Consider the following 57,160-nt stretch of genomic DNA (forward strand, 5'->3'; position numbering starts at 1 on the left):
GTACTACCACGCGGTGTCTGCCTGGACGAAGGCACCGCTGCTGACAGGTGTGCCGGCCGCCGCCGCGGAAGCTGGCCCCCTCGCCGCGGCGCGGAGGACGGCGGTACGTCAGTTCGTCGGACGCATGGCCCTGGTGACCACACTGGCGGTGGTGGACACCTGGCGCGCGGAGCTGTCGCGGACGGCGGAGGGACGGTCCTTCCTCGCGGTGCATGACCTGGCGCTGCTCGCACTGGCCGCGCGGGACATTTCCAGGCTCATCGACTCGGGCATATGGCGCGAGCTGGCGTACCGGGGTGGGCTGGTGCTGAGTCCGTCTGGCGCCCGGGCCTCCGCGGGACTGCGCGAGTCCGTGGAGTCCATACAGGCCCTGGCCAGGACGTTGGAGCGGACGCTCGCCGAGGGCAAGGCCGTTGCGACACCGGACGGACTGCGGCTTTCCCTTCCTGGCGGCGCCGAGTCCTTCAAGCAGGCCTTCTTCGCCATGCGGGGGGAAATGGCCGCCGCACGGGCCCTCGGCGGCATTCGCGGCGCGGGGCTTGCTGCCCAGGAGGCCGAGAAGACGCTGGAAGCGTTGAAGCTGCTGGCGGCGGAGAGCCCGGAAATGGCGCTCGCCTACGGTGCGGTGGCGAGGCGTGCGGCGGCGCTGCCGGCCGACAAGGCCCAGGCCTATCTCACCGCCGTGGACAAGCTGCGTGCCTCCACGCGCGGTGCGGTGAAGCCGGCGCTCGCCGAGTTGCTGCGGCACTCAGGAGCACGGAGCCTGAAGGACCCGCTTGCCTTCCTGAAGGAGGCCGAGTGGCTCGTCAGTCATCCGGAACTGGAGGCCGAGGCAGTGGCTACACTCGCGAGGAAGGCCTGCAGGAATAAAGTGGACCTGAGTTGGCTGCGCTCCACATCGCTGACCCTGGAGGATCTCAACGCCATGGGCAGGAACAAGATGACGCCTTGGAAAGACTTCCAGCGGGCGGCGGCGGAACTGGGGAACTTGAAGCTGCAGCGGTCGGTGCGCGAGCAACTCCGAGGCCTCGCGACGGAGATGCTGACAGAGGACAACGCGCGTAAGCTCTTCCCCGGCTTCCAGTTGACTGGGCGGCAGGTGAAAATGGAAGGAGGGCACATCATCGACGACGTGCTGACGGCCATGAGGGGGCCCAAGCTTCAACATGGGGTGGAAGTCAAGGGTTGGAACGAAAACCGGTGGCGCAACGCGCTCGACACCTGGCTGGCCAGACAACGCGGTACCAAGCTCAGCGAGCAGCAGGAGGCGCTAATAAAGCAACTCCAGCGCCTGCTCGATCAACTCGCGGATGCGGCGAAGGCACCTCGAGGAAAACCGTTTCTCGTCAGCACAGACAAGCTGAGTGGGCCGACCAGGGAGAAGCTGCTCAAGTTCCTAGACAGGAACGCACCAGACGTGGTGCTCATACACATGGAGGAGGCGAAGATCTTGGACAAAACGAAACAGTTGCGCGCGGCACTGAATCTACCGGAGAACTTGTCCGGAGGTGCGCCATGAGCCGGCGGCCTCTCTGGGCGGTTCTGGCTCCAGGCGAACCCGCATGGCTGGAGCGCCGCGCCCGGGCCATCGCGATGACGGAAGAGGACGAAGAGGACGGCAAGGAGCAGCCCTTCGAGCTCATCCCGGGCAGTGGCCGTTACCATGCCATCGTAGGGACGGACCCCATCGACATTGGTGCCGAGACGCAAATCGCCGAGGCCCTGTCGCTCGAATGTGATGAGCCCGTGTACTCGATCAATGTTGCCAACGACCCGTGGCTAGTCATGTCGTGGCGAAACGGTGCACTCGATGTTCTGGAGGATGCGGATCCAGACAGCTTGGCGGAGTCTCTCGGATGTCCGCTGCCAGGCAACGAGAGTTCTTCGGACTCGCCCGCGAGGAAGCCGCTGCGGACCGTCGCGTTGATAGAAGGAGTCCGAGCAGAGGAGGCGCACCGCGTGCTGGAGGAAGCTGCTGGCGAGCCACTCGCCTCACGGCACTATCGCTTGGAGGACACGCCACGAGGGCTCCGGATCTCCAGCGGCACAGGCGACATAGGCATCGCTGACATGACTGTGTCAGAACGGTTTCCGCATGTAACTGTGTATGGGGTAACTGCCTCGCCACGCCTTGACAGGTTCTTCGTCACCGTGATGCGAGCCGGAGAGAGCATTGAACGGTTCACGCAACCTCTCCGTCCGGATCCGTGCGTGCCAACTGCTGGCGACATCAAGGGCGAGCGCGCGCCCGAGCGAATTCTGGCGGCGCTGGGCATTCCAGCGGGGTGGTTCCGGAATGAGTGACGGGTGCCGGCGTAGCCAGACCTCTTTCCTTCCACAACGGCGTCGAACCTCGCGCACCATGGCCGGCGCATGGCGGGCGAGTTCTTCCGGATGCTCACCTTCTGAAATCGGCGGCCAGGGTTCACATCCCGCCTCCAGGAACACGCATGACACTGAGTCGATCGCCGGATGCGCCTCCCTTTCTTCTCGGCGCCTACATCGTCGAGGAGCGCGTCCAGGACTGGAGCCAGTTTCCCTTCCATCTGCCGTATGTGAAGGAGCTCGACCTGACGCTCGAAGGACCCGTCACCCTGTTCGTCGGGGAGAACGGCTCCGGCAAGTCCACCCTGCTGAGCGCGCTCGCGGAGCTGGCGGGTCTGCCCGGAGGGGGTGGAAGCAGGAACGAGCTGCCCGATTCCGAGCGCCGTGCGTCGCTGCTCGCCGCCGCCCTTCGCCCCAAGTTCAGGGTCCGGCCCCGGGATGGTTTCTTCTTCCGCGCGGAGAGTCTCCTGGACTTCGCCCGCATCCTGGACAAGCGCAAGGAGGATCCGGACTTCATGGGCGACCCCTATGCGCGGTACGGAGGAAAGTCCCTTCGGGAGCGCTCACATGGCGAGGGCGTCTCCGCCGTGTTCGGCGCGAAGCGGCAGGGCGGGCTCTTCTTCTTCGATGAGCCCGAGTCGGCCCTCTCCCCCATGCGTCAGTTGGAGCTCGTGAAGGCGATCGAGGAGTCCGCTCGGGCCGGCAACTGGCAATTCGTCATCGCTACCCACTCCCCCATCATCATGTCCATTCCCCGAGCGCGCCTGCTCGACTTCGACCGCCCGGGTCTCCCGCCGATCCAGCCACAGGAGACGAAGCACTGGGCCGCCTTCAAGCGCGTCCTCTGCGGGGAGTAAGGAGCCTGGAACATGCGCGCCTACGCCTATCTCGCCATCGCCATCCTGGCCGAGGTCCAAGAGCTCCGCCCACTGAGCGTCACAGGCTCGCCAGCATCGCCACCAACAGCGCCGCGCCCACCAGGCCGATGATCGCCCCGAAGGCCAGCTGGCTCCACTGCTCCCGCTTCAACGCCGTGTCCTCCGGCGAGTCCCGGAAGCCGTGCAGCGCGTTCCAGAGCATGTGCGGCCCCAGCCGCTTGTTCGTGCCATGGCGGTCACGGCGCGCGAGCTCGTCCTCCGGATTCGGCGACCCCTCCAGGTCCGTCCGGCCCTTCAGGCCCGGCACCGGAGGCTGCACCACCCCCTGCGGAGCGGTGTTCGTCTGGAGCGCCAACGGTGCGAGCTGCTCCTTCTGATCGAATCCCGCCTGCTCCTGCTTCGGCTGCTGCACCGGACGCTCGGCCGCGGACTCGAACGCGTGGGCCTTCTGCTCCGGGGTGGCGGGGTGCTCCACCGCCGGATGCTCCAGGGGCGCCGTGTGCTGCTCCACGGGGATGGAGACCTCCGAGGGGAGCGTCTCCGGGCGGGGCTCGATGCGGACGTCGGCGAGCTTCCGCTTCAGCTCCTCCGGGGTCTGGGCCTTCAGCAGCTCGAGGGCCACCTCCACGCCGTCGCGGCCCGTGTTCACGTCGTACAGGCCGGAGAAGCCGTGCTCGGTGAGCACCTCGCGGAAGCGCTCACGCCCCGCCTGACTCTGGCCCGCCGGATCCCTCGCGTTCGCCTCGGCATAGGCGAGGAAGAAGGCCCAGAGGCGCGCGGCCCGCTCGCCGGGCGGCAGCCGCGAGGGCCGCAGCTCCGCGCCCAGGAAGCGCAGCTCCTCGCTGAAATGGTGCGCGAGCGACTCCTGCCCGATGGACTCGGAGAACGCCGGCAGCAGGTCCTCCAGCGGCTTCACGTCCCCGGTGGTCTCCGCACCTTCGGGCGTGGACACGGGCACCGGGATGGCTTCGGCCCCCTGGCGCGGAATCTCGACGGGGCGCCGCTCGGGGAGCCGGGGCCGCTCGCTCGTCCTGCGCGAGGCGGGATTCTCGAAACGGTTCCCGGGTTCGGCCCCCTCCTGGGTCCGCGTGCGCAGCCGGGGCCTCTCTCCAGTACCGAGCTGGGGCCGCTCACCCGTCCCGAGCCGGGGCCGCTCGCCGGTGGAACGGGGACGCTCCTGGCCTTCGGGGCCCTCGAAACGGCCCGCGGACCTGTCGTCGCGAACCCTGTTGGAGCGCGCCTCGCCCCGGTTCTCCAGGCCGTCCTCGGTGAAGTTCCAGATGCCCGTCGGCTTCGGCTCCTTCGCCTCGCTCGGGCGGGGAACCTCCACCTGCGTGGGCGCGCGGCCGATGCGCGTCCGCTCCTCGGGCATGCCACCCGCCCCGGGAGCCCCTGCCTCCGCCGGAAAGCGGCCGATGCGCGTCCGCTCCTCACGAGCCCCCCTGGCACCCGGGCCCCGGTCTCCATGACCCGGAACGCCGCCATCGGCGGAACGGCCCGGCCCTCCGCCCTCGGAGGAACGGCCCGGGGACGGACCGACGAAGGGTCCGGCACCGCCCTTGATGTTTCCGGTGTGGCTCACCCCTGGATTGTCGTCCGGGCAGCGGACAAGTTGCCAGGGGCCTCCCGGACTACTCTGTTTCCCGCTCCACCTTCACCGCGGACGTCATTCCGTTGGCGTCCAGGGTCACGCTGAAGACGGACACCTGGCCGTCCCCATCCAGGTCCCCCCGCGCGTAGCAGGTGACCTCCGCCTCGCCCAGCGGCGTCTCCTGCACCACCACCTGGTACTGGTAGTGAACGCGCTCGCCGGGGCTGAAGCCGATCTTCTTCAGGTTCTCGTCCGGCTCGAAGCGCACGGCCCTCCCGCCTCGCGGCACCTCGCGCGGCACCGGCCCCCCCGTCAGGAAGACGCCGTGCTCGTCCCGGTAGGACTGCACGTCGCCACAGAGGCGCAGCACGTTGACGCGCGCCTCGTTGGCGAGGGACGGCTCCCCCACACCCCCTCCACCGCGAAGGAGGCGGAAGACGAACAAGGCATTGACGAAGCCCGACACGACGGCCAACACCAGCACCACCTTCACCAGCCACCTCCGACGGCCCCGGCGCGGCGCTTCAGGAACGGAGCTCTCCACGATGCACCCTCCTGCCTACCGGGAACCGGCCCAGTCGCGCGGGTTGCGGAGCACCTCCACCAGCCGCGCCTCCTCGGTGCCGGGCGCCGGGTGGTAGTCGTAGCGCCAGCGCACCTGCGGCGGCAGCGACATGAGGATGGACTCGGTGCGCCCCTTCGTCTCCAGGCCGAAGGTCGTGCCCCGGTCCCACACCAGGTTGAACTCCACGTAGCGCCCGCGCCGCACCTCCTGCCAGAAGCGCTGCGCCTCCGTGTACGGCAGGTCCTTGCGCCGCTCGGCGATGGGCAGGTACGCGGGGAGGAAGGCCCGGCCGGCGTCGCGCACCAGCTCGAACTCGCGCTCCAGGTCGCCGCCGAGGTTCTCGAAGAAGATGCCGCCCACGCCGCGCGCCTCCTCGCGGTGGCGCAGGTGGAAGTACTTGTCGCACGTCTCCTTGAAGCGCGGGTAGTACGCCGGATCGTTCCGGTCGCACGCCTCCTTGTGCACCCGGTGGAAGTGCACCGCGTCCTCGTCATAGAGGTAGTACGGCGTCAGGTCCGCCCCGCCTCCAAACCACGCCTTCCCGCCCTGGTGGATGAAGCGGTAGTTGGCGTGCACGGTGGGCACATGCGGGTTGCGCGGGTGGAGCACCAGGGAGATACCCCCGGCCCAGAAGGTGCGGCCCTCGCCCTGCAGCTTCCTGGCGAAGGCCTCCTCCAGCTCGCCGAACACCACCGAGGTGCTCACCCCGCCCTTCTCCAGCACCGCCCCGTCCTCCAGCACGCGGCTGCGCCCACCGCCACCGCCCGGCCGCGTCCACGGGTCCTCCCGGAACCGCGCCTTCCCATCGAGCTGCTCCAGCGCGCCGCAGATGTCGTCCTGCAGCCCGTGGATGAACTCCACCATCCGCTCCTTCAGCTTCTCCACGTCCACCGTCATGGGTTCTCCTGGGTCGCCACCGGCGCCTCGAACTGCAGGTTGGGCACCGCGGGCGCGGTATTACCCGCCGCGTCGAAGACCTCCAACTTCGCGCGATAACTCCTTCCGTCCTCCAGCGCGAAGGCCCCGCTGCACGCCTGGTGCCCCACCAGCGCCACCCCGTCGTGCAGCGAGGTGAAGTAGTGCTGGGGCGCCATGTCCTGGCCCCGGCGCCAGAGCGTCACCACCACATAGGACGGACTGTCCTCGCGCAGGCTCATGCGCAGCTTGACGAAGCGCTCCGTGCCCTGGCGGGTGCGGCGGAAGAGGCCCTCGCTGACGGCGGGGCGCTCGACCCAGCGCGGGCGCGCCACGTCCTGGCCCCGGCCGCTGTGCCACTCGGGCAGCGTCGTCCCCGTCCCGTTGAGCACCTTCGCCCCGGGCAGCACGTCGTCCAGGCGCAGCGTGTAGACGAGGCCCGGCTTGAGCGAGCCCGAGGGCCTCAACACCACGGTGGAGCGCCCGAGGGTGCTCGTCCAACCGCGCTGGACGCGCACCTCCACCTCGTGGCCATGCGCCTGCAGCCGCAGGACACGGCCCGGGAGCTCGGCCACCTTCGCGCTGAAGGTGCCCAGCCCCTCCAGCAGGAAACGGGTGTTGGTGGGAACCACCGCGCCGGGCATGGGGAACACCTGCACGCCATCCGACGGACAGTCGGCATGTGCGGCCGGAGCGGACAGCATCAGGACGAGGAGCAGGACGACGGAGCGCACGAGACCCCCGAGTCTGCGCTGACCCGGCCCCGGAGGCCAGCATCCGGACGCGAACTCCGGGGGGCCCGTCCACCAGGACACCCGGGCCATGACGCGGCCCGCCGTGAGGAGGCCAACGCGGGGGGGCGGAAACGCGTGGCCAACCCAAACGTCACCGAGTCTTCGCTTGGCCGCGGGGTGGGCAGCCAGCCACCCTGCGCACCCCCCATTTCCCTCTACCCGGGAGAACGCCCCATGAATCGTCTGCGCCTGTCCCTGCTGCTCCTGAGCTCGCTCGCCGCCGCGTGCGGTGGCCCCCCCGAGGAGCTCGAGTCCGAGTCCGGGCTCGCCACGCGCGAGGATGCCGTCACCGTCCCCGCCCGGGGCACCGCCACCACGCTCGACTTCGGCAACTGGAACCTCGAGTGGTTCGGCTCCACCTCCAACGGCCCCACCAACGAGTCGCTGCAGCTGTCCAACGCGCGCGACGTCATCACCGGCGCCGACCTGGACATCTGGGGCCTGCAGGAGGTGGTGAGCGCCACCAGCTTCAACAGCCTCGTCTCCCAGCTGCCCGGCTACGCGGGCGTGCTCGCCAACGCCTCCACCGTGACGAGCGGCAGCACCTGGTACAGCTCCAGCGAGCAGAAGGTGGGCATCGTCTACAAGACGAGCGTCGCCTCGGTGGTGAGCGCCCGCATCATCCTCACCTCCAATGACTATGACTTCGCCGGCCGGCCGCCGCTCGAGGTGAAGCTGCGCGTGAGCCTCAACGGCCGCACCGAGGACATCGTCGTCATCGTCCTGCACGCCAAGGCCTTCAACGACTCGACGAGCTGGCAGCGCCGCGCCAACGCCTCGGCGGCCCTCAAGACCTACCTGGACAGCACGTACCCCACCACCAAGGTGATGGTGTTCGGCGACTGGAACGACGACGTGGACACCTCCATCACCTCGGGCAAGGCGTCCCCGTACAAGAACTTCGTGGACGACTCGCTCGACTACACCTTCCCCACCAAGGCGCTCTCGGACGCGCGCATCTCCACCACCGCCAGCTACCCGGACGCCATCGACCACCAGCTCGTCACCAACGAGCTCCAGGCGCTCTACGTCTCGGGCTCGGTGCAGGCCTACCGGGTGGACTCGTACATCTCCAACTACAGCAGCACCACGAGCGACCACTTCCCCGTGCTCTCGCGCTACACGTGGTGAGCGGCCGTTGACGCACCAGGACTCCCACCCGTGTCTCCACGGGTGGGAGCACCCTTCAGTGCCGGCCCTCCTCGGAGAGGACGATGGGGCCGAAGCGCTCCTCGTACCGGGCGACCCCGTCCTGGAGGACGCCCAGCAGCCGCTTGAGGTGCTTGGGGTTGAGGATGACGCGCGAGCGCACCTTGGCGCGCGGCGGGTGGGGCTGGTGGGGCTGGACGTAGATGAAGTCCAGGGTGAACTCCGTCTCCGTGTGATTGACGAGCGCCATGTTCACGTATTGGCCGTTGGCCACATCGTCATCGATTTGGAGCTGCAGGGAGAGATCGGGGGGCTTGGGAGTATCCGACATGGGAGGGGGGCATACCGCCAGAAGCGCACGGTGACTAGACTGAGTCATGGTGCGAGCACAGCGGATGGACCCGGAGAAGACGGCGCCGTTCGAGCTGGGGCGGGGAGAGGACGCCTGCCTCCTGCTGCACGGCTTCACGGGGAGCCCCTGGGACGTGCGCCCGCTGGGCGAGGCGCTGGCGGCACGAGGCCTGTACGTCCGGGCGCCCCTGTTGCCGGGCCATGGCACCACCCCCGAGGCCCTGCTGAGCGTGAGCCATCGCGACTGGGAGGGGGCCGCGGCCCAGGCGCTGCTGTCCCTGCGTGGCTACCGGCGCATCTTCGTCGCGGGTCTGTCCATGGGGGCGCTGCTGTCGCTGCGGCTCGCGGCGGACTACCCGGAGCAGGTGCACGGACTGGCGCTCGTCGCTCCGGCGCTGCGCTTCAAGGGTCCGCACCTGTGGCTGCTCAAGCGGCTGCGGCTCCACGGGCTGCTCGAGCGGGTGAAGCCGTGGGTCTTCAAGACGGGCACGGATGTCTCGGATCCAGAGGTGCTGGCCGAGGCGCCCATCCTCCCCGCGTTCCCCTCGGCGCGGCTGCGGGACCTGTGGGAGTTGCAGGACATCGCGATGAGTGTCCTGCCCCGGGTGCGCTGCCCCACGCTGGTGGCGGTGGCCGAGCAGGACCACGTGGTGGACCCCACGTGCGGCCCGGTGCTGGTGCGCGGCCTCACCGCCTCGCCCCAGGTGCGCTTCATCTCGCTGAGCACGGGTTTCCACATCATGCCCCGGGACAAGGGCGGGCCGCTGCTCGCCTCGGAGGTGGGGAGCTTCTTCGACAGGCTCCGGGAGACTACGCCCGCGCGCCCAGCGGCAGCGACACCGTGAAGGTGGAGCCCTCCGTCCGGCACGCGCTGAAGCGCAGTGCGGCCAACACGGGGGCGGGGAAGCAGGTTCTTCGCTGCTCGGCCATGCTCCGGGTGATACGTCCAGGGAGATGATGGCGGCGCTGGAGGAGTTCGCATGACGACTTCGTCGAAGAAAGGCACGAGCGCGAAGTCCGCGGAACGACCCGGGAAAGGCCCGCCCCTGCCCATTTCTGGCGAGCACTTCAAGCTCGTTCCCCATGGTGCGGCCCTGACCGTCGTCAAGGTCTCGGCCGGGGCGCACGAGGATTCCTCCGGCGATGTTCTCACCCGCTCCCAACTCGAGCAGTGGCTGTGGCACAACTCCATCCCGACTGTGCCGGGCCCGGCCCTCTCGGGCTACCTCTCCAGCCTGCACGCCCTGCCCGCCTTCGAGCGGAATGCTCCGGGCCCCTTCTCCCGGGACCCGGGCACCACCGCGCTCTCCCGGAGCGACTGGCGCGGCAACCTCGGCGAGCTCTCGGCCCGGTATGGGGGAATGCTTCCCCAGCAGGACCTCAATGCCGTGCGCCCCAACCATCCCATCTTCGATCTGCGTGACAGCCGGGGCCGTCTCAATTCGGTGAAGACGAGCGTGCGCGCGGCGGACAGCCGGGGAGACCCGTTCGAGACCTACCTGCGGGGGCTGCGGGATATTGTCGGCCTGCGTCCCAGCACCTGGGAGCGGGCGCGAGCGGCCCTCTATCCCCGGCTGCCGGCGGACGAGGGCCACGCCCTGATGCTGCGCAACGGGTACCTCTCGGTGAACGAGGAGCATGTCGAGCCGTTCCGGGCCGTGTTGCGCGACCCCAACACCTACCGCAAGCAGTCCTACCGGGAGGTGGCGGACAAGCTGTTGGAGGCGGAGCCGGTGCGCATCGGCGGGACGGTGTACCGCGCATACCAGAACCTGGAGAACACCCGCCGGAGCACCGGGACGCCACCCGAGGTGAGCCGACAAGCGGAGGCCGCGCTCGCATCCCTGCGGGAGAGGCTGGCCAGCCGCGTCGTGGGCAACGGCATGACCTCCCCTCATCTCGTCCAACTGGAGCGCTTCCGCCAGCAGGTGGCCACCGCCAATCCCCACATGACGCCCGCCCAGGTCAACCGCTGGGTCTTTCCCGAGCTCCTCCTGGTGGCGCGACATGGGGGTGGGGTGCGTGGAAACACCGTGGCTTCCAGTATCGCGGGGGGGCGCGGCGCGGCAGGGGGGGCGGTGGTATCCCTGATTTGTGAGGGCATCCACCTCCACTATGAGCCACAACCGGACAAGGAGCAGAGGTACAGCAGGGCCGCGGTTGCTGGGGGTACATCAGGTCTGGTGGGGGGAGCGACCCAGAATCTCGTCACGGCCAACGCGGGCAGCGGCTTGTCACGCAATCTGATTGCGCGGGGAGCGAACATCCGAGTGGCGGCGGGAACGGGCCGAGCCATGGGTGGATTCGCGGGAGGCGCTCTGGCCGCCCCGGTCTTCACGATGACCGCGCTCGCGCTCGACGATGAAGAGCACAGCGGTACGGACTACGCCGCGATGGGGACGCGAGCCTTTGTCGCTGGCGGTTTGAGCTCGGCCATCGCGGCGGGGGTTGTTGGCGCCCTCTGGGGCTCGGAGGTTCCCCTGTTGGGAAACGCCGTGGGCTTCATCATCGGCTTTGGCGGGTATTATCTGGTGGATGCGCTGACCGGCGAACAGGTGGAGCAGGGCGTGCGCCGCGGCCTGGACGGCCCAACGCCGAGAGGACGGTGACGTGTGAAAACCACCCGGAAGAACCCCCTCCCGCTGTGGTTGCTGGGTGTGCGCGTATGGGCCGGTGCTTTCCTCGCCCTCTCGGTTCTCGAGTACTACCAGAGCACCCACCAGCAAGGGCATTCAGGAAGAATCGAGTGGCGGGCTGTTGCTCTGCTGGCAGGCGCGGTAGCGGGATTGGTGGTGATGATCGTGGAGCGCATCCGGGCGGAGCCGACGCCCGAGGAGCGGGCGGTGTTCTGGGCCATCTTCCATTCGCCACCGGGAACCATCGGCGCGGTGGTGGTGACGCGCAATGGGAAGCCCGAGGTCATCGCGACCGTGCGCAGCACGGAGGAATACCTGAAGCTGGCGGGCTCGGGCCAACTGCCCCCGGACCATCGCGTCTTCCTGCCCGAGGACATCGTCTGAGGGCCGTGCGCTTCAAGGGTTGTAGAACCGGAGCCACCGTCCTGGCTCCACCCCCGAGGCTTGGCGCCCTCTGGGGCTCGGAGGTTCCCCTGCTGGGCAACGCCGTGGGCTTCATCATCGGCCTTGGCGGGTATTATCTGGTGGACGCGCTGACTGGCGAGCAGGTGGAGCAGGGCGTGCGCCGCGGCCTGGACGGCCCAACGCCGAGAGGACGGTGAGGCGTGAGGAAGATGGCCCACAAAAAACCCACCCCGCTGTGGCTGATTGGGCTGGGGGTATGGGCCATGTTCTTCGTGGCCTTTACGGGCTACTGGGTCTACGAGGGCCACCGCTGAGGGCTTGCCGGGGAAGTAGACTGGGCAGGCTGGGGCTTGATGGCGCTCGGCCCGGCGGGATTGGTGGTGATGCTCGTGCAGCGCGTCCGCGCGGAGCCGACGCCCGAGGAGCGGGCCGCGTTCTGGGCGCTCCTGGCGGCGGAACCGGGAACGATTGGCGCGATCGTGGTGAAGAAGAAGGGGAAACCCGAGGTCATCGCGACCGTGCGCAGCGTGGAGGAGTACTGGATGCTCAATCGAAGAACCTCATCCTGACAGGTCGAGCACCTGGCTTCTTCGACAGGCTCCGGGAGACTACGCCCGCGCCCCCAGCGGCAGCGACACCGTGAAGGTGGAGCCCGCTCCCAGCCGGCTCTCCACGGAGATGTCTCCTCCGTGCGCCTGGACGATCTCCCGCGTGATGTAGAGCCCCAGGCCCAGGCCACTGGCCTCACTGGCGCTGATGGCCCGCTCGAAACGTTCGAAGATGCGCGCGCGGTCCTCGTCGCGCAGCCCGACGCCCTGGTCCTTCACGGACAGGTACACCCGCCCCCCATCCGCCGCCAGGTCGACTCGCACCGGCCTGCCCGCGCCGTACTTGAGCGCATTGGTCAGCAGGTTGATGAGCACCTGCTCCAGCCGGCTCCGGTCCCAATACCCCATCACCCGCGACCCCGGAGCGACGTCGAGCCGCACGCCCATCTGCGTGAACTCTCCCGAGACGCGGTCCACCACGTCGTCGACGAGCTCGCGCAACTCCATGTGCTCCAGCTCGAGCGTCATCTTGTTCGCGTGGATGCGCGAGACATCGAGCAGATCGGACACCAGGCGTGATAACCGGCGCAGTTGCCGGTCCGTGCGATCGACGATGCTGCTCACCTTCTCGCGCGTGAGGGACGCTCCGTCTCCCCGGGCCAGGGTGCGCGTGAGGGACTGCACCTGGAGCTTGAGCGACGTCAGCGGCGTGTTGAGATCGTGGCTGGCCACCGAGAGGAACTCGTCCCGGGCCTGGACGGCCCGCTCCAGCTTGCGCTCGGCGCTGCGGAAGCGCTGGAGCTGTTGAATCATCCAGTCCACGCGCTGCTCGGTGGAGCCCTGGCCCAGCACCATGGCGGGCGTCTCGTAATAGAGGTTGGGGCACACTTGGTTGCCGAGGATGGCGACGGGATGGGTGCGCAGCACGTCGCGGATGATGTCCGCGGCGAAGCGCTTGCGGTTGTACTGGCAGATGGCCGTGACGCGGCTGCCCGGGAAGAACTCGCTCAGGAGGGACTCGTACTCGATGAGCCGGTCACACCCGCACTCCTGGCCGAGGGCCCACGTCATCTCGGCCGTCACGCGGAAGCCCGTGCGGCCTGCGGCGGCCGCCTCCCGCACGGGCACATCCAGGAAGGCGATCATCGCCTGCGGATTGAAGGCACCGGAGGCCAGATAGGCCTCGCGCTTGGTGGCGAAGACGAACTGGCCCGAGCGCACGTGCGCGTCGATGTCCACTCCGTAGGCGATGAAGGCCTGCCGGACCTCGTCGAGAGCACGGTCGTCGATGACGTACAGGCAGGCCTCATTCCGCGCCAGGCCCTCGGCCATGTACGGAATCACCGCATCCCACTGTTCCTCGGCGTTTTCGTAGACGAGGCACAGGTGGTCACCGTGGCCCATGCGCTGAAGCTCTCGCTGAATCTCCATAGGCTCTGGTGTCCCTTCGATCGCTCTGCTGAATGAGGAGCAGGTGTAAGTGTTTCGGGGACAAAGGAGACAAACCCTGGACGCGAGGCATTCCAGCCGACCGGGGGCAAGGCCGAGGCCTGGAGGGGACGCCTGTCCGCCTTCACACAATGAAGCGCATGCCCGTGTAGCAGGAATAAAGGGTACGCAGAGAACGCCTACCCACTTGGCTAAAGGGCAAGCATCCTACCGCGACGAGGGCACCATTACTGGCAAGCGAGCAAGATGCTCGCCACTCCACGAGAGTTCATCTAGTTGCTCCTGATGACACTCCCCTTTGCATTTCCCCTCAATCTGGCAATCGGCGCAAATACTTCTTCAACACCCACCCCTCTACAATCTTGCTTGTGAGGTAATCGTAGTATTGGACCTTGATCCATTTGCGCTTTCGCTGAATCAATGTGACCGATTGATTCGGATAGATGGCCGTTATTTTTGGAGCTTTGACAGATGGAGAAACCGTCAACGCCGTACTACGTTCGACGATGTAGTACGTAGTCTCATCGGTATCCGCTTCCTTATCGACCTCAGCGCAGCGCTCCAATACTTCACGTACCTTTTGGAGTTCCTCCACTTGCTCCTTACCGGATTTGGAGATCTCCGCGCGCAAAGCCGCCATGTCCTGAGTGCTACCCTCAGCGGCCGACTTTGCGAGCTGCAACGATTCTTCACTTACACGGAGGCTCCGATCACCTACACGAAGGCCCAGCTCGTTGTAGCGGATGCCCCATAGCGTCAGCACAAGGGCGATGAGCGTCAGTATTCTATCCAGGGACCATCTTGCCTGAGGCGATTGCGCAGCCAGCCAACGCTCGCCGTACTTTGAAAACAATCCCTCAAGCAGCGTCTCCGTCAACTGCTTCACTTCATCCTGCGTGGCAGTCGGTAACTTCCGCGTAAACGCTTCGACATCTGCCACTGAATCGATCAACGCAGACTGAGCGCGTGCGTCATCAAGCACCGCTGGCTCATCCGCTACGGATTCGATCAGGCTAGTTGCTGCCACTGCAGCACGCGTCAATCCCTGGTCGAAATTACCTATCAGACCCGCAGCCGCAACTGTCGCTCCGAATTGACTCAAGCCAGAAACAGCACTTACTTCCGCCAAGCTCTTGCGCAGCGCGTCCATGGGCCGAGCGATGTCGGCAGTAACACGGGCAGTTCCTATCCCCCCTAGCCCTTTGTAAAATGCGCTCAATGCCTTGGTATTTTCGGAGAGCACGTTCGCAAAGCTGCCCATCCCTCCTAGGCTCTTATTGATCGACCGAGCGGTGTCGGCGGTGACATGAGTAGCGCCTATTCCACCGAGTCGCTTGTGCAGCGCGTCCATGGACCGGGTGATGTCACGGGTCACACTGACAGCGCCCATTCCCCCGAGTCGCTTGTGCAGCACATCCATGGACCGGGTGCTCTCAGAGAGCACTCTCGCAGCGCTCATCCCTCCCAGTCCCTTGTACAGCGCGTCCATGGACCGGGTGATGTCACGGGTCACACTGACAGCGCCCATTCCCCCCAGTCCCTTGTACAGCGCATCCATGGACCGGGTGCTCTCAGAGAGCACTCTCGCAGCGCTACTCATCCCTCCCAGTCCCTTGTACAGCGCGTCCATGGACCGGGTGATGTCACGGGTCACACTGGCAGCGCCCATTCCCCCCAGTCCCTTGTGCAGCGCGTCCATGGACCGGGTGATGTCACGGGTCACACTGGCAGCGCCTATTCCCCCCAGTCCCTTGTGCAGCGCGTCCATGGACCGGGTGCTCTCTGAGAGCACGCTCACAGCGCTGCTCATCCCCAAGTTTTTGGTAATGAATTGGGTTCGCTCCAGTACATCAAGGAGCCCGAAAATACCGTATGGATCACGCCGTCGCGTCACTCCCGCCTCCTTACATGAACTGAACGAACGTGCCCAAAAACTCCGCCGTCCTACTTCTCCCGGGCGAGCCGCCGCCGAGCGCGCGCGAACACTTCCGACTGAGGTGTCGTGCGTCCCGCCTGCACATCCGCCTCCCCCTGGGAGGTGAGCTGGAGGAGCAGCGAGGCATCGCGGAGGGCCTCGTAGGTGGCCACGTCGAGGACGACCGCCTGGGCCTCCCCGTTCCGCGTGATGACGACGGGCCTGCGCGAGCGCTTCACCTCCCGCGGCAGCTCCGCGGCACGGGTCTTCATGCAGGTCACCGGCTTGATGTCCTCGGTCAGCTTCATGCGCCCGCCTCCAGTTGCGGGAACAGTACCAACTCCCGCCTCGAACCGCACGGCATCCCCCAGGACGAGCGGGCTGACGAGGAAGCGTTTTCACACGGAACGTGCGTGGGCCTCGCGCATCCGTTAGGGGACCTTTCCCGCATGCCCCCCGCCCAGCCCGTTGTCGAGCTCCACGACGTCTCCAAGTCCTACGCCGAGGGCGATGCCGTCCGCGAGGTGCTCTCCCATGTGCGCCTCACCCTGCACGCGGGCGAGTTCATCGTGCTGCTCGGACGCAGTGGCTCGGGAAAATCCACGCTTCTCAATCTCATCAGCGGCATCGATCTCCCCTCGCGGGGCACGGTGCGCGTCGATGGCCGCGAGCTCGTCACCCTGAGCGAGCACGAGCGCACCCTGCTGCGCCGCGAGCGCATCGGCTTCATCTTCCAGGCCTTCAACCTGCTGCCCACCCTCACCGTGGAGGAGAACATCCTCCTGCCCCTGGAGCTCACCGGCCGCGACGGCCCCGCCTCGCGCAACCGCGTGCGCGAGCTGCTCGACACCGTGGGCCTCGGCAACCGGGCCGCGAGCTTCCCCGACCGGCTCTCCGGCGGTGAGCAGCAGCGGGTGGCCGTGGCCCGCGCGCTCGCCCATACCCCTCCCCTGCTCCTGGCCGACGAGCCCACCGGCAACCTCGACGAGCAGACGGGACGCAAGGTGTTGGACCTGCTCGAGGGCCTCACCCGCCGCGAGAACGCGTGCGCCCTCATCGTCACCCACGACCCGGGCCTCGTCGCGCGCGCGGACCGGGTGCTGTCGTTGGAGACGGGCCGACTCGTCGAGCGGGAGGCTCGCGCGTGAAACAGCGCCTCCTGGTCCGCGCCAGCCTGCGCCACCTGGGCAGCCACCCGTGGCTCACCGCCCTGTCCCTGCTGGGCATCGCACTGGGCGTGGCGGTGGTGGTGTCCATCGACCTCGCCAACGCGAGCGCCATGCGCGCCTTCGAGCGCTCCACGGACACCGTGGCGGGCCGCGCCACCCACCAGCTCGTCGGGGGGCCCTCGGGACTGCCCGAGTCCGTGTACCGCGCCCTGCGCCTCCAGCCCGGCGCCCCCGTGTCCGCCCCCGTGGTGGAGGGCTACGTGCGCGCGCGGAGCGGAGATCAGCGCACCCTCACCGTCCTCGGCATCGATCCCTTCGCCGAGGCGCCCTTCCGCTCCTTCGTCCCCCGAGGTGGAGGCCAGGTGGACCTGGGCGCCTTCCTCACCGAGCCCGGTGCCGCCCTCATGACCGAGCGCACGGCCCAGGCGCTGAACGTGAAGGCTGGAGACGCGCTCCTCGTGGCCGTGGAGGGCGTGGTGAAGCCGCTGCGTGTGGTGGCGCTGCTCCAGCCCGGAGACGAGAACCGTGCCCAGGCGATGGAGAGCCTCGTCCTCACCGACGTCTCCACCGCACAGGAGGTGCTCGGCCAGGTGGGGCGCCTCTCGCATATCGACCTGAAGCTGCCGGACGGCGAGGCCGGTGAGACCCACCTGGCGAGCCTGCGCCCCCTGCTGCCCGAGGGCGCCGAGGTGCTACGCCCCCGCGCCCGGGGCAACGCGGTGGAACAGATGACGCGGGCGTTCCGCACCAACCTCACCGCGCTGTCTCTGCTGGCGCTCGTGGTGGGCACGTTCCTCATCTACAACACGATGACCTTCTCGGTGGTGCAGCGGCGCGAGCAGCTCGGACGGTTGCGCGCGGTGGGCATTACCCGGCGCGAGCTCTTCGCCCTGGTGCTCGGCGAGGCGGCGGCGCTGGGCGCGGTGGGCACGGTGGCGGGGCTGCTGCTGGGAGTGGTGCTCGGGCGCGGGTTGATGGAGCTCGTCACCCGGACGCTCAATGACCTGTACCTCGTGGTGAGCGTGCGCAGCCTTTCTCTGGAGTCCTTCACGTTGGCGAAGGGCGTGGTGCTGGGCCTGGGCGCGACGCTGGCCGCCGCGATGCTGCCCGCGTGGGAGGCCGCGCGCTCGGCGCCCGCGGTGACGCTGCGCCGCTCCACCCTCGAGGACGTGTCGCGCCACCGGGCTCCCCGGCTCGCGCTGCTGGGACTCGTCATCCTCGTGCTGGGCGTGGGGCTGCTGTCCCTGCCCACGCCCGAGCTGCTGCCGGCCTACGCGGGCCTCTTCTCGCTGCTGCTCGGCGCGTCGCTGCTGGTGCCCTGGCTGACGGCGAAGCTGGCGGGACTGGCGGCGGGTCCGCTGGGACGCCCCTTCGGGCTGCTCGGGCGCATGGCGGCGCGCGGCGTGACATCGAACCTCAGCCGCACCGCCGTGGCGCTGGCGGCGCTGATGGTGGCGGTGGCCACCACGGTGGGCGTGGGCCTCATGGTGACGAGCTTCCGCGGCACGGTGGCGGACTGGCTGGAGTCCTCGCTGGAGGCGGACGTCTACGTGTCCCCGCCCGCGCTCGTCACCCGGCGGGGCGGCGCCACCTTCGCGCCGGGGCTCGCCGAGCAGGTGCGCGCCCTCCCCGGAGTGGCCAGCAGCAGCACCATCCGCACGGTGCAGGTGCGCGTGGACGGCGTGCCCACGGACGTGCGCGCGGTGGACTTCGGCACCACGCCGGTGCGGCCCTACCGCTTCAAGGAGGGAGACGCGGCGCGCGTGTGGAAGGAGCTGGAGGCACCGGACGCCGTCATCGTCTCCGAGCCCTTCGCCTTCCACCGCCGGCTGGGCGTGGGCGGCACGGTGGAGCTGGCCACGGACCAGGGCCCGCGCCGCTTCCGCGTGGTGGGCGTGTACTTCGACTACGGCTCGGACACGGGCACGTTGCTGATGCTGCGCGGCACGTACCTGCGCCACTTCGAGGACGCGCGCGTGAGTGGCGTGGCCCTCTACGCCGAGCCCGGTCAGGACGTGGACGCGCTCGTGGCCCGGGTGCGCGAGCGCTCCAGGGACGTGCAGGCGCTCGGCATCCAGTCCAACCGCGCGCTGCGCCAGATGTCCCTCGAGGTGTTCGACCGCACCTTCACCATCACCCACGTGCTGCGGCTGCTCGCGGTGGGTGTGGCCTTCATCGGCGTGTTGAGCGCGCTCATGGCGCTTCAGCTGGAGCGGGCGCGCGAGCTGGCGGTGCTGCGAGCCACCGGCCTCACCCCGCGCCAGCTCTGGGGCCTCGTGTCCCTCCAGACGGGGCTGCTGGGCCTGCTCGCGGGGCTCTTCTCGCTGCCGCTCGGCGTGGCGCTCGCGTACGTGCTCGTCCACGTCATCAACCAGCGCTCCTTCGGGTGGACGCTGCAACTGCTCGTCTCCGGCGACGTGCTCACCCAGGCGATGGTGCTGGCCCTCGCGGCGGCGGCGCTCGCGGGCCTGTACCCGTCCTGGAAGATGTCGCGCGCCAACCCCGCCCTGGCGCTGAGGGAGGAGTGAGGCCATGCGCGGACGCGGACTGCTCATCGGCGTGACGGGGGTGCTCGTGGGGCTCGCGGCCGGCGCGGCCTATGTCACGCGCGACACGTCGCCTCCCTTGGTGAATGCCCCGGCGATGAAGGTGTCGGAAGCGCTCGGCGGCGGGGCCAGCGCCGCGGAGGGCTACACGCGGGCGCTCGAGCCCCGGGAGTTCCACTTCCCCGAGGACCACGGCCCCCACCCCGGCTTCCACACCGAGTGGTGGTACTGGACGGGCAACCTCTCCACGGCGGACGGGCACGAGTTCGGCTACCAGTTCACCCTCTTCCGCAGCGCGCTGGCCCCCGGGGAGACGGAGCGCGCGTCCGCGTGGGGCACCCGGCGCATCTACATGGGGCACCTGGCGCTCTCGGACATCAGGGGTGGGCGCTTCCACGCCACCGAGCGTTTCAGCCGCGAGGCGATGGAGCTGGCGGGCGCGCGAACCGCACCCTTCCGCGTCTGGCTGGAGGACTGGAGCGCGGAGGCCCTCGGCGACGGCGCCCTGCCCCTGCGGCTCACCGCCCGGAGCGGGAACGTGTCGCTGTCACTGGAGCTGGAGGCCGGCAAGCCCCCGGTGCTCCAGGGCGACCGGGGCCTCAGCCAGAAGGGGCCTCAAAAGGGCAACGCCTCCTATTACTACTCGCTCACCCGCATGCCCACGCGCGGGCAGGTGACGGTGGACGGCCGCGCCCACGAGGTGACGGGCCAGAGCTGGATGGACCGCGAGTGGAGCACCAGCGCGCTCAGCGAGGGCCAGGTGGGCTGGGACTGGTTCGCGCTCCAGCTCTCGGACGGCGGCGAGCTCATGTACTACCAGCTGCGCCGCCACGACGGCACGGCGGACACGTACAGCGCGGGCACGCTCGTCCCCGCCCAGGGGGAGCCGGTGCACCTGTCGCGCGAGGACCTGCGGCTGGAGGTGGCGGAGACCTGGACGAGCCCCCACAGCGGCGTGGTGTACCCGGCCCGCTGGAAGCTCGCGGTGCCCTCGAGAGGTCTGACACTGGACATCACGCCCGCGCTCGCGGACCAGGAATTGCCGGTGAGTGTGCGCTACTGGGAAGGCGCGGTGCGCATGTCGGGCTCGCACGCGGGACAGCCGGTCCAGGGCCGTGGTTACGTCGAGCTGACGGGCTACGGCGACACGCCTCCACCAGGGCGCTGAAGAAGGGCCGGCGGCGTAGCCTCGCGTCCGACGGGGGTCGCACCATGCAGCAGCCGCGCGAGTGGAGCTTCGGGACACACCGGGCCTGGTTCGAGCCGCCCGACGTGCTGTGGATGAAGATTCGCGGAGACACCTCGCTCCAGGACGCCATCTCCATCCTCGAGCTCTACCGCGAGGTGGGCAGCCAGCAGCGCTTCTTCCTGGTGACGGACCTCTCGGAGGCCACCTCCGTGGCGCTCGAGGCGAGGGACCACGTCTCCTGGAACTTCCGCGCGGACTGGTTCCACGCCGCCATCTACGTCGGCGCGGGACTGATGCAGCGGGCGGTGGCCACCAGCATGAGCTTCTTCCATTCCCTGACAGGCCATCAGACGCGGCCGCAGCACTTCGTTCCGACAGAGAACGATGCACGCGCGCTCATCGCCGAGGAACGCTCCCTGATGGACAGAAGCAACGCTTCCGCGCGTGGCGCCGCTCGTCCTCTCCACCCTGACGGGTAGGATGCCGCGCAACCGCCATTGGGGGAGACATGACCATCCAGCGCGAATGGAAGTTCGGGACGCACACCGCCCATTTCGAGCAGCCGGACATCCTGTGGGTGAAGATTCAGGGAGAGACCACGCTGAAGGATGCCATCGCGTTGTCGGAGCTCTACGGAGAGCTGGGCAACAAGCATCCGTACTTCGTGGTGACGGACCTCACGGAGGCCACCTCCGTCGAGACGGAGGCCCGCGAGCACGTCTCCAAGAGCATCAACCCGGGCTGGTTCCTCGGCTCCGTCTACATCGGCGCGGGCTTCGTGCAGAAGGCGGTGGCCAAGAGCCTGGCCTTCGTGCACGCCATGACGGGCAAGCTCACCTTCGACATGCACTTCGTCGCCACGGAGCCGGAGGCCCGCGAGCTCATCGCCCGCGAGCGCGCCCAGCGCAGCACGCGCGTGGCCTAGAACACCGCCATCTGCCCGGCCGGCTCGTCACGCGCCTCCCGCGGGCGCGTGTTGTAGGCCAGGGCCTCCTCCAGGCGCGCGGGCTTCTCGGCGCGCGGAGACGTCATCAACCGGATGAAGGCCTCGTGGTCCAGCCGCAGGCGCGGGTTGGTGAGGCGCTCGTGGCCGATGGTGCTGAACGTGCGGCCCCCATCGTCGTGCGCGGGGAAGACGAGCGTGTCCCCGGTGAGCACCCGGTCCTCCATCACCAGCACCAGCGCGTCCGCGGTGTGCCCCGGACTGGCCCAGACGGTGAGGTGCACGTCGCCCACCGCCAGCACCTCACCCTCTCGCAACGGCCGCTGCACCGTTGCTCGCCGCGCGCCGCTTCATGGCCCGCCGGCAGCTTCCCGCCTGACGAAGACCCTCACCCTGGCCCTCTCCCGAAGGAAGAGGGCCGGGTGGGACTCAACGCGGCTCCTGTTCTCCCGTGCGAAAAGGTACCGATTGCTTGCCCGCGCCATCGTTTGCTACGACGCAATAGGGTGGGCGGGGGCACCACCGCCAATCCGAGACAAGGGGAGGAAGGCTCGTGGAGCAGATGGGGAAATACCAGCTGATCCGGAAGCTCGCCACCGGGGGGATGGCCGAAGTCTTCCTCGCCAAGGCCGCTGGCCCCATGGGGTTCGAGAAGGTCCTGGTGGTCAAGCGCATCCTCCCGCACCTCGCCGAGGATCCCGACTTCATCGAGATGTTCCTGGCGGAGGCGAAGCTGGCGGCTCAGCTCAACCACGCCAACATCGTGCAGATTTTCGACTTCGGCGAGCAGGACGGCGCGTACTTCCTCGCCATGGAGTATGTGGACGGACCGAACCTGCGGACCCTGGCCCGGCGCGCCTTCCAGGAGGGCTCGTCCATCCCCCATCCACTGAGCGCCCGCCTCGTCGCCCTGGCGTGCGAGGGGCTGGCCTTCGCCCATGAGCTGACGGATGCCCAGACCGGCGAGCCGCTGGGGCTCATCCACCGCGACATCAGCACGGACAACATCCTCGTGTCGCGCACCGGTGGGGTGAAGGTGGTGGACTTCGGCATCGCCAAGGCCGCCAATGCCAGCCCTCACACCCGCACCGGTACCCTCAAGGGCAAGGTGGCCTATATGTCCCCCGAGCACCTGATGGGCAAGCCGCCCCTGGATGCGCGGACCGACATCTACGCGCTCGGGGTGGTGCTCTATGAGCTGATAACGGGCCGCAAGCCCTTCGACGCCCAGAGCGACGTGCAGATGGTGCAGGCCATCATCCATGAGTCCCCCATCGACGTGAGGACGCTGCGCACCGACGTGCCCGCGGAGCTGGTGGCCATCCTCGACAAGGCCCTGGCCAAGGATCGTGAGGCCCGCTATCGCGGCTGCTGGGAGATGCAGGAGGACCTCGAGCGCTTCCTCTTCCGGTGCGGTGAGCCAGTCGGAGCCCCGCAGCTCGCGGAGCTGGTGAGGCAGCTCATCCCCGTGCTCCCGGGCGACGGGATGGAGGTCCCGCGCTCCAACCCCGCCCCCCAGCGCCTGGTCCCAGAGCCGCGCTCCCCGCCGTCGAGGCCACGGATTCCCCTGGCGCCCCCATCCCCCCAGGCGGAGACGGTCGTTGCCTCCCCCGTGGAGCCCGCCCCCGAGCCGTCACGGCGTGGAAGGAGGCTGGCCCCGGCCCTGCTCCTGTTGGCCGCGGGCCTGTTGCTGCTGGTGGGAGGCAGGTACGCGCTGGGGGAGATGAATCGCCCGGCGGAGCCGCCTCCGCCTCCGCCCCGCGCCCCGGTCCTCGCCCCCGTGCCCACCGCCAGGGCACCCGCGCCTCCTCCAGCAGAGCCGCCGGATGCCGGCCCACGGGAGGTCGCCGAGCTCCCGGAGCCGGCGACTCCGGTCACTCCCGATGAGACCGAGCGGGAGGCCGTTCCGGCCGAGGCTTCGGATGGCTCCACGCTCCGGGTACACTCCAACCTTCGCGCCTACGTCCGCATCAACGGCAAACTCGTGGGCAGGACGCCACTCGTCCACACCGTGGCGCCGGGCTGGCTGCGAGTCGAGGTGACCGGCGCCACCAGGGACGGCAGGTTCGACAAGTCGCAGGTCATCGAGCTGAAGACCGGAGAGAGCCGCCAGGTGTCGTTCGCCGTCCAGAAGGTGCAGGTGACGATCCGCGGCCGCCCGGATGACATGAAGGTCATCTCGATGGATGGCAAGAAGCTCGGGGGCAAGACGAGCGTGTCCACCTACGAGGGCAAGCACCGGCTGGAGTTGCTCCACACCCCCACGGGGAAATCCCATACCTCCGAGTGCGAGGTGCGGCCCGGGGACAAGTTGTGCAAGTTCTTCGTGCAGACGCTCCAGTAGGCCCTGGAGCGGGGCTCACCGCAATGGAGTGAGGGGGCTCCAGCCGGCTCCGAGCGAGAACAGGAGGGCATCGGACTGGCGTCCCGCGGTGGCGTTGAGGAAGCGCTCGTAGGCCACATCGGCGAAGAGGCGGAAGGCCCCAGTCTGCAGGCCCACCCCCACGCCGGCCCGGCCTCCCACGGAGCCCTCCGGCACGAGGGCAGTCACCCCGAGCAGGACATGGGGGCGGATCCATCCGAGGCTCGCGCCCTGGATGTCGTACGGGTAGAGGCGTCCCTCGGCGCGCAGCACGGGGGATGATTGGAGCACGACGGTGAGCGCGCCGCCGAAGCCGGAGCCGGCCCCCTCCATCGGGGCCTGGGCCAGCTCCGCCATCAGGGAGGGGACCACGGCGAAGCGTACCACCTCCGCTTCGCCGCGCAGCCCCACCATCAGGCTCCAGGGGCGCGCGGGCGGCTCCTGGGCTGCGGGCTGTGTGGAAGACGGCTCGGACACGGCCTGGGCCGCGCGCAGCTTCCGGCGCACCCGCTCGAAGCGCTCCTGGAGCGTCTGGGAGGGCAGGGGAACGGGAAGCTGCGCGGACGGGCGCTGCGTGAGGGCGAGCGCGAAGGCCTCGTCCGCCTCCTGGTCGTTGCGCAGGCTGTGGTGGAGGATGCCCTTCATGAGGACCATCCAGAGCGTCTCCTCGGGGCCGTTGCCGGCGAAGGTCTCCGCCTCGCGCAGGGACTTGAGGGAGGCCTCGTACTCGAGCTCGTCGTAGAGGCGGGCGGCCTTGCGGATGTGAGGGTTCTTCGTCGAGGGGTAGGACGTCTGCTCGAGAGGGCTGGCGAGCGCCTCGCGGCCAGCGGAGCCGAGCACGGTGGCCAGCACGAGCAGGGGCAGGAGGGCCCGCGAGCCCTGGCGCAGGGGAGAGGGTGGCCCCGAGCGGCGCCGCCGGTGGAGCGCGAGGGCCAGCGAGGCCAGTGCCCAGGGGACGACGCCGGAGGCGGGCAGCGTGGCGCAGCCCCAGCCGTAGGAGCCGCGGATGATGAAGCGGGCGGACTCCGAGGCCGGGCCGGTGTTGCCGGCGGCGTCGGTGGCGGTGGCCTCCACCGCATGCGCCCCCATCGCGAGCTCCCGCGGGAGGGTGAAGCTCCAAGCGCCCTCGGTGGCCGTGGCCATGCCCTCCTGCCGTCCATCGACGAATACCGTCACGGTGCTCCCCGCCTCCGCCGTGCCCGAGAAGGTGGGCATCAGGGTCCGCACCGTCGCATCCAGGGTGGGGGTCCGCAGCAGCGGGGCCGCGGGAGCCATCGTGTCGACCGTCCACGAGTGGATGGCGGGAGAGGTATCGGCGTTGCCGCTGGCATCGATGGCGCGGACGGCCAGGGTGTGCGTGCCGTCCGGGAGGCGCTCGAACGAGGGGGTGCTGGAGCAGGGCACGAAAGGGGCCTCGTCCAGGCCGCACTCGTAGCTCACGGTGTCCGTGTCGGGCGAGGACAGGGAGAAGTCGGCCCTCGGCTCCCGCGCCTGGAGGGGCGGGACGGTGGAGAGGGAGGTATCCGGCGCGGTGGAGTCCACGACCCGCACTGGCTGGCCCGAGGCGATGGCATGGGTCGAGACGAAGAGGAGATAGTGGCCATACCCCACCGGCGGGAGGGTCACGCGCACCTCGGTGTCCGAGAAGCGCTGCCAGCTGAGCGGCACGTACCCTCCTCCCTCGGGGGACAGGAGGAGGAGGCGGGGGACGTCGGAGGCACCACAGCGATAGCTGTCGCCACAACCTCCCGACGGGCCGCGAAACCCGGTCCCGGTGAGGGTGAAGGCCACTCCTGGAACCAGCGGGCCCGGAGCGTTCGGCTTGGGGCGCCACGCCTCGTTGGTGCCCAGGTCGTCGTACAGCTCGGCGGTGGCGGAAGCGCCACCCGTGACGAGCACACGGCTGGAGGGCAGGAGGACGGCGGCATGCGCCTGGCGCGCCCAGTTCATGGAGGCGAGCACCTTCCAGGTACCGGTGGCGGGGTCGTACAGCTCGGCGGTGGCGAGGAGGATGGAGCCATTGGAACCACCGGTGACGAGCACCTTGCCATCGGGCAGCAGGGTGGCGGTGTGCTGGTGGCGCCCCGAGCTCATGGAGCCGGTGGCCTTCCAGGTGCCGGCGGTGGGGTCATACAGCTCGGCGGTGGCGAGGGGGGTGGAGCCATTGGAGCCGCCGGTGACGAGCACCCTGCCATCGGGCAGCGAGGTGGCGGTGTGCTGGTGGCGCGCCGAGCTCATGGAGCCGGTAGCCGTCCAAGCGCCGGTAGCGGGGTCGTACAGCTCGGCGGCGGCCAGGGTCGCGCCGCCGGTGGCACCGCCAGAGATGAGCACCTTGCCCGTGGGCAGAGGGGTGGAGGTGTGCTGGGAGCGAGGCGCGGCCATGGGGCTCGTGGCCTTCCAGGCGGCGGAGGCCGGGTCGTACAGCTCGGCGGTGGCGAGGACCCGGAGGCCATTGGCGCCGCCGGTGACGAGCACCGTTCCATCGGGCAGCAGGCTGGCGCGGTGCGCGGTGCGCGGCGAGACCATGGGCGAGAGGGAAGCCCAGGCGCCGGCGGCGGGGTCGTACAGCTCGGTGGTGGAGAGGACGCTGGAGCCCGCGGCGCCGCCCGCGACGAGGAGCTGGCCGGTACGCAGCAGCGTGGCGGAGTGGTGGCCACGTGCCGAAATCATCGCGCTGGTGGCCGTCCAGGTGCCAGTGGAGGGCTCATACAGCTCCGTACTGGCGGTCATCCCCACCGCATGGGTGCCGCCGGCGATGAGCACCTTGCCGTTGGGCAGCAGGGTGGCCGTGGAGTCGCCGTGGGCGGAGGCCGTGGCACCGGTGGCCGTCCAGGTGCCGGCCGCCGGGTCGTAGAGCTCGGTGGTGGCGAGGGCGACGGAGCCGTTGTAGCCACCGATGGCGAGAGCCCTGCCGTCGGGGAGCAGGATGGCGGAGAGATAGACACGTGCCGAGGACATGGGGCCAGCGGACGACCAGGTGCCGGTGACGGGGTCATATAGCTCGGCGGCGGCGACAGGGGTGGTGGCGTATCCACCGATGACGAGCACCTTGCCCTGGGGCAGCCGGACGGCGGCATGCTGGTAGTGCCCCGAGGCCATGGAACCAGCGGAGGTCCAGGCGCCGGTGGAAGGGTCGTACAGCTCGGCGGTGGTGAGGACGGCACCATTGTAGCCACCGGCGACGAGCACCTTGCCGTCGGGCAGCAGGGTGGCGGAGTGGGAGTAACGTGGAGAGCCCATGGAGCCGGCGGATGTCCAGGTTCCGGTGGCGGGGTCGTACAACTCGGCGGTGGCGAGGGAGACGGCGCCGTTGTAGCCACCGGTGACGAGCACCTTGCCGTCGGGCAGCAGGGTGGCGGCATGGTGGTAGCGCACCGAAGCCATGGTGCCGGCGGACGTCCAGGTTCCGGTGGCGGGGTCGTACAACTCGGCGGTGGCGAGGACGGCGGAGGCTCTGTAGCCACCGGTGACGAGCACCTTGCCGTCGGGCAGCAGGGTGGCGGCATGGAGATAGCGCGCCGAGGCCATGGTGCCGGCGGATGTCCAGGTTCCGGTGGCGGGGTCGTACAACTCGGCGGTGGCGAGGGCGACGGAGCCGCTGTAGCCACCGGTGACGAGCACCTTGCCGTCCGCCAGCAGGTTGGCGCCATGGTAGTAGCGCGCCGAAGTCATGGCCGCGGTGGCCGTCCAGGTACCGGCAAGAGGGCTGTACACCTCCGCACTGGCGAGGGTGCCGGTGCCATCTTGACCGCCGGTGACGAGGATCCTGCCATCGGGCAGCAGGCTGGCGGCATGGACATGGCGCTGCGAATTCATCGGCCTGGCAGCGGTCCACCCCGGAGCTGCTGCAGCAGCGGAGCTGACCAGACACAACACGAGCAAGAGAAGCCGCATAGGACATGGAGTTACAGCACACCCGCCGTTGCCGCTCCAATAACTGGCCTTCGACCCGGAGGAGCGGGCGTGGGGCTCAGCGGTGAACGGGGGCGGCCATGGCCAGGTGCGCGTGGAGCGTGTCGGTGCGCACGTAGAGGAACTGCGCGTCGCCGAAGGACAGGCCGTCTCCGTCCACCAACTGCTGCTCCTGGTCTCCCAGGGCCACGGCGTTGACGAAGGTGCCGTTCATCGAGTCCGCGTCGCGCACGTAACAGTTGCCGTCCGCCGCGCTCCAGCGCAGGAGCGCGTGGAACTTGGAGACGGACGGGTCGTGGATGACCAGGGAGCTCGTCTCCAGCCGGCCCACGGCGAACACCTCGCCATCCGTCTTCGGCTTGAGGAAGAGGACCTGCAGGTGCTCGAAGCCCTGCAGCATCGCCATCAGCCGGTCCGCCAGACGCGAGCGGTGGGCCATGAACACCGTGCGCGCCCCGCCCATCTGCTGGGCCACCCGCTGGAAGACGGGGGCGGGAGGCTGCTGGATGAGCGCCACGGGACCGTGCTCGGACTGGAAGGTCCTCACATCCACCTGGGGCAGCGCCCGTAATTCCTTCACCGAAGGCATGGCGCGCAGGCTAGGCGCCCAAGCCGCGCGTGCCAAGGGCCCAGGCTCGGGTATGGTGCGCCCGCACACCACCCAGGCAGCCTCAGGAGGCTTCATCCATGGCGAAGGCGAAGTACGTGCTGGCAGTGGACCAGGGCACCACCGGGACCCACGTCTCCATCCTCGATGACAAGCTGCGGGTGGTGGGCAAGTCGTACCGCGAGTTCACCCAGTACTTCCCCAAGCCGGGTTGGGTGGAGCACGACCTGGAGGAAATCTGGACCAGCGTCGAGCAATGTGTGCGTCTGGCGCTGAAGGCCGCGGGGCTGGCCGGCAAGGACATCTCCGCGGTGGGCATCACCAACCAGCGGGAGACGTCCGGCCTGTGGCTGCGCGAGGGCGGCAAGCCGCTGAGCCATGCGATCGTGTGGCAGGACCGGCGCACCTCGGCGCACTGCGCGAAGCTGCGCGAGCAGGGCGAGGAGGCCCGGGTGCGGCAGATGACGGGCCTGGTGTTGGACCCGTACTTCTCGGGCACCAAGCTGACGTGGATGCTGGAGCACGTGAAGGGGGCCCAGAAGCGCGCCGAGAAGGGAGATGCGTGCTTCGGCACCGTGGACACGTGGCTCGTCTACAAAATGACGGGGGGCCAGGCGCACGTCACGGACGTGTCCAACGCCAGCCGCACGCTGCTGATGGACGTGAACCGGCTCGCGTGGGACGAGGGCATGCGCACGCTCTTCGGCGTGCCGGCGGCGTGCCTGCCGGAGATTCGCGGCTCGGCGGAGAGCTACGGCACCACGCGGGGCATGAAGAGCCTGCCGGACGGCATTCCCATCAGCGGCATGGCGGGAGACCAGCAGGCGGCGCTCTTCGGGCAGGCGTGCTTCAGCCCGGGCGAGTCCAAGTGCACCTACGGCACCGGGGCCTTCCTGCTGATGAACACGGGCGAGACGCCGGTGTACTCGAAGGCGGGGCTGCTCACCACGGTGGCGTGGAGAATCAACGGCCAGACGGCGTACGCGTTGGAGGGCAGCTCGTTCATCGCCGGGGCCGCGGTGCAGTGGCTGCGGGACGGGCTGAAGGTCATCAAGAAGGCGGCGGACGTGGAGCCGCTCGCGGCGAGCGTGAAGGAGAGCGGGGACGTGGTGTTCGTCCCGGCGCTTGCGGGCCTGGGAGCGCCGCACTGGCGTCCGGAGGCGCGTGGCCTGTTCGCGGGCATCGACCGCTCCACCACGGTGGCGCACCTGGCGCGCGCGGCGCTCGAGGGCGTGGCGATGCAGATCCACGACCTGGCCGAGGCCATGCGGCGTGACAGCGGGCGGGAGATTCCATCCTTCAAGGTGGACGGAGGCGCGTCGGCCAACAACCTGATGATGCAGTTCCAGGCGGACATGCTGGGCACGGAGGTGGTGCGTCCGCAGAACCTGGAGACGACGAGCCTGGGAGCGGCCTTCCTGGCGGGACTGGGAGCGGGCGTGTGGAGCGGCACGGACGCCATCCGCCGCGCGTGGAAGGTGGGCAAGGTCTTCAAGCCGAAGATGAAGCCCGAGGTGCGTGAGCGATACCTGACCAAGTGGCGGCGCGCGGTGGAGCGCGCCTGAGACAGCGGCCCCGGGTTGCGATAGAGGAGACGAGCGATGGCCCATGACCGCACGCAGTTGACCCCCGAGGCGCTGAAGCAGTTCCTCACCGAGCACTCCGAGTGGAAGCACGAGGGCGGGATGATCCGCCGCACGTACGAGGCGCCGGGCTTCCTGGCGGGCATCGAGTTCGTGAGCCGGGTGGCGAAGGCCGCCGAGGCGGCGGACCACCATCCGGACATCGACATCCGCTGGAGGAAGGTGACGCTGGCGCTGGTGACGCACGACGCGGGAGGGCTGACGTGGCGTGACACGAAGCTGGCGGCCGAGGCGGACACGCTCTTCAACCAGGTCGTGAAGCAGGGCTGATGCGGGCAGCACTCATTGTCGTCGGGGTGCTGCTGACGGGGCCGGTGGCGCGGGCACAGGACGAGGTGCCCGAGGCCACGCGGCCGGAGCGGCTGTACCTGAACTCGGGCGTGCTGATGGGCTCGTCGCGGGTGGTGGGGTTGGGTGGGGCCTACGTGGGCATCGCCGAGGGCGTGGCGGGCTTCACGCACAACCAGGCGGCACTGGCGCACCGCTCGCCGAGGCTGGACCGGGACTGGGACGTGGGCGTCACGCTGTCCTGGATGAACCTGCCGCTGGCCAAGGTGAAGGGCAAGGACCTGGACAACGACGGCCAGCCGGACGACGCGCCGGAGACGTTGCAGCTGCAGGGCGCGGTGATGTTGCAGTACCGCAACTTCGGCCTGGGCTTCTCGCTGCGCAACTACCAGGTGGCCTACTGCAACACGGTGCACTGCGACCCGAGTGACCGCATCCGCGTGTCGCTGGTGCAGTCGTCCCTGGCGGGAGCGGTGGCGCTGGGGCGGGACGACTTCATCCTGGGCTTCGGCATCTACAGCGCGCAGGCGGTCTTCAGCCACAAACCGGAGGGCGACTGGCGTTACGGGGACACGGGGTTGGCGCTGGACATGCTGTACCGGCCGCACGGACGCTCGTACCGGGTGGGGGTGTCGGTGAGGCCGGAGGTGGTGGGCGCGTGGCGGCGGGCGGAGGGACAAGTGCCCTTCCTGGCGGGCCGGCAGCTGTACTCGGCGGTGGTGTCACCGGCGGTGATGTCACTGGGAGCGAGCTGGAGGCTGGGAGAAGGCTCGGAGCGCTACAACCAGCTCTCGCCCGCGGCGCGCCGGCAGATGCTGGAGGGAGAGCACTTCTCGGAGGTACCGGCGGAAGAGAGCGCGGAGGGACCCGCGGGCCGGTGGCTCATCAGCGCGCAGGCGGACTTCATCTCGCGAGTGGAGAACGCGGTGCCGGTGCGCTCGTTCACGGCGCTCACGGCGCCGGAGAAGGTGGGCGTGTCGGGGATGCTGCAACCGAGGGTGGGAGTGGAACACGAGACCTGGCCGGGGCGGCTCCGAACCCGGTTGGGAGCCTTCATCGAACCCTCACCGTTCACGGACCACCTGCCGAGAGCGCACGTGACGGGAGGCTTCGAGCTGTTCCTGTTCCGGTACCTGGACGACTGGGCACTGACGGCATCGTTCGACGTCTCGAGACGCTACTCGGACTTCGGCATTTCGGTGGGTCTATGGCGATGAATTCCCCTCTCCCCTCGGGAGATGGACGGGGTGAGGGTGCCCGTCCCCCGGGTTCATCACCGCGTGAATCCCCTCTCCCTCTGGGAGAGGGTCAGGGTGAGGGTCATCGAGCCATGTGGAAGACGGGAGCGCTCACGGTCCTCGCGCTCATGGGTTTCGCGGCCAATTCACTGTTGTGCCGGGCGGCCCTCGAGAACGGAGCATGGAGGATCGACGCGGCAAGCTTCACGAGCATCCGCCTGGCCGCGGGAGCCATCGTCCTCGCGCTCCTGCTCCGGATGCGCGGAACCCGAAGCGCGGAGCGAAAAGGCTCCTGGGGTTCAGGCCTGGCACTGTTCGCCTACGCGGCGGGCTTCTCCCTGGCATACGTACGCATCCCCGCGGGAGTGGGGGCCCTCATCCTCTTCGGCTGCGTGCAGGCGACAATGCTGAGCGTGGGGCTCTTCCGAGGAGAGCGCCCACGACCCCTCGAGTGGCTGGGATTGGCACTAGCCCTCGGAGGGCTGATCGTCCTGCGGCTGCCGGGAGCCACGGCGCCGGACCCGCTCGGAGCGACACTGATGGCCGGAGCGGGAGTCGCATGGGGCATCTACTCCCTGCGAGGACGCGGCACGGCGGACCCACTGGCGGCGACGGCGGACAACTTCCTCCGGAGCGTGCCCATGACGCTCGGACTGTCCCTCCTGGCGCCCCTGGCCCTGGGAGCACCCCGAGCGACGGCGGAAGGCGTGGGGCTCGCGGTGGCATCGGGAGCACTGGCCTCGGGGGTGGGCTACAGCCTGTGGTACGCGGCGCTGCCGCACCTGACGGCGATGCGAGCGGCGGTGGTGCAGCTCGCGGTGCCGGTGGTGGCGGCGGTGGGCGGGGTGCTGCTGCTCGGCGAGACGCTGACGGCGCGGCTGGTGGGCGCGGGCTCGGCGCTGCTGTGTGGCGTGTTCCTCGCGCTGCTGGCACGCCAGAGAAAGGCCCCTGCGCCCTCACGGTGAGCGCGCATCCGGGAGCAGGCCGAGCGCCCGTAGCCCCGGGGCTCAGCCGTGGCGCCCGGAACGGCGCCGCGCCGCCTGCCGCACGCCGGGCAGGGGCCGGGGCGGGGACTCCAGGTGCGCGGCGCGGGGAGTCCTCGCCGCGGGGGTGCCCAGCTCGCTCCCATCCTCGGGAAGAGGCCGGTCCTGCTCACGCCTCTGTGCTGGCGCGCTGAGCAGGCGGGAGTCCGGCTGCCAGTCGAGGAGCAGGATGGAGATCAACACCATCAGCACCACCGTGCGCCGGAAGGAGGGCGAGTCCTGTAGCAACGTCTGCATGCGTGGTTCCACCCCGTGGAAACAGCCCGGCCGACGTTTTCATGCGGCCCCGCCCCCATTTTCACACCGCGGCGTCAGGGAGAGGCACAGATGAGGGTGTCGAGCATCGTCACGTTCGAATTGCCCGTCACGCTCCAGGGGCCCACGCCGCCAGTGCCGTTGATGAAGGAATAGGCCGTGGAGCGGATGCTGGTGGTGTAGCCCTGGGACGAGGCGTGGCCGTTGTCCTGGCAGAAGCGCCGGGCGGTGTCCGCCGCGCTGGAACCCGTCGCGGGGTAGAGGGTGCCTACGTAGTACCCGTTCACCATCGGGCTCGAATAGGTGGTGATGGGGACATCGTCACAGGTGATTGCATCGAGCATCGTGACGTTGGCATTGCCCGTCGTGCTCCAGGGGCCCACGCCGCCGGTGCCGTTGATGAAGGAATAGGCCGTGGAGCGGATGCTGGTGGCGTACTTCAGCGCGGAGACGTAGCCGTTGTCCTGGCAGAAGCGGCGGGCGGTGTCGTCCGCGCTGGAGCCCGTCGCGGGGTAGAGGGTGCCCACGTAGTACCCGTTCACCATCGGGCTCGAATACGTGACGGGCGTGGCACGGGCCGGCAGCGAAAAGCCCAGCACCACGAACAAGAACACGAGACACGAAGACAGACGCACACCCTGCTGACTCATTCCACACCTCCACTGAACCGAAAGGGGGAATGAATGTAGCCAATTCAAGAAAAAACTGTAAGAATAGATGAACAGGAAGGCCCGCTCATCGCGGGCCATCACCCGCCTCACAGCCGGGAGAGCTGACCATCCCGGAAGGCCTGGTCCACGGGCGCCGCCGCGTCCGCCTTGGTGATGTAGCCCTTCTTCGCCACATCCAGCCCCTTGTTCTTCTCGTACGCTCGCGGACTGCTCGCCGCCGAGTAGCACGTATAGGTCTCCGGCTTGCCCACGGCCTCGGGACAGATGATGGCCATGTAGACGTCGCTCCGCGTCGTGAGCGGCCCCTTCGCCTTGATGCAGCGGTCCATGTATTTGTAGACGTAATCGAGCTGCTCGACCTCGGTCATCACCTTCAATTCATCCACCGTCTTGCCAAGCCCCTCCGTGCCGCTCGGGGTGAACTGGATGAGGCCGTACGCCTGACCGCCCGCGTTGTTCTGCTTGCTGGCCGAGAACGTTGCTCCCGTCTCGAAAGCCATGCAGGCCATCAGGTCATCCGGCTGGATCTTCAGGAGGTCGCAGATGACCAGCACCTTCTTCCGGAACTCCGCCGAGACCTTGGAGCCCCAGACCATCGTGCCCTCGATCCTCCGGGGCGACTGCCCGATGTCCGTGGAGACGGAGGGGACCTCGGTGGACAGGACCTTGCCCTCCTTGTCCAACACGCAGGCCTCGAGCTTGAACCGGCCCTGGCCCCGCAGCTTCCGGACCACCTCCTGGTCCGTGATTCGCGCCACCAGCCGTCCCTGGGAGTCACACTGGCCTCCAGCGCCCAGGGCAACGTCGTACCGGAACGGGACTCGCGACAGCAGCACCGGGTCCTTCAAGCCCGAGAAGTACTCATAAAGGCGGAACCCGAGCGTGCTGCCCTTCTTCCCGTTCGGGACATGCCGCGCCTGACAGCGCACCTGCATGTGGCACGTGGCATCGGTGAGATCCACGAGGCGCACCGTCAGCTCGCTCAACCGGGGAACGCCCTCGTAGGCAACGGAGAATGCCGGCGGGGCGGCGACCAGCTCTTCCCAGAGGTTGGCGCCCGGCTCGGTGACCTGGCCGCGGATGCGCACCTTCTTGCCCAGGAGGTTCGGCTCCTCCAGGGGGATGAGCGCCTCGAGGTAGCGGGGGTTCCGCTCCGCGGGCTTGACGGTGAGCTTCATGAGCTCGGTCTGGCTGGCCTCGTCATACAGCGAGAAGACGGGCTCGGCGGCCTTCCAGTACCCCCCATCTCCCACGAGCTTGATGGTCACGAGCAGCTGGTTGTCACGCACGCCAGTCGAGATCGACCCGAAGTGGGGGGCCCGCGATGGAGTGTCCTTCAGCTCCTGGGAAGCAATGGCGGTGGCCAGGTCCTTGGGCGTCTTCTTCTGCTTGGGCTGCTTGGAGCCCTTCTTGGGAGGCGGCTCGAGCCAGAGCTGGTCATCATCGAAGGTGAGGAACCTGGACGCGTCGTAGTCCATCACCGCGCTGACGGGCACGTAGCTCTCGGTGCCCGACAACGTCTTGGGAATCCGCAGCAAGGCGAAGAGCTGCACCTGCGACATCCCCAGGGTGGGCATGAGCAGCTCCCAGAAGTACTCCGAGGACGAAGCCTCCGCCAACGCCGGCCGCGAAACGGGATTCATCAGCAGGGTGCGGACCACGGAATCGAGCTCATGCAGCCCGTATTGCCAGAGCGTCAACTCGAGCGGGAGGCGGAAGCCCGGGTCCACGTTCTCCACCTTCGCGAGAACGCTTCCATTGCTGACCTCGAAGTTCGTCAGCTTCGGCTTCGGGAAGGAGACGGCCTTGGGCCGCTTCCAGACCAGATAGCTCACCTCCTGTCCCTCGGTCTCCTGGAGGACCTCGAGCAGGAGATCGAAGCTGTACTCGTCCTGCTGCTTCTCGAGGTAGGTCAGCAGGTACTCGCCGCCGCACTCCGCGCAACCGACCCTCCATTCCTTCGTGTCGTCCTCCTCCATGGACCACTCGAAGATGGACCAGGCCAGCGAGTCGGAGAACTTGCCGGACTCGATCGCTCCCCCGTGGAAGACGGAGAGCTTGAGCCGGGCCTTCTCGAACTTCCGGCTGAGCACCGGCTTGAGCTTCAGCAGCCTGCCGAGGAGGACCTTGCCGGGGCTGGCCCCCGTGACATCCAGCGGGTTGTTGAACTTCAGCGGACCCGAGACCGCATGGGGAAGCGCGAACGGAAAGTCCGGGATGACGGAGAGCTGGGCGTCGGCCACACCGAAGAGGCCCGACGCGAAGGTGTCGATCTCCACGTCGACGGTGCAGGAGTCCCCGTTGATCTTCATGGGAACCGCGCCGATCTCCGACTGCCGGAGTTCTCCGAGCGACTGGGCCTCGACGAGCACGCGGCACGTCGCGTCGGCGGGCAGGTTCTTCTGCGTCCCCCGCAGGGTGACCTTGTAGAGCCGCCCCTCCTGCCGGATGTCCGCGGGGGAGAGGGAGAGATTGAGGGTGATGGGGGCCACGGCCACCAGGCGGATGACACCCTCGGCTCCCGGCTCGAGCCGCACTTCGAGAGGAGCAACCACTTGCGCTTCGGTCGCCATGTCAGGCCCTCCCGCTCGTCATGAACACGCCCCGGCCGTCCGGCCACATGCCGGGGAAATCACCCAGCACCTCCTGCGGCTCCTTCTGCTCGAGAGGCTCGGGAATGGTGAGTTCCTCCTCGCAAGCCAGAGCCTCGTCCGCCTTCTCCACGGGCACGACACGGAGCTTGTACGTCTTGTCGCCCTCGAGCGCCGCGGCGACGTCACTCACGTCCACCTTGGCGCGGAAGACGCCCTTCGAGTCCGTCACACCGCCGCCCCCCTTGCGCCGCAGCTCGTAGGCGATGCAGTCCGCCGGGAGCTTCAGGGGCGTCCCCGAGGACGTGGTCAGCTCCAGCTTGAATCCCCTGCTCGCGGGGACCGCGTTCGTCGAGAGCGAGACCGTCAGGACGAAGGGATCGTACAACGCCGGCTGCGCCTGGAGCTGAGCACCCGGCTCCATGTCGTATCCGATTTCCTTCGAGGGCTGGACATCGATGCGCTCGGTCTTCAGGGGCACGTCCTTCTTCTTGACGAAGGCCGAGATGGCGAGCTGCTTGCCCTTCAGGTTCTTGTCGCTGAAGTTCAACGCTCGCACCACACGCAAGGGATTGGGCAGGACGTCCGACTTCGCTTTCTTGTCGAACTCCTCATGCCCGAAGCTGATGCTCGGCTGGGCCGCCTTCCAGAAGTTCACGTCCCCCCCGAGCAGCGGCACGCAGACCTGGGCGCCCTTGCTGGTGAGTTGGACCACCGGCTCTCCGAACATGGGGCTGTGCAACACCTCCGAAACGCCGGTGGACCACTGCTCCAGGTAACCACCCCGGGCCAGCTCCTTCAGGGCCTCCACCGTCACCCGCTCACACCTCTTGCCGAGCGTGTCCGACGGGAGGAGCCGTCCATCCTGCGCGCTTCCTCCATTCGGGAAGAAGCAGCCGAACTGCACGGCCATCAACTCCTCATGGGTGAACTCCTTGCGCAGCTCGGTGAAGACCTCGTTCGCGTCGAACTCGACCACGAGCTCGCCGGGGTGGCGACTCTCCTTCGGCGCCTTCACCCGGATGCGGAGCTCGCCCTTTCCCGCTGCCTCCCAATCCTCGATCCAACCGTCCGCTTTCGCGCTGTCCACGGCCTCGCGCAGCTTCTCCGGGTTGGCGGCCCGAAGCTGGAGGGAGAGCCCATCCTCGGACAGCCCGACCAGGTTCACCGCCTGGCGTGCCGCATACCCGCTCCGGATGCGCTCCACCGCCTCGACCAGCTCCCAGGCAATCAGGGGCTCGGAGCCCGCAGCGGGCTTCTGACCCCTGGCCGCGTCGAGGAACTCCTTGTACGTGAAGTGCTGCGTGACATAGGTGCTGACGTTCTTGACGGTGCCCTGCTTGAGGAAGCCATCGACGACCGCGAAGCCGGCCTCCTCCTTGAGGGCCGTGTCCTCTCGCGCGACGACGGGAATCGCCATCCCAGCGGTCTCGAAGACAGAGGCATCCTTCGGAAGCTCGCCCGTCACCCGGCCCTTCCACGTGCGCAGGAGGATCCAGCCACGAAGGAGCCTCGGACAGTGGGCGCGGAACGCGATCCGCCAGGAGAAGGTTCCATCCTTGCCACTGACCAACGCCGCGTCGAGCACCAGGGGTTGCGAGCCGTCCTGTGAGGGCCTGGAGGCATTCAGAAGAACGGGCTCGAGCCCCTGAATCTTCAACTCGCCGAGCGCCTTCGCGCCAGGCTCATCCAGGCGCCACTCGCCCCAGCCGGGCACCTCCACGGGCTGCGCGAACACGCCCTCGTTGAACGCCCCCGAGGCGAGGGTCAGCCGCCAGTCCGAGGCGCTCGAGGACGAGACGTGCAGCTCCACCGTGTCCTTGCCGTAGCCCCGCTGCACCGCGCCGGCGTGGAGGAGCTCGCCCACGCGCCGGGTCTCCATCTGCTCACGCGCCGGCAACCACCCCACCGCGACGAGCTTCTTCAGCTCCTCCGAATGCCAGAGCGGCACATCCGCGAACTGGATGAAGTTGTGCCGGATCAGGAGCAGCAGCAGCCAGGCGAAGGTGACCGGGTGCGGGTTGTCGAGCAGGGTGTTCCTGGGGAGCTGCTCGCCATCCGGGTTGTCGGCGAACAGGGGCTTCTCGTTCCCCTGGGGGCCCAACACCGGCTTCTCCTTGTTCGCCCACCAGCCGACAGCCTCCGCGTACTTCCGGATGATCTCCTTCGCGCCCTTCTCGTCCGTGGCTTGCAGCACGTCCGAGCCGAGCTCCAACCGCTTGCGGACCTTCAGGTGCTCCAGCACCTGCTTCACGATGTTGTCGGGGTTCCACTCGTTGAGGTGCCGCAGGACGACGTTGCGCCAGCGGACGGAGGTCAAGGCCTTGAAGTGCTCGACATCCTTCGTCAGGCGCTCGTCCTTGCCCGGAGCGCTTCCGGACTGCAGGAAGAGGCTGCCCGGCGTCACGGGCTGCACGAAGATCTTCCTCGCCCTGGCGGGCACGGTGATGCGGAGGCGGGTCTTCCGTCCGTCGTAGTCCACCTCCACCGGCTCGAGGGACGGAGGGTCGAAGGTGAACCGGAGCTTGTAGGACCCCGCGGGCAGGCAGTTCTTGTAGTTCTCCAGGAGGACGTCGACGGGATAGCCGAGAACCTTCTCCTCCGCGGGCTTGTCCTCGGACCGGGGCGCATAGAACGGCAGCGCCCGGGAGGACCCCAGGAGCCTCCGGAGCAGCCCCTGGTTGTAGGTGTCCTGAAAGCCGGCGAGCAGCTTCTTCTCCTCGTCGCCCAGCTGCTCCAACACGGGCGCGAGCTTCAGCAGGGACTCGAGCTCGCCCGTGCGCTCGGAGCCGGTCTGCGCGGCGGGAGGATCGAAGTAGTTGTTCTGCTCCTTCTCCTCGAAGAACTGGAAGAAGGGCTTGCCGCCGCTCGACAGCCCGAGCTTCTCCTCCGCGAACTGGAGGAACTGCTCGAGCTGGCCCGGCTCACTGGGCGCGAGGACCTCCCAGTGCAGGAAGCCCTGGCCCACCGCCTCGCTCTTGTCATCGAGATAGCCGAGCAGCTCACCCGCCCGGACCTTGAGGGAGGGATGGCACAGGGTGACGACCTCTCCCGCGATGAGCGACTGGTGAAGCTCGGACAGGTCGCGATCCGGCTGCTTGAAGACAGCGCGGATGACGTCCCCGTTCTCGTCGCCGAGCTGGAAGGTCTGGGGCGTGGAGAGCTCCGAGCCCATCGCGGAGAAGGAGCCCCCCTTCTTCAGGATGATCTCCTCCTTGGGGTCAGCACCCTCCAGGGCGCCCTGGAGCCACCGGACCTGCTGGAAGGCCTCGTGACGTGGATCGAGTACGGACAGGGAGCCATCGCGGCGCGCGAGCACCTTGAGCCAGGCCACATCCTGGTACGTCCCCGCCTTCGTCCAGTCCGGGGGAACCAGGTGCATGTAGAGACTGTAGAAGGTGAAGCGCTTGGGTTCCTGCTTCTGAGCCTGCTGCGTCTGCTCCTGCGGCTTCTTCGGGATGAACTCCTCGACGTCGTGGCGGACCAGGATGAAGGAGTTGTGATTGCCCGCGAACTCCCTGGACAGCTCGTTCGCTTCGAGCCCCTTCTTCGCCGCCTGGACGACCTCGTTCGCTTTCGCGGCGGCATTCACTGCGGCCAGTGCCAGTTTGGACTCGGGAAGGGCGTTCGCCAGCCGGACGGCGACAATGTAACCCGGCGCGAGACAGCGCACCTCCCTGTGGAGAGCCAGCTCCAGGTGGACACCCGAATGGAGATTGCGCTGACTTCCCAGGGGAAAGAGACCCTTCGCCGCCTCCTCCGTCATGGCGTAGCAGTTGACGGGGCGGTAGCGCTCCTTCTGGCCGTCCATGGGGTAGGCGACGGAACGCGAGACGTTGGTGAAGATGCACTCAGGAGGAGCCGGCGTCGGGCGGTGTGAATAGATGAAGGCCCCGCCTTTGTTGGACCCGTTGTAATCCATGTACAGGTCATCACGGACGCTGCTGATGGTGTTCTCCTCGAAGAGCTTCCGGGCCCGGAGCAGCACCAACGAGGCCTTGGCCTCGTTCCAATTCCCGGGGATCACACGAATCATGTCGTGCTTTCCACTGAGCTGGGAGAGCGCATCCAGATCGTGCGGCTTCTTGGGCGATGGGACGAGGAACATGCCCGACTGGATCTTCGACTCATGGGTGGCGGGATCCGCCACCGCGAGCCAGAGGTGCCGGCCCGTCTCATCCTTCAGGTAGGCATAGCCGATGATGAGGATGAGGTGGATCGGCGCGTCGCGGCGCATGGAAAACCCGGAGTAGAAGATGACCGGGTTGTTGGAGGAGACGGCCTCGAGGATGGTCGCGAGGCTCGACTCGATGAGGGAAGGCGTGTTGGCGATCTGAGCGGCCAACTGCTTCCGATTGGCCAGGTCGTGGCGCAGCACCACGCTGGAGGAGAAGCCCAGCAGGTGAGATGCGCTGAACTCCATCTTCCTGAAACGGGTCTCGTCTGGAGCCGTGACTTCCGAGACATCACCCTTGTTGTAGGAGGGATCTGAAACCCAATACCCATCCAGGTTGATACCGTAAGGCCCCTCCGTTGGCTTCTTGTGGAAGGCCCGTTGACCGCCCGGAAAGCGGAGGTCCACGAAGTGCCCCTGCTGCCCGCCGTTCCAGTGCGTGATGAATTTCGACTCGAAATCACCCCCCTGCACGAGCTGGTAGTAGTTGAACGCCATGGAGCACGCCGTTCGCCCACACCAGTCCGGCGGACCTGAAGGATAGTGCTGTCCGAGGAGCGGAACCTTGAGGATGTGGTACTCATCCATCGAGGCAAGCAGCTTGTCCGGCAGCTCGTACTTCCAGTCTGGCCAATATCTGCTGTTCTGGCTCATGACCCCCCCAGGTCATTGAAGTCTTTATGGACCGCCCTGAATGCAACGGTGGTGAACTTCGGCGTATCTGTTGAGCTTGAAGGAGTATGCCTTATTTCCCAGATACGCGATGTCGCCTCGACCTTCAGGCAGCTTGAACACCTCGCGCGTCGAGCCGACGGCATCCTCTTCGAGCGTCAACTCGAGCTCGTTTCCACGTTTTGCCACGGCGGATATCCAGCGCGATTTGATACCCGCATCCATCCCCACGTTCTCGATGATCAAGAGCCATCGGCCGTGAATATCGGGATCGAACTTCAACAGATAGGGCCTCTTCAAGCAGTCATCCCACTGTGCCTTCCAAAGGCCTGATCCCGCTGCGCTCTGCTCCAACACGGCCCACTCCCTGGGAAGCACGTCCAACAGGGAGGAGGAGGCATCATCCAAAGCAAATTGCCCAAGGGCCAGATCCCACTGGCCGGAACGGCGCGGCTGGAGGCCAAAGAAGAGCGACTTCTCCAGCACCGGGCTCGTGGCGAAACCGGTCTGTTCGAGCGCCTCTCCCGTCAGCTCGTTCATCTTGTTGATCTTGTATCTGCCCCGATAGACGACCACGCGCTCCGCGTTTCCAACGGCCACCACGAACAGGTTCCCCTTCGTCTCGGCCCGGACCTTCACGTCCTTCACCACGGCCCCCGTGGCGTCTCTGATGCAGGCGCTGTCGCTCTGCTTGAAGCACGTGTGCTTGAACGTCCTCCGCATCGTCGGCTTCTTGATGCCAGCGGCCAGCTCGAGGTTGCGCTCGAAGAAGAGGTTGCCCAGCAGCTTCTGCAGCTCGGCGTCCTCCGGGGAGAGGGTCGCGGCGCGCAACGCGCTGTCCTCCCGCTGCTTGAGCGGGAGCTTCGTGTCCTTCGCCTCGGCCTTGAGCTTCTCGGCCGAGGGCTTCTCCGGTCCCAGCAGGGACGCGGATGCGTAGCCCTCCTTCTCGCCACAGAGGACCTTCAGCCACTGGCCCTCGAGCGTCTCGGCGACACGGCACTCCGTGCCGATCTGGAGCTTCTCCAGGCTCTCCGCTTCCGCGGAAGGCTCCTTTCGGAGGTTGATGGAGGAGCCAAGGACATAGACCCGTTGCGCTGCGGTGTCGGCGGCAGCCGTCGCCAGCAGCAGGGAGATCAGAAGCGTTTGCATCTTCAATGGTCCTGGGTGACAGCCCGTGGGTGGATGACGATGGCACGGGCCCTCGAAGCTTGTCCACAAACGCCCGGAATCATTGGATTTTGATACCGGGGCTGAATGATTGGACGGCCCGGGACGCGCCAGATTCATGGGCGCGTGGCCACGGCGGGCACCGGCTCAGCGCGCCTGCTTCAGGAACGTGGCCAGCTTCTCGTAGGCCACGGACAGCGCGGGGATCGGCGCGCACTCGTTCGCCTGGTGCGCCTGCGCCGTCTCGCCCGGCCCGAAGTTCACCGCGTCCACGCCGAACTCGGAGAAGCGCGCCACGTCCGTCCACGCCTGCTTCGATGCCGCCGGCAGTCCCGTCAGCGTCATCAACTGCTGGAACAGCGGATTGTCCGAGCACACCCGGCCGCTCGGCGCCAGGTCCGTGAACTCCACCTCCGCCGCGTCCCCCACCAGCTCCCGCACGTCCTGCTGCGCCCGCTCCACCGTCTTCCCCGGCGCGAAGCGGTAGTTCAGGTTCAGCTCGAACGCCTCCGGTATCACGTTGCGCGCCCGCCCTCCCGAGGCCTTCGTGATGTTCATCACCTCGTAGAAGGCGAACTCGCCGTACATCACCTCGCGCCTCGGCAACTCCAACAGCCGCGCCAGCAGCGGCCCCGCCTTGTGGATGGCGTTCTCCCCCTGCCACGGCCTCGCCGAGTGCGCGCTGCGCCCCTTGAAGCGCAGCGTCACGTGCAGGCTCCCCACGCACCCCACCTGCACCACCCCGTCCGTCGGCTCCATCGCGATGCCGAACTTCACCCGCTTCAGCTCCGGACGCGTCTCGAACAGCGGCCCCAGTCCGCTCTCCAGGTACGGGCCCTCCTCCCGCTCGTAGAGCACCACCACCAGGTTCACCGGCAGCTCGGCGCGCGGCAGGTCCTCCGCCAGCGCCATCATCACCGCCAGCCCGCCCTTCATGTCCGAGGAGCCCAGGCCGAAGATGCGCTCCCCTTCGATTCGCGGCTCCCGGTCGTTCGGGTGCGCGGGCACCGTGTCCAGGTGCCCCACCAGCGCCACCGTGGGCCTCGAGTCCACGAGGCTCCCCAGCACCAGCGAGTGCCCCAGCCGGAACACCTCGCGCCGCGGGAAGTGCGCGTGGGCCCAGCGCTCCACGTGGTCGGCGAGCGCGCGCTCCTCGCCAATGGGACTCGGGATGCGGCACAGGGCCAGGGTGGATTGCGCGAGGCGCGTGGCGAGGTCGCTCATGACGTGGCCTTCGGAGCGGGAACGAGCCCGTAGAGGGTGGTGACCTCGCGGGAGCGCGCCGCGTGGAGCGGATCGGACTTGTCCTTCGCCTTCGAGTGGCGCGCGGCGGCAGAGCGCTTCCACTTCACGGCGAGCCCGCACCGCGCGAGCTCCTGCTCGAGCCAGTCCGCGGCACGCAGCTCGAGCAGCACCGCGAGGTCGGAGAGCAGCAGCAGCCCCTCGCCCCCGGGGTTGAGGTGTGGGGCCAGGCCTTCCAGGAAGCCGCGCAGGAAGCGGTTCTCCTCGTCGAACACCGCGCGGTCCACGCGATTCTTCGGAGGCTCGGGAATCCACGGCGGATTGCTCACGATGAGGTCCGCCTTGCCGGGAGGAAAGAGGTCCCCCTCGATGACCTCGAAGCGCTTGGACAGGCCCAGCCGCTCGGCGTTCTCCCGGGCACAGGCCACCGCGCGCGAGTCGATATCCGTCGCGGTCACCGAGGCCGCGCCGCGCTGGAGGAGCAGGAACGAGAGCACGCCGGTGCCCGTGCCCACGTCGAACACCTTCTTGCCGCGCACGTCGGAGACATGCAGGAGCAGCTCGACGTAGTCGGTGCGCGTGGGCAGGTAGACGCCGTAGTGGGGATGGAGCTTGCCCTGGAGCCCGGGCACGTCCAGGCCCTTGCGCCGCCACTCCGCGGCCCCGAGCATGCCGAGCAGCGTCTTGAGGGAAACCACCGTCCTGTCCGCGTCGGGCTCGCCCCACACCTGGCGGCAGGCCTCGGAGACGTCGGGCGCGCGCTTCAGCTCCAGGCGGTAGGAGCGGTCGAGCGCCACGACGATGCGCGAGAGCGTCTCGTGCTCCAGCTGACGCGCGCGGCGCTCGGAGCGGAAGGCCTCCAGGGGCGAGCGCGCCGCACGCGGCGGAGGAAGGCGGCGGCCCATGGCGCCGAGCAGCTGCTTCGCGTTGTGGAAGTCGCCGGTGTAGAGCAGGTGCTCGCCCCGGCGGACGCGCTTCAGGGCGGCATCCGCGGTGAGCCGGTCATCGACGGGGGAGAGCCGCGACGGTGCGGGCTCGCCACTCTCCGAGCGCCAGGTGAAGGAATCCATGCGCGAGGCCTACACCGGCACGGCGAAGTCGCGCAGCGCCGCGTTGAGGCTCGTCTTCTTGTCGGTGCTCTCCTTGCGCTGCCCGATGATGAGCGCGCAGGGCGTCATGTAGCGGCCAGCGGGGAACTGCTTCTCCTTCATGCCCGGAATCACCACGCTGCGCGCCGGCACGCGGCCCTTGTAGACCTTCTCCTCGGGGCCGGTGACGTCGATGATGGGCGTGGAGGCCGTCAGCACCACGTTGGCGCCGAGCACCGCCTCCTCCTCCACCACCACGCCCTCCACCACGATGCAGCGGCTGCCGATGAAGGCCCTGTCCTCGATGATGACCGGCGAGGCGGTGGGTGGCTCGAGCACCCCACCGAGTCCCACGCCACCGGACAGGTGCACGTCGCGGCCCACCTGGGCGCAGCTGCCCACCGTGGCCCATGTGTCCACCATCGTCCCCGCGCCCACCCGCGCTCCGATGTTCACGTAGCCGGGCATCACCACCGCGCCGCGCTCCACGAAGGCCCCGTAGCGCACCACGCCCGGCGGCACCACCCGCACGCCCGCCGCCTCCAGCCCCTTCTTCAACGGAATCTTGTCGAAGAACTCGAAGGGCTCCACCTCCATCACCTTCATCTCGGAGAGGGCGAAGAACAGGAGGATGGCCTCCTTCACCCAGGCGTTCACCTTCCAGCCCTCGGGCCCCTTCTCGGCGACGCGCACCGCACCCGAGTCCAGCAGCGCCAGCGTCTCGCGCACCGCCGCGGCGTAGTCGGCTTCCTTCAGCTTCGTCCGGTCCGCGAAGGCCGCGGACACCCTGTGCGACAGATTCTCGATGGGGGACATGGCCGCTCCTTCAAGCACGAAACGCCACGCGGCGCATCATCCTCATGCGTGCACGTGCCGCGCGGCCTCCAGCGTCGTGGCCGGCGGTTCCGCCAGGGGATAGGTGGCCGTGACGAGCTCCGTGTGCTTCCGCCCCGCCTCGGGCTCCAGCACCTCGCGCTCCCGTCCCGCCACGTGCACGCCCCTGCCCGAGACCCGCTCCACCCGCGCCAGGGGCACCGCCCACAGCTTGCGCGAGAAGCGCTTGCGCACGAACAGCACCGTCTGCCCGACGCAGTCCACCCGCCCCAGCACCTTCCCGTTCAGGTCCAGGACCTTCATCCAGTGCTGGATGGACTTCCTCTGGAAAGGGGACTCCAACCACTCCACGGCCATGGCCTCACCTCCACGTGCTGAAGGTGAGGCCCGGTTCACCCTCCGGGGAGAACGGCGCCGGGTGCCGAGCCCCCGGCCGCCTGCCCGTGGCTCAGGAGCCCGCTTGGGGCCCGCCCACCACCTTGGAGACCGCCTCGACGATCTCCTTCTCGGTGGGGAAGGCGACCGACTCCTTCTTCACCACGGGTTTGCCATCCACTTCCACGATGAAACTACCGGAGGGGCCCACCTTCAGCTCCGCGTCCAGGTTCAGCTCCTGCTTCAGTGCGGCCGCCGCACGGGCGGCCCGAGGCCTGTAGCCTCAAGCGCTGCAAAACGTGATGGTGATACGGGATGCCATGGTGGGCCTCCAATACATGGGGTGTATTCACTGAAATAACGGCCCACGAGCAGCTTGCAAGCCGCACCCCCGCTGCCCTGTCCGCTCCCCTGCATAATTCCGTTCATGGCTCCCCACCGTCCGAACCTCGCCGCCGCCTACGACCCCGAGCACTTCCGCCGCCTCGGACACCAACTGGTGGACCAGCTCGCCGACCACCTCGCCCGCACCACCCGCCGCGAGGGCCCCGTGCTCCCCTGGGCCCCGCCCGCCACCCACGTCGAGCACTTCCCCGCGGACTTCCCCGAGGAGCCCACTGGCGACGCCTCCGCCCTGCTCGCCCGCGTCATCGAGCAATCGCACCACCTGCACCACCCGCACTACGTGGGCCACCAGGTGTCCGCGCCCCTGCCCCTCGCCGCCCTGAGCGACTTCGTCTCCTCGCTCCTCAACAACGGCATGGCCGTCTACGAGATGGGGCCCGTCTCCACCGCCATGGAGCACAACGTGCTGCGCTGGATGGCCGGGGTGCTCGGCCTGCCCGAGGGCTCCGGTGGCGTGCTCACCTCGGGCGGCTCCGCCGGCAACCTCACCGCCCTGCTCGCCGCGCGCCAGGCCAAGGCCGGCTTCGATGCATGGAACGGAGGCCCCACCGCCGGGCCGCCCCTCACCGTGCTCGTCCCCGAGTCCACCCACTACTGCGTCACCCGCTCCGTGCGGATGATGGGCTGGGGCGCCGAGGGCGTCACCCCCATCCCCGTGGATGCGCACTACCGGCTGCGCCCCGAGGCCCTCGAGGAGACGCTCGCCGCCGCCAGGCGTGCCGGCCGCCGCCCCATCGCCGTGGTGGCCAGCGCCGGCTCCACCGCCACCGGCGCCTTCGATCCCCTCGAGGCCGTGGCCGACTTCTGCGCGAAGCACGGCCTGTGGTTCCACGTGGATGGGGCCCACGGCGCCTCGGCCGCGCTCAGCCCCCGCTACCGCCACCAGGTGAAGGGCATCGAACGCGCCGACTCGGTGGTGTGGGACGCGCACAAGATGATGATGATGCCGGCGCTCATCACCGCCGTGCTCTTCCGCGAGGGCCACCGCTCCTTCGAGGCCTTCGCCCAGGAGGCCTCCTACCTCTTCACCGGCCAGGACACGCGCCGCTGGAGCGACGTGGCCCTGCGCACCCTCGAGTGCACCAAGGAGATGATGGCCCTCAAGCTGTACACCTGCCTCCACACCCTGGGCACCCGGCTCTTCGCGGACGCCGTCACCGACACCTTCGACCTGTCCCGCCGCTTCGCCCAGCGCCTCCAGTCCTCGGACGACTTCGAGCTGGCCGTCCCCCCCGACTGCAACATCGTCTGCTTCCGCCACACGCCCCAGGGCGTCCCCGCCTCGGAGCTCGACGCGCTCCAGGTGCGCCTGCGCGAGTCCCTCATCACCCGCGGCGACTTCTACCTGGTGCAGACGACGCTCGGCGGGCGCGTGTGGCTGCGCATCACCGTCATCAACCCGCTCACCACCGACGCGGACCTCGACGCCCTCCTCGACGCCCTGCGCCGCGCCCTCTGAGCCCCAGGTGACAAATCCGCGAATAACAGGCAAACCGGATTTTTATGCTGGACCTGACTTCGTAGAAAATAGTAGGAGCATCGACGAAGTCCCCCCCACAGGCCCTCCCGGCCTACTTCGCGAGGCATCCCCGATGAAGTCCAGCTCCTCTCTGAAGTCCCTCCTTGGCGGTCTGGTGCTGCTGGCCGCTCCGGCCGCCCTGGCGCAGGACAGCGCCACGAGCATCCCCGCCTTCGAGTCGAAGATGGCGGCCGCACGTGCCACCACCAGCCCGAGCGGCGCGACGGTCACCCGGCAGGAGATGGTGGATGCGCTCGCGGCCTTCGGTGGGGTGGACACCACGGAGCGCGCGTACCTGGCCACGAAGGTGAGCGATGCCACCTTCCTCACGGGCCTGACGGGTCCGGCGAAGAAGCAGCTCACCGACTTCCACGAGTTGAACGACGCGGCGGAGTTCGGCGCGCCGCTGGGAATGAACGCGGTGGCGGGCACGCCGGCCGAGCTGTTCGGCGCCAGCGGGGCGCTGAGCGGCGCGCGCATCAAGGAGGGCTACATCCCCAACGGCATGGGCGTGGCCAACCAGGTGACGCTGAGCGAGACGTACGGGATGGCCTTCGGCAGCTCCTACGACTATGGGTACTTCTTCGAGCCCATCACCCCGCGCGAGCTGATCGCCCAGCTGCAGAACAACACGGAGGGCACGCCGAACGCGGACGAGGTGGACGGGGCGGTGGCGTACATCACGCAGATTTCGCGCAACAGCAACCGGCTCTACGTGTCGGGCTGGCGCAGCATGGGCCGGGGCGGCCCGGGCGAGTCGGCCGGCTTCGTGGTGGCGGCCGTGAGCACCGACCGGCGCTTCGTGCGCATGGTGGAGTTCCTCTCCTGGGCGGAGTGAGGCCCTTCAGCGCGCGAATGCCCGGGATGTCACACGCATTTCGTGGCGTACTTCACACTCCGTGATTAGCCAGGGGCGCTCGCGAAGTGGAGGTCTCCCCTCATGCGCATCCGCCTCTGGGCCGCCGTTCCCCTGCTCGTCCTCGTCGTCGCCTGTGGTGACGGCCCCCCCGCCAACCCTGGCAATGGCGCCGACTCCGGGACTCCCGGCGGCGAACGCCCGGATGGCGGCACCAGCGGCACGAATCCGGATGGGGGCTCGGAGCCGCCGCCGCTGGATGGCGGAGTCATCGGCGGCACGGACCGAACCGTCGTCACCTACGCCGGCAACGACGGCCTCGAGCGCTTCGAATCCGCCCTGGTGCTCTCCGATGGCACCGTGCTCGTCGCCGGGGGCGCCACCTCCCTGGACTGGGTGCCCCCGGGCGTCCCGCGCACGCAGCTGTCCGCGGCCACCATCCAGTCCGTCTCCGGTGCCAACATCGGCTTCATCCTCCACCTGAGCGCGGACCTGCGCTCCATCCTGCGCGTCGTCCACTTCCCCCAGGGCTCCGTGCGCAACATCCAACGGCTGCGCGCCACCGGCGCGCCCGGCCAGCCCACCGGGGACCTCTACCTCTCGGGCATCCGAGACGTCCCGGCCGACGTGCAGCAGGAGGGCTACTTCATCGCGCGGCTCGACCACAACTTCGTCACCGCCCCGCCCACGGCCGTGCGCTGGACGTATGACGTGAAGTGCCCGCCCCGCCAGGCCTCCGGCTACACCGGCGAGTCCGAGTACAAGCACCTCCAGCCCTGGGACGTGGGCGGAGACGGCAAGGTCGTCTACGCGCTCGGCGCCGAGTACGACTTCAAGTGGGCCGCCCTCGAGCGCCTCACCGCCGACGGCAAGCAGGACCTGGTGCCCGAGTGGACCGCCCACTGGACGGCCGCGGGCGCCGAGTTCGACGGCCTCGCCGCCGACTACACCGGCGGCGAGCCCCTGGTGCGCAGCGCCATCGTCATGAAGGCCGGCCGCAAGGGCAGCCTGCGCTCCACCACCCAGGCGGACTTCGACGTGCGGCTGCCCGACGGCAATGGCCGCACCGACCGCAAGGGCCGCTTCCCCGACGACTACTACTTCACCGGCCCCTGCACCGCCGCCTCCTGCTCCGGCACCGGCCCCGGCTACACGGGCTACCGCCTCAGCGACAAGCCCACCCAGCGCGTGGGCTCCATTGCCATCGACCGGCGCAACAACCACCTCTACTTCGGCTACTCCACCCAGTCCAGGCTGCCCGACGGCAACCCGGACTTCGAGCCCGCCGTCGTCGCCATGGAGCCCGGCGGCCGCCTGCGCTGGTGGAGCCGCCTCTACCACGAGCAGCTCGAGAACAACGGCGCCCTCGTGAAGACGTCCTCGCCGGACCAGTACGTGGACCACGTGGCCATCGACTACGCGGCCAACCGGCTGGTGGTGCTCGCCCGCGCCCACGGCAACAACGTCATCAACTTCTGGAGCGGCAACAAGGTGGCCTCCCACCCCGGCGCCACGTCCTTCCACCACCAGTTCACCGGCACCAGCGGCAACATCCACATCTCCTGGCTGGCCAAGCTGGCCCAGGCCGATGGCACCCTGGCCGCCGCCTCCTGGGTGGCCGAGTACAGCGATGGGGCCACGCTCGGCACACCCTACGCCGAGCCCCTCCACGACGGCTGGGGCAGCCACAACGCCGGGTGGCCGGACCTCAACACCACCCGCGTCTCCGCGCTCGAGGTGGATGCCCGCGGCGCCGTCTACCTCGCCGCGCTCGGCCGCCGCACCGTCACCACCTCCAACGCCTACATGAAGATGTACAAGCCCTCGCAGGGCAGGTCCGCGTGGAACCATTTCGTCCGCGTCTTCGAGCCCGACCTGAAGGCGCTGCGCTACTCCTCGCTGCTGCGCGGGCCGTGGGACCCGGCGGTGGACGGGGGCGGCGAGAACGTGCTCCTCGAGGGGGTGTTCCCCGTGCGGGACGGCGTCCTCGTCACGGGCTGGCATACCCGGGACAGCGCGGGCGTCCCCCTGGGCGCGCCCCTCCCAGTGGCCGAGGTGCCCGCCTGGGGCTCCTCCACCCCGGCGGGCGAGAGCGCGGTGCTGGCCCACCTGCGCTTCTAGCCCCCCACCGAAGAGTCGCGCGGGGGGCGGAAATCGGGTAGAGCCCGCTCCGCCATGCTCGTCTCGGTCGTCATCCCTGTCTACAACGAGATCTCCACCCTCGCCGAACTGCTCCGCCGCGTCACCGCGGTGGACTTTCCCAAGGAGCTCGTCATCGTGGACGACTGCTCGCGCGACGGAAGCCGCGAGCTGCTCCAGCGTCTGGCCACCGAGGGCCTGTCCGTCATCGGCGGCACCCCGCGGAACCGCAACGACGTGCGCGTCCTCTTCCAGGAGAAGAACCAGGGCAAGGGCGCCGCCCTGCGCCGCGGCTTCTCCGAGTCCGCCGGGGACATCGTCATCGTCCAGGACGCGGACCTCGAGTACGACCCGCGCGAGATTCCCCGCGTCCTCCAGCCCATCATCGACGGCGACGCGGACGTCGTCTTCGGCAGCCGCTTCACCGGCACGCCCCGGCGCGTCCTCTACTTCTGGCACTCGGTGATGAACCAGCTGCTCACCATGCTCTCCAACATGACGAGCAACCTGAACCTCACCGACATGGAGACCTGCTACAAGGCCTTCCGGGCCGAGGTCATCCGCTCGGTGAACATCGAGGAGGACCGCTTCGGCATCGAGCCGGAGATCACCGCCAAGGTGGCCCGCGGCGGCTGGCGCGTCTTCGAGGTGCCCATCAGCTACCACGGGCGCACCTACGAGGAGGGCAAGAAGATTGGCTGGAAGGACGGCGTCCGCGCCCTCTACGCCATCGGCAAGTACGCCCTCAAGCGCTGAAGGTGTCCAACGGCCAACACCCGCGGGCCGTCCTCCGGGGCTGCCCCGCCCCCTTCATCGGCCGCTCCCCCGCCCCCCTGCTTCCAGGTGCTCTTCGGAGGGCCGGTCCCTAGCTTCGGGGCGTGCTACCGCGATTCCTCCTCTACGGATGTGCTGGCTGGGTGATGGAGGTGTGCTTCACCGGCATGGGCGCGGCCCTGGTGGAGCGGGACACACACGGGACGGCGAAGACGTACCTGTGGATGCACCCCATCTACGGGGCCACCGCGCTGGGGATGGAGTTCCTCCATGACCGGCTGCGCTTTTTGCCCCGGCCCGTGCGCGCGCTCGCCTACACCGTCGTCATCTTCGGCGCCGAGTTCACCACGGGCTGGCTGCTGCGCAAGGCGCTCGGCCGCTGCCCCTGGGACTACGAGAACAAGGGGTGGAGCGTGAAGGGGCTCATCCGCCTGGACTATGCCCCCTTCTGGTACGTGGCCGGCCTGCTCTTCGAGCCCGTGCGCGAGGCCTTCCTGCGCGTCACCAGCGAGGCCCTGCGCCAGACGCCCGAATACCGCCATGCCGTGGAAAATGGCGCCGTGGCCGAGCCGCACCACCTGGCCCCGGTCTCCACCGAGCAGGAGGCCGGGGAAGCGGCGGACACCTACCTCCTGGCCGGAGAGAGCGAGCGCTATACGCCCCATTGAGAGGAGGCAGGGAAGCGAGCCCCCGGATGGGGAAAACCCCCTACGCCGGACCCCTCCCCAGAGGGAAGAGGGGGGAGCGGAGGGGAAGGACAGGGGGCCCCGTGGGCCGGACGCCCTCCGGCCGGGCCCTGCACTTGACAGTTGGCTTTTCTTCCTGCTGCGGGTCGTGCGTAGTAGGTTGCCGCGCACTCACTGTCGGTGTTGGAAATGACGCCGCACCTTTGAAAGTTTCCGCCCCCGTATGTTCGACTGGCTCCACACTCTCTTTTCGCGTGACCTCGCCATCGACCTGGGCACGGCCAACACGCTCATCTACATCCGCGGACAGGGCATCGTCTCCAACGAGCCCTCCGTGGTGGCCGTCCAACAGGACGCGCGCGGCGGCAAGAAGGTGCTCGCCGTGGGCAAGGAGGCCAAGGAGATGCTCGGCCGCACGCCGGGCAACATCGTGGCCATCCGCCCGATGAAGGACGGCGTCATCGCCGACTTCGAGATCACCGCGGCGATGCTCCGCTACTTCATCCAGACGGCGCACAACCGCAAGTCGCTCGTCAGCCCGCGCATCGTCATCGGCATCCCCTCGGGCATCACCGAGGTGGAGCGCCGCGCCGTGCGCGAGGCCGCCGCCAACGCCGGTGCCCGCGAGGTCTACCTCATCGAGCAGCCCATGGCCGCGGCCATCGGCGCCGGGCTGCCCGTCACCGAGCCCAGCGGCAACATGATTGTCGACATCGGCGGTGGCACGTCCGACGTCGCGGTCATCAGCCTCGCCGGCATCGTGTTCGCCAAGAGCGTGCGCATCGGCGGCGACAAGCTGGACGAGGCGATCATCCAGTACGTCAAGCGCAAGTACAACCTGCTCATCGGCGAGCGCACGGCCGAGCTCATCAAGATGGGCATTGGAACGGCGTACCCCACCGAGGAGGTCATGACCATGGAGATCAAGGGCCGAGACCTGGTGGCGGGCGTGCCGCGCACGCTGACGGTGAGCAGCGACGAGGTGCGCGACGCGCTGAGCGAGCCGGTGAACGGCATCGTCGAGGCGGTGAAGCTGACGCTGGAGCGCACGCCGCCGGAGCTGGCCGGAGACATCGCCGACCGCGGCATCGTGCTGGCCGGTGGTGGCGCGCTCTTGAAGAACCTGGACACGCTGCTGCGCGAGGAGACGGGTCTGCCGGTGTTCCTCGCGGAGGATCCGCTGTCCGCGGTGGTGATGGGCGCGGGCAAGGCGCTGGAGTCGCTCGACATCCTCCGCCAGGTCTGCCAGCCGGGCTGAGCCGTCGCGCTCGCCCACTGTGCGTCCAGTCTCCCCCAATTTCCCCTCTCCCTCCGGGAGAGGGACGGGGTGAGGGTATCGGAGGTCCCGGGTTGGCTCGCTTGGACGCTGGTCAACACCAAGAGCACGGGCGGCGCCGTGTTTCCGACACTCCGGAAGACGGACTGACCAGTGCCGCGAGGAAGTCCGCTTCGCGTGAATGCTTTTGCGTGACGCTGGAATGAACGTAGGGCCCCCATTCGACAGGGAAGCCCATGCGTCCTGCGAGCCTTTGTCCTGAAGCCGCCAGAGTGGTGACGGGCCTCCTGGCCGTGCTCCTGCTCATGCCGTGGGGGGCACGCGCCCAGGTGTCCCCGGAGGTGCGGACCTACCTCACCTCTGTCCGAAGCCTCTACGAGAGCCTCGAGTACGAGCGGGCGTTGGAGCAGCTCTCCAGTGCCAGACGCCTGACCCGCAGCGCGGAAGAGGATGTGGCGCTCTCGCTCTACGAGGGCCTCATCCTCGCCGACATGGGGCAGAACGACGCGGCCAGCGCCGCCTTCAAGGCGGCCCTCTTCCTGAACCCGGAGGCAAAGCTGCCGGTGCGGGTGTCGCCCAAGGTGGCGCGGCGGTTCAAGAGCCTGCGCGCGCAGGTGAAGCAGACGCTGGCCTCCGGCCTCACGGAGCACGCGCCCGTGAGCCCGCGGCCCGACACGCAGCCACCGCCCACCGCGGAGAGTCCGCGGCAGGAAACCCCCGCCCCGCACGCCCCCACGGTGAACACCACCGGACAGCAGGGCCTGCGCTCCCGCGCGCTCATCCCCGCGGTCGCGGGCAGTGTGCTGCTCGCGGTGGGCGGCGTGTCCCATGGGCTCGCCCGGAACGAGCAGGCGCGGCTGCGCAACGGGGACCCGAGCCTCACCTCCTACGAGGAAGCGCGGCGGAGCATGTCGCGGGGAAAGACGTTCCAGAACGTGGGCGCCGGGCTCATCGGCGCGGGCGTGGTGGGATTGGGGCTCGCGGCGGGATTCTACGTGCTCGGAGCGCCCGAGGCGCCCATGGCGCTGAGCGTGGGCACGGACGGGACGTCGGCCTTCGTGTCCGGGAGGTGGCCATGAGGACCTGGAGGGTGGGATTCGCGGCGTTCGCGGCCGTGCTGCTCGGTGGCGCCGGCTGCATCGACTTCGAGCAGGAGGGCACCCTCTTCTGCCAGCACCATCCGGAGCGCTGCCCCGGGGGCGCGGGCACCGGGCAGAACCCGCCCACGGGCGGCGATGGCCCCACAGGCGAGGGGGAGGCGGGAGCGCCGGAGCTCATCGAGTTCTACCAGTCCGCCCCATCCGCCCTGAGCGAGGGCTCCATCACCCTGCGCATCACCGTGAGGGACGCGGGCAACGGCCCGCTCGAGTTCTCCTGGACCCCCCACGCCGGAAGGGTGGAAACGCCGGTCCACACCGCGAACACGAGCGAAATCGTCTGGAGGGCGCCCACCTGCATGCCGCACGGAAGGGTGTCCGAGGTGACGGCGTCCGTCACCAATGCCCTGCGCCGTTCCGCGTCGAAGAGGTTCGTCGTCACCACCACGCCGTGCGTGACCCTGTCCGCGGGAAACGCCTACTCGATGAGCCTGCGCTCGGACGGCACGCCCTGGGCCTGGGGAAACAACGAGTTCGGACAGTTGGGGACTGGAACGAATACACACAGCGCTACGCCCCTCCAGGTGAGCGGATTGAGCGAGCTCATGGTCATCTCGGCCGGAAACAACGCACAACATGCCATCGCGTTGGGCACCGACGGCTCCGTGTGGAGTTGGGGTGCCAACTGGTACGGACAGTTGGGGGATGGAACGACCGCTCACCGTGCCGCGCCCGTGCAGGTGAGCGGCCCGAGCACGGTGGTGGCCGTCTCGGCGGGCGGCAATTTCTCGCTGGCGATGCGCCGTGACGGCCTCGTGTGGGCCTGGGGATACAACGCCGAAGGGGAGTTGGGGGATGGGACGGCCACCCATCGCTCCACGCCCATGCCGGTGAGCGACGTGAGCGATGCGGTGATGGCCTCGGCCGGAGATCAGCACGCGCTGGCGATGAGCAGCGATGGCACCGTCTGGGCCTGGGGGCACAACACCTCGGGGCAGGTCGGGGATGGAACGCTCACCCACCGCACCACCCCCTCGAAGGTGAGCGGCTTGAGCGGGGTGGTGGCGGTCTCGGCCGGTGGCCAGCACTCGCTGGCGCTGCGCGGCGACGGCACCGTGTGGGCCTGGGGGTACAACGAAAGCGGAGCGTTGGGCGATGGGAGCACCCTCCAACGCTCCACGCCCGTCCAGGTGAGCGGGTTGAGCGGCGTGGTGGCCATCTCGGCGGGCTATCTCCACTCGCTGGCCCTGCGCCATGACGGCACGGTGTGGGCCTGGGGCAGCAATACGCTCAATCAGTTGGGGGATGGCACCGCCGAGCCCCAACGCTCCACGCCTGTCCGGGTGAGTGGGTTGAGCGACGTGGTGGCCATCTCGGCCGGAAGGAACCACTCGCTGGCGATGCACGCGGACGGCACCCTGTGGGCCTGGGGAAGGAATGCGACCGGACAATTGGGGGATGGGACCACCACCCAACGCGCCACGCCCGTCCCGGTGAGCCCTTGAAGCGGCGTGGGTACAGCTCGTCAGCGCCAGACGCCTGACACATGGCATCCGTGATATTCCACCTACATCCATGAACATATCGGACCCCCTCCACCCGGGGACTCCATACGTCCTGAGAGGAGAGCCCATGCGTTCCGCGAGCCCCTGGTCCGCCCGAGTGGTGGTGGGCCTCCTGGCCATCACCCTGCGCCATCCGCGGGTGGCACGCGGCCAGGTCTCCGCGGAGGTGCAGACCTACCTCTCCTCCATCAACCGCCTCTACGAGAGCCTTGAGTACGAGCGAGCGCTGGAGCAGGTCGCCAGCGCCAAACGCCTGACCCGTGGCATCGAGGACGACGTGGCCCTCACCCTCTATGAGGGGGTCGTCCTCGCCGACATGGGCAAGACCAGCAAGGCCAGCGCCGCGTTCACGGCGGCTCTCTACTTGAAGCCCGAGGCGAAGCTGCCCGTGCAGGTGTCCCCCAAGGTAGAGCAGCTGTTCGAGAAGCTACGTCGGCAGGTGAAACAGAAGCCGGCACCGCCCCCCGCAAAGCAGGAACCCGAGCCGCAACGGCCTGCTCCGCGCAAGCCAGTCGTGCCACGCCCACCGGAGATCGTGGAGGCCCACAAGCCGAAGCCCTCCGACATGAGGCAAGGAGCGCTCCCCCTCCGCATCACTGCACGGGATGCACAGGACAGCGAGCTTCGCTTTTCCTGGGAAGCCAACACCGGCACATTGGAGACACCTGCGAGTACCGCGACCACGAGCGAGGTCATGTGGAAGGCTCAAGGTTGTGTTCCCAAAGAGTTCACACCGACCGTGAAGGCGACGGTGACCAACGCCCAGGGTCTCTCCGTCTCGATGAACTTCACCGTTTTCGCCCTCCCGTGCATCGAACAAACAACAGGTGACCGACTCCAAGCGGCGGGAGACCGGCACTCCCTGTACGTGTGGCCGGACGGTTCGGTGTTTGCCTGGGGGAGCAACAGCCACGGGCAATTGGGGGATGGAACGACCACCGACCACTCCAGACCTGGAGCGGTAAGCATCTTGCGTGGTGTGACTACGGTTGCAGCAGGTGACAACCACTCGCTGGCAGTGAGAAATGACGGCACGGCGTGGGCCTGGGGAAACAACTGGACCGGACAACTGGGCGATGGGACCAACGCCAACCGTTCAACTCCTGTGCAAGTGACTGGGTTGAGCAAAGTGATCTCTGTCTCAGCAGGCGCCAACCACTCGTTGGCGGTGCGCGATGACGGTACGGTCTGGGCCTGGGGGAGCAACAAGTCCGGGCAATTGGGAGATGGGACCAACACCAACCAATCCACGCCCGTGCAGGTGACGGGGTTGAGTGGCGTGATCGCTGTCTCGGCTGGCTCACACCATTCGC

48 protein-coding genes and 1 pseudogene (1 of these 49 cut by a window edge) are annotated in these 57,160 nt (G+C 68.5%); 28 read left to right on the top strand and 21 right to left on the bottom strand.

The features are described from left to right. The 3 genes from VFZ09_RS41780 to VFZ09_RS41790 form a co-directional block, all read left to right on the top strand. Positions 1–1,519 (top strand): hypothetical protein (locus VFZ09_RS41780; protein ID WP_329733389.1); only part of this gene is annotated, 1,519 nt, incomplete at its 5' end. Further along, the gene (locus VFZ09_RS41785; RefSeq protein WP_329733390.1) at positions 1,516–2,304 is read left to right on the top strand and encodes a hypothetical protein; all 789 of its coding nucleotides are present in this window, start codon (positions 1,516–1,518) and stop codon (positions 2,302–2,304) included. The genes VFZ09_RS41780 and VFZ09_RS41785, both read left to right, overlap by 4 nt. Before the next feature lie 146 nt (positions 2,305–2,450). Further along, complete coding sequence (locus VFZ09_RS41790) at positions 2,451–3,182, top strand: AAA family ATPase (protein ID WP_329733391.1); 732 nt, start codon at positions 2,451–2,453, stop codon at positions 3,180–3,182. Positions 3,183–3,261: 79 nt separating this feature from the next. Here the strand turns inward: VFZ09_RS41790 and VFZ09_RS41795 are convergent, their stop codons facing one another. Genes VFZ09_RS41795 through VFZ09_RS41810 form a run of 4 tightly spaced genes read right to left on the bottom strand, consistent with a single transcriptional unit; the run spans position 3,262 to position 7,008 of the window. Next, complete coding sequence (locus VFZ09_RS41795) at positions 3,262–4,785, bottom strand: hypothetical protein (RefSeq protein ID WP_329733392.1); 1,524 nt, start codon at positions 4,783–4,785, stop codon at positions 3,262–3,264. A gap of 49 nt (positions 4,786–4,834) precedes the next feature. Further along, positions 4,835–5,338, bottom strand: a complete 504-nt coding sequence (locus VFZ09_RS41800; RefSeq protein WP_329733393.1) for a hypothetical protein — start codon at positions 5,336–5,338, stop codon at positions 4,835–4,837. A gap of 15 nt (positions 5,339–5,353) precedes the next feature. Beyond that, positions 5,354–6,256, bottom strand: a complete 903-nt coding sequence (gene hemF / locus VFZ09_RS41805) for an oxygen-dependent coproporphyrinogen oxidase (RefSeq protein WP_329733394.1) — start codon at positions 6,254–6,256, stop codon at positions 5,354–5,356. Further along, positions 6,253–7,008 carry a hypothetical protein gene (locus VFZ09_RS41810; RefSeq protein WP_329733395.1) on the bottom strand — a complete coding sequence of 252 codons (756 nt, stop codon included), beginning with the start codon at positions 7,006–7,008 and terminating at the stop codon, positions 6,253–6,255. Before VFZ09_RS41810 ends, hemF begins: the two co-directional genes overlap by 4 nt. Positions 7,009–7,242: 234 nt before the next feature. Between VFZ09_RS41810 and VFZ09_RS41815 the strand changes: the two genes are divergently transcribed. Continuing rightward, positions 7,243–8,199 (top strand): endonuclease/exonuclease/phosphatase family protein, encoded by a 957-nt coding sequence (locus tag VFZ09_RS41815; protein ID WP_329733396.1) that lies wholly within the window; start codon positions 7,243–7,245, stop codon positions 8,197–8,199. 55 nt (positions 8,200–8,254) lie between these two features. Here the strand turns inward: VFZ09_RS41815 and VFZ09_RS41820 are convergent, their stop codons facing one another. Beyond that, on the bottom strand, positions 8,255–8,548 hold the full coding sequence (locus VFZ09_RS41820) for a DUF3467 domain-containing protein (protein WP_329733397.1): 294 nt from the start codon (positions 8,546–8,548) through the stop codon (positions 8,255–8,257). Positions 8,549–8,612: 64 nt separating this feature from the next. On the opposite strand from VFZ09_RS41820, the gene VFZ09_RS41825 reads away from it, so the two are divergent. The 5 genes from VFZ09_RS41825 (at position 8,613) to VFZ09_RS41845 (ending at position 12,178) form a co-directional block, all read left to right on the top strand. Further along, positions 8,613–9,413, top strand: a complete 801-nt coding sequence (locus VFZ09_RS41825; RefSeq protein ID WP_329733452.1) for an alpha/beta hydrolase — start codon at positions 8,613–8,615, stop codon at positions 9,411–9,413. 135 nt (positions 9,414–9,548) lie between these two features. Continuing rightward, on the top strand, positions 9,549–11,177 hold the full coding sequence (locus tag VFZ09_RS41830) for a hypothetical protein (RefSeq protein WP_329733398.1): 1,629 nt from the start codon (positions 9,549–9,551) through the stop codon (positions 11,175–11,177). 3 nt (positions 11,178–11,180) lie between these two features. Next, positions 11,181–11,588 (top strand): hypothetical protein, encoded by a 408-nt coding sequence (locus VFZ09_RS41835; protein ID WP_329733399.1) that lies wholly within the window; start codon positions 11,181–11,183, stop codon positions 11,586–11,588. Positions 11,589–11,593: 5 nt separating this feature from the next. Further along, positions 11,594–11,806 carry a hypothetical protein gene (locus VFZ09_RS41840; protein ID WP_329733400.1) on the top strand — a complete coding sequence of 71 codons (213 nt, stop codon included), beginning with the start codon at positions 11,594–11,596 and terminating at the stop codon, positions 11,804–11,806. Positions 11,807–11,959: 153 nt separating this feature from the next. Next, positions 11,960–12,178 carry a hypothetical protein gene (locus tag VFZ09_RS41845; protein WP_329733401.1) on the top strand — a complete coding sequence of 73 codons (219 nt, stop codon included), beginning with the start codon at positions 11,960–11,962 and terminating at the stop codon, positions 12,176–12,178. A gap of 39 nt (positions 12,179–12,217) precedes the next feature. On the opposite strand, the gene VFZ09_RS41850 is transcribed toward VFZ09_RS41845, so the two are convergent. The 3 genes from VFZ09_RS41850 to VFZ09_RS41860 form a co-directional block, all read right to left on the bottom strand. Then, on the bottom strand, positions 12,218–13,561 hold the full coding sequence (locus VFZ09_RS41850) for an MEDS domain-containing protein (RefSeq protein ID WP_329733402.1): 1,344 nt from the start codon (positions 13,559–13,561) through the stop codon (positions 12,218–12,220). A gap of 355 nt (positions 13,562–13,916) precedes the next feature. Beyond that, complete coding sequence (locus VFZ09_RS41855) at positions 13,917–15,374, bottom strand: SH3 domain-containing protein (protein ID WP_329733403.1); 1,458 nt, start codon at positions 15,372–15,374, stop codon at positions 13,917–13,919. A gap of 176 nt (positions 15,375–15,550) precedes the next feature. Beyond that, a complete protein-coding gene (locus VFZ09_RS41860; RefSeq protein WP_329733404.1) occupies positions 15,551–15,829 on the bottom strand; it encodes a type II toxin-antitoxin system Phd/YefM family antitoxin in 279 nt (92 codons plus the stop codon). A 141-nt stretch (positions 15,830–15,970) separates the two neighbouring features. Here VFZ09_RS41860 and VFZ09_RS41865 point away from each other — a divergent pair, with 141 nt between their 5' ends. Genes VFZ09_RS41865 through VFZ09_RS41885 form a run of 5 tightly spaced genes read left to right on the top strand, consistent with a single transcriptional unit; the run spans position 15,971 to position 21,350 of the window. Then, a complete protein-coding gene (locus VFZ09_RS41865) occupies positions 15,971–16,669 on the top strand; it encodes an ABC transporter ATP-binding protein (RefSeq protein ID WP_329733405.1) in 699 nt (232 codons plus the stop codon). Further along, positions 16,666–19,218: an ABC transporter permease gene (locus tag VFZ09_RS41870; RefSeq protein ID WP_329733406.1), complete on the top strand. Its 2,553-nt coding sequence runs from the start codon at positions 16,666–16,668 to the stop codon at positions 19,216–19,218. The genes VFZ09_RS41865 and VFZ09_RS41870 overlap by 4 nt, the downstream gene beginning before the upstream one ends. A gap of 4 nt (positions 19,219–19,222) precedes the next feature. After that, the gene (locus tag VFZ09_RS41875) at positions 19,223–20,404 is read left to right on the top strand and encodes a lipocalin-like domain-containing protein (protein ID WP_329733407.1); all 1,182 of its coding nucleotides are present in this window, start codon (positions 19,223–19,225) and stop codon (positions 20,402–20,404) included. Positions 20,405–20,448: 44 nt separating this feature from the next. Beyond that, entirely contained in the window at positions 20,449–20,904 is a 456-nt protein-coding gene (locus VFZ09_RS41880; RefSeq protein WP_329733408.1) for a hypothetical protein, read from the top strand. A gap of 29 nt (positions 20,905–20,933) precedes the next feature. Then, the gene (locus tag VFZ09_RS41885) at positions 20,934–21,350 is read left to right on the top strand and encodes a hypothetical protein (protein ID WP_329733409.1); all 417 of its coding nucleotides are present in this window, start codon (positions 20,934–20,936) and stop codon (positions 21,348–21,350) included. Here the strand turns inward: VFZ09_RS41885 and VFZ09_RS41890 are convergent. Beyond that, positions 21,347–21,685 (bottom strand): hypothetical protein, encoded by a 339-nt coding sequence (locus tag VFZ09_RS41890; protein ID WP_329733410.1) that lies wholly within the window; start codon positions 21,683–21,685, stop codon positions 21,347–21,349. The two genes, VFZ09_RS41885 and VFZ09_RS41890, sit on opposite strands and share 4 nt — an antisense overlap. Positions 21,686–21,930: 245 nt before the next feature. Between VFZ09_RS41890 and VFZ09_RS41895 the strand changes: the two genes are divergently transcribed. Further along, positions 21,931–23,712, top strand: coding sequence for a serine/threonine-protein kinase (locus VFZ09_RS41895; RefSeq protein ID WP_329733453.1), 1,782 nt, complete (start codon positions 21,931–21,933; stop codon positions 23,710–23,712). Positions 23,713–23,727: 15 nt separating this feature from the next. Here VFZ09_RS41895 and VFZ09_RS41900 read toward each other — a convergent pair whose 3' ends face one another. Together VFZ09_RS41900 and VFZ09_RS41905 are read right to left on the bottom strand one after the other, a co-directional pair. After that, positions 23,728–27,546: a kelch repeat-containing protein gene (locus VFZ09_RS41900; RefSeq protein WP_329733411.1), complete on the bottom strand. Its 3,819-nt coding sequence runs from the start codon at positions 27,544–27,546 to the stop codon at positions 23,728–23,730. A gap of 154 nt (positions 27,547–27,700) precedes the next feature. Beyond that, entirely contained in the window at positions 27,701–28,231 is a 531-nt protein-coding gene (locus VFZ09_RS41905; protein ID WP_329733412.1) for an FHA domain-containing protein, read from the bottom strand. A gap of 98 nt (positions 28,232–28,329) precedes the next feature. Here VFZ09_RS41905 and glpK point away from each other — a divergent pair, with 98 nt between their 5' ends. The 4 genes from glpK (at position 28,330) to VFZ09_RS41925 (ending at position 32,383) form a co-directional block, all read left to right on the top strand. Continuing rightward, positions 28,330–29,814, top strand: a complete 1,485-nt coding sequence (gene glpK / locus VFZ09_RS41910; RefSeq protein ID WP_329733413.1) for a glycerol kinase GlpK — start codon at positions 28,330–28,332, stop codon at positions 29,812–29,814. Positions 29,815–29,850: 36 nt separating this feature from the next. Then, positions 29,851–30,162, top strand: coding sequence for a 4a-hydroxytetrahydrobiopterin dehydratase (locus VFZ09_RS41915; protein ID WP_329733414.1), 312 nt, complete (start codon positions 29,851–29,853; stop codon positions 30,160–30,162). Beyond that, positions 30,162–31,397: a hypothetical protein gene (locus VFZ09_RS41920; RefSeq protein WP_329733415.1), complete on the top strand. Its 1,236-nt coding sequence runs from the start codon at positions 30,162–30,164 to the stop codon at positions 31,395–31,397. Before VFZ09_RS41915 ends, VFZ09_RS41920 begins: the two co-directional genes overlap by 1 nt. A gap of 113 nt (positions 31,398–31,510) precedes the next feature. Next, positions 31,511–32,383 carry a DMT family transporter gene (locus VFZ09_RS41925; protein ID WP_329733416.1) on the top strand — a complete coding sequence of 291 codons (873 nt, stop codon included), beginning with the start codon at positions 31,511–31,513 and terminating at the stop codon, positions 32,381–32,383. Between the two features lie 42 nt (positions 32,384–32,425). Here the strand turns inward: VFZ09_RS41925 and VFZ09_RS41930 are convergent, their stop codons facing one another. From VFZ09_RS41930 to VFZ09_RS41975, 10 genes and pseudogenes are all read right to left on the bottom strand, one after another. Continuing rightward, complete coding sequence (locus VFZ09_RS41930; RefSeq protein WP_329733417.1) at positions 32,426–32,698, bottom strand: hypothetical protein; 273 nt, start codon at positions 32,696–32,698, stop codon at positions 32,426–32,428. A 74-nt stretch (positions 32,699–32,772) separates the two neighbouring features. After that, positions 32,773–33,366: a hypothetical protein gene (locus VFZ09_RS41935; protein WP_329733418.1), complete on the bottom strand. Its 594-nt coding sequence runs from the start codon at positions 33,364–33,366 to the stop codon at positions 32,773–32,775. A 107-nt stretch (positions 33,367–33,473) separates the two neighbouring features. Then, positions 33,474–35,960, bottom strand: a complete 2,487-nt coding sequence (locus tag VFZ09_RS41940; RefSeq protein WP_329733419.1) for a hypothetical protein — start codon at positions 35,958–35,960, stop codon at positions 33,474–33,476. A gap of 1 nt (position 35,961) precedes the next feature. Then, the gene (locus VFZ09_RS41945) at positions 35,962–40,806 is read right to left on the bottom strand and encodes a hypothetical protein (RefSeq protein WP_329733420.1); all 4,845 of its coding nucleotides are present in this window, start codon (positions 40,804–40,806) and stop codon (positions 35,962–35,964) included. 24 nt (positions 40,807–40,830) lie between these two features. Further along, positions 40,831–41,973: an SH3 domain-containing protein gene (locus tag VFZ09_RS41950; RefSeq protein ID WP_329733421.1), complete on the bottom strand. Its 1,143-nt coding sequence runs from the start codon at positions 41,971–41,973 to the stop codon at positions 40,831–40,833. Between the two features lie 165 nt (positions 41,974–42,138). Continuing rightward, positions 42,139–43,215, bottom strand: a complete 1,077-nt coding sequence (gene dapE, locus VFZ09_RS41955) for a succinyl-diaminopimelate desuccinylase (RefSeq protein WP_329733422.1) — start codon at positions 43,213–43,215, stop codon at positions 42,139–42,141. Further along, positions 43,212–44,303 (bottom strand): class I SAM-dependent methyltransferase, encoded by a 1,092-nt coding sequence (locus tag VFZ09_RS41960; protein WP_329733423.1) that lies wholly within the window; start codon positions 44,301–44,303, stop codon positions 43,212–43,214. The genes dapE and VFZ09_RS41960 overlap by 4 nt, the downstream gene beginning before the upstream one ends. Before the next feature lie 9 nt (positions 44,304–44,312). After that, a complete protein-coding gene (locus VFZ09_RS41965) occupies positions 44,313–45,137 on the bottom strand; it encodes a 2,3,4,5-tetrahydropyridine-2,6-dicarboxylate N-succinyltransferase (protein ID WP_329733424.1) in 825 nt (274 codons plus the stop codon). A 42-nt stretch (positions 45,138–45,179) separates the two neighbouring features. Beyond that, entirely contained in the window at positions 45,180–45,512 is a 333-nt protein-coding gene (locus VFZ09_RS41970) for a PRC-barrel domain containing protein (protein ID WP_329733425.1), read from the bottom strand. A 91-nt stretch (positions 45,513–45,603) separates the two neighbouring features. After that, a pseudogene (locus tag VFZ09_RS41975) lies at positions 45,604–45,801 on the bottom strand (selenocysteine-containing); the annotation flags it as partial. Positions 45,802–45,957: 156 nt separating this feature from the next. Between VFZ09_RS41975 and VFZ09_RS41980 the strand changes: the two are divergent. The 9 genes from VFZ09_RS41980 to VFZ09_RS42020 all read left to right on the top strand — a co-directional run. After that, a complete protein-coding gene (locus VFZ09_RS41980) occupies positions 45,958–47,394 on the top strand; it encodes a pyridoxal phosphate-dependent decarboxylase family protein (protein ID WP_329733426.1) in 1,437 nt (478 codons plus the stop codon). Positions 47,395–47,527: 133 nt separating this feature from the next. Next, positions 47,528–48,292 carry a hypothetical protein gene (locus tag VFZ09_RS41985; RefSeq protein ID WP_329733427.1) on the top strand — a complete coding sequence of 255 codons (765 nt, stop codon included), beginning with the start codon at positions 47,528–47,530 and terminating at the stop codon, positions 48,290–48,292. Positions 48,293–48,394: 102 nt separating this feature from the next. Continuing rightward, positions 48,395–50,431 carry a hypothetical protein gene (locus VFZ09_RS41990; RefSeq protein WP_329733428.1) on the top strand — a complete coding sequence of 679 codons (2,037 nt, stop codon included), beginning with the start codon at positions 48,395–48,397 and terminating at the stop codon, positions 50,429–50,431. Positions 50,432–50,485: 54 nt separating this feature from the next. Next, positions 50,486–51,205, top strand: coding sequence for a glycosyltransferase family 2 protein (locus tag VFZ09_RS41995; protein WP_329733429.1), 720 nt, complete (start codon positions 50,486–50,488; stop codon positions 51,203–51,205). A 122-nt stretch (positions 51,206–51,327) separates the two neighbouring features. Further along, the gene (locus VFZ09_RS42000; protein WP_329733430.1) at positions 51,328–51,891 is read left to right on the top strand and encodes a putative ABC transporter permease; all 564 of its coding nucleotides are present in this window, start codon (positions 51,328–51,330) and stop codon (positions 51,889–51,891) included. Positions 51,892–52,132: 241 nt separating this feature from the next. Continuing rightward, positions 52,133–53,167 carry a rod shape-determining protein gene (locus tag VFZ09_RS42005; RefSeq protein ID WP_043412497.1) on the top strand — a complete coding sequence of 345 codons (1,035 nt, stop codon included), beginning with the start codon at positions 52,133–52,135 and terminating at the stop codon, positions 53,165–53,167. Between the two features lie 290 nt (positions 53,168–53,457). Further along, positions 53,458–54,264 (top strand): hypothetical protein, encoded by an 807-nt coding sequence (locus tag VFZ09_RS42010; RefSeq protein ID WP_329733431.1) that lies wholly within the window; start codon positions 53,458–53,460, stop codon positions 54,262–54,264. Then, positions 54,261–55,787 (top strand): RCC1 repeat-containing protein, encoded by a 1,527-nt coding sequence (locus tag VFZ09_RS42015; RefSeq protein WP_329733432.1) that lies wholly within the window; start codon positions 54,261–54,263, stop codon positions 55,785–55,787. The genes VFZ09_RS42010 and VFZ09_RS42015 overlap by 4 nt, the downstream gene beginning before the upstream one ends. A 127-nt stretch (positions 55,788–55,914) precedes the next feature. Beyond that, positions 55,915–57,160, top strand: partial view of a hypothetical protein gene (locus tag VFZ09_RS42020; protein WP_329733433.1) — the 5' portion only. It continues 560 nt past the right edge of the window; 1,246 of the gene's 1,806 nt are visible here — the first part of the coding sequence; its start codon is at positions 55,915–55,917; its stop codon lies off the right edge, out of view.

The sequence above is a fragment of the Archangium sp. genome, from assembly GCF_036277355.1.
Taxonomy (GTDB): Bacteria; Myxococcota; Myxococcia; order Myxococcales; family Myxococcaceae; genus Archangium.

What these genes read in the sequence shown, in the direction of transcription:
- VFZ09_RS41785 (WP_329733390.1), top strand. Translation starts at nt 1,516, where the DNA reads ATGAGCCGGCGGCCTCTCTGGGCGGTTCTGGCTCCAGGCGAACCCGCA.
- VFZ09_RS41790 (WP_329733391.1), top strand. Translation starts at nt 2,451, where the DNA reads ATGACACTGAGTCGATCGCCGGATGCGCCTCCCTTTCTTCTCGGCGCC.
- hemF (WP_329733394.1), bottom strand. Translation starts at nt 6,256, where the DNA reads ATGACGGTGGACGTGGAGAAGCTGAAGGAGCGGATGGTGGAGTTCATC.
- VFZ09_RS41815 (WP_329733396.1), top strand. Translation starts at nt 7,243, where the DNA reads ATGAATCGTCTGCGCCTGTCCCTGCTGCTCCTGAGCTCGCTCGCCGCC.
- VFZ09_RS41820 (WP_329733397.1), bottom strand. Translation starts at nt 8,548, where the DNA reads ATGTCGGATACTCCCAAGCCCCCCGATCTCTCCCTGCAGCTCCAAATC.
- VFZ09_RS41825 (WP_329733452.1), top strand. Translation starts at nt 8,613, where the DNA reads ATGGACCCGGAGAAGACGGCGCCGTTCGAGCTGGGGCGGGGAGAGGAC.
- VFZ09_RS41830 (WP_329733398.1), top strand. Translation starts at nt 9,549, where the DNA reads ATGACGACTTCGTCGAAGAAAGGCACGAGCGCGAAGTCCGCGGAACGA.
- VFZ09_RS41850 (WP_329733402.1), bottom strand. Translation starts at nt 13,561, where the DNA reads ATGGGCCACGGTGACCACCTGTGCCTCGTCTACGAAAACGCCGAGGAA.
- VFZ09_RS41855 (WP_329733403.1), bottom strand. Translation starts at nt 15,374, where the DNA reads ATGGACGCGCTGCACAAGGGACTGGGGGGAATAGGCGCTGCCAGTGTG.
- VFZ09_RS41860 (WP_329733404.1), bottom strand. Translation starts at nt 15,829, where the DNA reads ATGAAGCTGACCGAGGACATCAAGCCGGTGACCTGCATGAAGACCCGT.
- VFZ09_RS41865 (WP_329733405.1), top strand. Translation starts at nt 15,971, where the DNA reads ATGCCCCCCGCCCAGCCCGTTGTCGAGCTCCACGACGTCTCCAAGTCC.
- VFZ09_RS41875 (WP_329733407.1), top strand. Translation starts at nt 19,223, where the DNA reads ATGCGCGGACGCGGACTGCTCATCGGCGTGACGGGGGTGCTCGTGGGG.
- VFZ09_RS41880 (WP_329733408.1), top strand. Translation starts at nt 20,449, where the DNA reads ATGCAGCAGCCGCGCGAGTGGAGCTTCGGGACACACCGGGCCTGGTTC.
- VFZ09_RS41885 (WP_329733409.1), top strand. Translation starts at nt 20,934, where the DNA reads ATGACCATCCAGCGCGAATGGAAGTTCGGGACGCACACCGCCCATTTC.
- VFZ09_RS41895 (WP_329733453.1), top strand. Translation starts at nt 21,931, where the DNA reads ATGGGGAAATACCAGCTGATCCGGAAGCTCGCCACCGGGGGGATGGCC.
- VFZ09_RS41900 (WP_329733411.1), bottom strand. Translation starts at nt 27,546, where the DNA reads ATGAATTCGCAGCGCCATGTCCATGCCGCCAGCCTGCTGCCCGATGGC.
- VFZ09_RS41905 (WP_329733412.1), bottom strand. Translation starts at nt 28,231, where the DNA reads ATGCCTTCGGTGAAGGAATTACGGGCGCTGCCCCAGGTGGATGTGAGG.
- glpK (WP_329733413.1), top strand. Translation starts at nt 28,330, where the DNA reads ATGGCGAAGGCGAAGTACGTGCTGGCAGTGGACCAGGGCACCACCGGG.
- VFZ09_RS41915 (WP_329733414.1), top strand. Translation starts at nt 29,851, where the DNA reads ATGGCCCATGACCGCACGCAGTTGACCCCCGAGGCGCTGAAGCAGTTC.
- VFZ09_RS41920 (WP_329733415.1), top strand. Translation starts at nt 30,162, where the DNA reads ATGCGGGCAGCACTCATTGTCGTCGGGGTGCTGCTGACGGGGCCGGTG.
- VFZ09_RS41925 (WP_329733416.1), top strand. Translation starts at nt 31,511, where the DNA reads ATGTGGAAGACGGGAGCGCTCACGGTCCTCGCGCTCATGGGTTTCGCG.
- VFZ09_RS41930 (WP_329733417.1), bottom strand. Translation starts at nt 32,698, where the DNA reads ATGCAGACGTTGCTACAGGACTCGCCCTCCTTCCGGCGCACGGTGGTG.
- VFZ09_RS41935 (WP_329733418.1), bottom strand. Translation starts at nt 33,366, where the DNA reads ATGAGTCAGCAGGGTGTGCGTCTGTCTTCGTGTCTCGTGTTCTTGTTC.
- VFZ09_RS41940 (WP_329733419.1), bottom strand. Translation starts at nt 35,960, where the DNA reads ATGGCGACCGAAGCGCAAGTGGTTGCTCCTCTCGAAGTGCGGCTCGAG.
- VFZ09_RS41945 (WP_329733420.1), bottom strand. Translation starts at nt 40,806, where the DNA reads ATGAGCCAGAACAGCAGATATTGGCCAGACTGGAAGTACGAGCTGCCG.
- VFZ09_RS41950 (WP_329733421.1), bottom strand. Translation starts at nt 41,973, where the DNA reads ATGCAAACGCTTCTGATCTCCCTGCTGCTGGCGACGGCTGCCGCCGAC.
- dapE (WP_329733422.1), bottom strand. Translation starts at nt 43,215, where the DNA reads ATGAGCGACCTCGCCACGCGCCTCGCGCAATCCACCCTGGCCCTGTGC.
- VFZ09_RS41960 (WP_329733423.1), bottom strand. Translation starts at nt 44,303, where the DNA reads ATGGATTCCTTCACCTGGCGCTCGGAGAGTGGCGAGCCCGCACCGTCG.
- VFZ09_RS41965 (WP_329733424.1), bottom strand. Translation starts at nt 45,137, where the DNA reads ATGTCCCCCATCGAGAATCTGTCGCACAGGGTGTCCGCGGCCTTCGCG.
- VFZ09_RS41970 (WP_329733425.1), bottom strand. Translation starts at nt 45,512, where the DNA reads ATGGCCGTGGAGTGGTTGGAGTCCCCTTTCCAGAGGAAGTCCATCCAG.
- VFZ09_RS41980 (WP_329733426.1), top strand. Translation starts at nt 45,958, where the DNA reads ATGGCTCCCCACCGTCCGAACCTCGCCGCCGCCTACGACCCCGAGCAC.
- VFZ09_RS41985 (WP_329733427.1), top strand. Translation starts at nt 47,528, where the DNA reads ATGAAGTCCAGCTCCTCTCTGAAGTCCCTCCTTGGCGGTCTGGTGCTG.
- VFZ09_RS41990 (WP_329733428.1), top strand. Translation starts at nt 48,395, where the DNA reads ATGCGCATCCGCCTCTGGGCCGCCGTTCCCCTGCTCGTCCTCGTCGTC.
- VFZ09_RS41995 (WP_329733429.1), top strand. Translation starts at nt 50,486, where the DNA reads ATGCTCGTCTCGGTCGTCATCCCTGTCTACAACGAGATCTCCACCCTC.
- VFZ09_RS42005 (WP_043412497.1), top strand. Translation starts at nt 52,133, where the DNA reads ATGTTCGACTGGCTCCACACTCTCTTTTCGCGTGACCTCGCCATCGAC.
- VFZ09_RS42015 (WP_329733432.1), top strand. Translation starts at nt 54,261, where the DNA reads ATGAGGACCTGGAGGGTGGGATTCGCGGCGTTCGCGGCCGTGCTGCTC.